Here is a 57,671-nt window from a genome sequence, read left to right on the forward strand (position 1 = left end):
AAACATCGTTCAGGCGAACCTTCTGGCTGCAGATTGTGAGCCGATCGGCGAAGGCTATCTGCGAGACTTCAGGATACGGCTGACCGTGACGCCAACCGCTATGCGCTTCCGGTGGCGGCGCAGCAGCACTTTCTTGAGAAACGGGCCGGAGCGTCATGAATGGCTCTCGGCGCAGGACTAAGATGAGCTGACCGACGATCATGAAGTTCTATCGCAGGACGCCATATGGTCCGTCGACCTGCATCGACGATTGTCGATCCCCAGTGTCAGGCGACTTGGCAGATACATCCACGCAGCAGTCCGACTGCGACTGCAAGTGCCATCGTGGTGACTGGGACGAAGAGTCTCTTCGTGACGTGCTTCTTGTCACAAGCGACCGTGGACTCCCACCTGATGACTTGACCCACGTCGAAACCGTCACCTCGTTCTGCCGCGCATTCCATCGTGCTCGCCAACGCCGCCGTGCGGTTGGGCAAACTGATGATGGCTGAAACCTTTAAGACCTCGCTCACGCTGGTGTATGTGGTGAGACAATTGCCCCAACTGCGAATCCCAGAATCCACGATCTGCCTTCAGACGAGTGCATTTCGTGAAGCGAGTTCTGCAGTGTTGAAGATTACATACCTTGATGCTGGGATGCATTGATCGGCATGTGCGGAATTGTCGGCATATTAGGGCGTGGTCCGGTCGCCGAGCAGCTGGTCGATGCACTCAAACGATTGGAATATCGCGGCTACGACTCCGCAGGTGTCGCGACGCTTGAGGGCGATCGTCTTGTACGCCGCCGCGCCAAGGGCAAGCTGAAGAATCTCGAGGCGCGGCTGCGCGTCGATCCGCTGTCAGGTCATACCGGTATTGGTCATACGCGCTGGGCCACCCATGGCAAGCCGACCGAGGTTAACGCCCATCCGCATGCGACGGACAATGTCGCGGTCGTTCATAACGGGATCATCGAAAATTTCCGCGAGCTACGCGCCGAGCTGGAGCAGAAGGGCGCTAATTTCGTTTCCGATACCGATACCGAGGTGGTGGCGCATCTCGTCGAATCTTATTTGAAGATTGGCTACTCACCGCAGGACGCGGTGAAAGCGTCGCTTCCGCGCCTGCGCGGTGCCTTCGCGCTAGCACTCCTGTTCAAAAGCCACGACGATTTCTTGATCGGCGCCCGCCAGGGTTCGCCGCTTGCGATCGGGCATGGCGACGGCGAAATGTATTTTGGATCCGATGCTATCGCGCTCGCGCCCTTCACCGACACCATCACTTATCTTGAAGACGGCGACTGGGCCGTGCTTACCCGCTCGATGGGCGTCATCTATGATTCGGATGGTGCTATCGCCCACCGGCAAACGCTGAATTCCAGCGCGTCGTCGCACTTGGTTGACAAGGCGAATTATCGCCACTTCATGGCCAAGGAAATTCACGAACAGCCGCAAGCCGTCGGGCAGACGCTGGCGCATTATGTCGATATGGCCGGCGAGCGCATCGCGCTGCCGTTCAAACTGCCATTCGACTTTAATGCCATTCAGCGCATCTCGATCATAGCTTGCGGTACGGCAAGCTATGCCGGCCACGTCGCCAAGTACTGGTTCGAGCGGCTGGCGCGCGTGCCGGTCGAGTTCGATGTCGCTTCCGAATTCCGCTACCGCGAGGCGCCTTTGCGGAAAGGGAATCTTGCGATTTTCATCTCGCAGTCAGGTGAGACCGCCGACACGCTGGCCGCGTTGCGCTACGCCAAGGCGCAGGGTCTGCACACGGTCTCCGTGGTCAACGTGCCGACGTCGACGATTGCGCGCGAGAGCGAAACCGTGTTGCCGACGCTGGCGGGGCCGGAAATCGGCGTCGCCTCGACCAAAGCCTTCACCTGCCAACTGATGGTGATGGCCGCGCTTGCGGTCGCAGCAGGCAAAGGACGCGGAGAATTGTCCGGCGTCGATGAATTCAAGCTCGTGCGTGAGCTGATCGAAGTTCCTCGGCTGATTGCCGCGGCGTTGGCGATCGAGCCACAGATCGAGAAACTCGCGCGCGACATCGCCAAATCGCGGGCCGTGCTCTATCTCGGTCGTGGCACGTCGTTTCCCTTGGCGCTGGAGGGCGCGCTGAAGCTGAAGGAAATCTCTTATATCCACGCACAGGGGTATGCTGCCGGTGAGCTCAAGCACGGCCCAATTGCGCTGATCGACGACACCATGCCGGTGGTGGTGATCGCGCCTTACGACCGGCTTTTCGAAAAGATCGTCTCGAACATGCAGGAAGTCGCCGCTCGTGGTGGCAACATTATCCTGATGACCGACGCGACGGGCGCTCGGGAAGCGACGGTGGACACGCTCATGACCATTGTGCTGCCAGACATGACTGCAACCTTTACACCCATGATCTATGCCGTCCCGGTGCAGCTTTTGGCCTACCATACGTCCGTCGCAATGGGCACGGACGTCGATCAACCACGCAATCTCGCGAAATCGGTCACCGTTGAGTAGGCGGAACAGGACCAAAGTCGGGCGGCGTGGCGTTCCGGCCAGTAGGCCGTCGTGTTTAGTTATGTCCGTTCTGCGAAAGCCCAACCGAGCAGATCCTCAATCTCGCTCCTGTCAAGCTTGATCCCGATCGTCACGACGTAGTCGTCCCCTCATTCAGGCTCGGATCGCGTGAGGTTCGGCAGTTTGCCCGCAATGGGTATCTCTCGAAACCCCTGACAATCGTATTTGCGGCGGGCCGTGTACTGTTAGAACTCAACCACGGATGAGCAAAGTTCGTCCACCAACTTGAAGCCCTGGTTTTCTCGGTCAATGCTGGAGGAGCGAGACTTTGCGAACGCAAAGGGACCTAAGCGATTCCATCGCTACTGGAAATCGTGGCATCTGCGAAGCGCTTCCGTTCCTCGAGATACGTGCGTACGCACTCGAAATAACCTTCGGCGCGCGCAATTCGGCCTTTAGCCCCGCTGAGACTGCGCTCTGAACGGAATCTAGATAGAAAGTCTTGGCACGTGCCGCTCTCAGTCGTCGCCGAGCAGGGAATGCGAACGCGCCCCGATTTGTCCCGCCCGACGCACCTTGTGAGCGTTGTCCTCACGATAGAGTTGTCCGACCAGGCCGCGAACGGCGGTCATCATAGTGTTAACGACGCCTTCGTGAACCGACGAGATCTCGATCCCGAGAAAAAATAGCCGTTTATGGGTACCTGCGAGATCTTCCATGTCGCGAGAGAGGCGATCGAGCCCTTCGACGATTACTACGTCAAAGATCTCCCCCGCGCCTGGTCTAACATCCGCAGAAGGCCTTCGCGTCCCATGACGGAGCCGCCTGAACGCACCCGATCTTCGTAGGTGCTGACAACGGTTAAGCCTTCGCGCTCGCCATTGCTTTGACAAAGTGAAAGCTGATCTTCAATCGAACGCTCATTCTGAAGATCGGTTGAGAATCGAGCATACTCGTCGCTTTCCTTGTCTCTTCGATTGTCGAGCTCTCTTTCATAATCTTCCCTCGCGGCCAGACGAGCAAGTCCGCGCACACGTAAGGTCGCCTTGTCTGGATTCGTCTGCAAGGACAGTTCGCGATGCGCGTCCCGCACGATCGAACCTCTAGGTCATCGCGCAACTCAACGAGATGTACGCGCCTGCGCTGGCGCCATCCGATTGCGCGCTTCGGAATTGCGCGGCCTGCGTCGACTGAATGTCGATCTTACCAAACGCGAAATTCAGTCCGCGAGCGCGCCGACGAATCAATCAACTCGATCGGTGCGCGCAAGTGGCAGCGATGGCTATTCTAACGTCACAAACTTGTATGTAAGCTTTGCGAAGCGTGACACACCCTCTGCACTATTTGGTCCAGCGGTGCCAGCTCCATGGGGAAGAACGGCAATAGTGCACAAGTGCAAGGGAAACCAGAGATGGCAGGTCAGCACTCTCGCATCAGCGTAACCAGTAAATCTTCGATTCTCCAATCAAGACCAGACGACTCGTTCAAACCAAACTCGATCGTGCATGGTGCGGCCATACGTGCAAAGGCGCTATAGGCGCGTACTCATGAATTTCGGCCGTATCCGCTTTGCCTTTAAAGCGCGTTTGTCGGGATTGGCACCTTGGGAACAGCAATCATTGGGATCACATTTTTTTGGTGAGAGTGCGAATCTTGGTCGCCTGAGTGCCTTTTTGTTGGTCGTCATCGGCCTGATCGGCCTAATGCTCTTTTCCGAATATCATCACCGGCATGACTACGTCTGAAATCGAAGCCTTACTGAGACTTTGTCTTCAAAACGTGGTCTCTCCAGAAATCAAAACAGCGCGCGAGCGAGATAGCTTGTCTCTGGGCGCCGCTACGCCAGGGCTGCTTCACAGCTTGAGGCTGTAGTCTGCGAGCGCCTGGTGCAGGCGGCTGCGGCCCTTGCACGAGACTGTCGCACCTGGTCGGCTATAGATTTGAAGCCAGCCCTCATCAGACGTCAGCGCCGGAGCCAGGCGCTCAGGGTGCAGGTCCGGCTGGCCTCGGCTGCAATGTCGACGTCCCGCTATCTGGGAGCGCCCCTACCAGATTCAGGAGGCGATCAGCCTAACGCGTGGCGTTATGCTGGCGCCACTCGGATTTAGGCATCTGTCTCAGTCTTTGAGCAGTTCTATACGATCCGGTTTGCCGTGAACTATCCCATCAACTGACCCGCGCTCTTGAAGCTCTGATCGGTTGGCCGCCCGCCACAACAATGAGATCCCAGATATCCGCGGGGTATCAGGAGGAAAGAAGTATATGAGACTGTCGGCTGCCTATGTCGCCGTCATGGCAATCCACTTGGGTGCAACACCGTTTGCCGCGCCGACGCCCGTCGTGGCACAGGAAATTTCAGGGGACGTCATCAAGATTGGCGTCATGAACGACCAGACTGGCCCCTATTCTGACAATTGCGGGCCAGGTTCGGTTGTTGCCGCGCGATTAGCCATTAGCGACTTTAGTGGGGCTATCAACGGTAAGAAGATCGAGCTCATCGTGGCTGACGATCAGAACAAGTCAGACATCGGCGTCGCCATTGCGTTGCGCTGGCTGGACAACGAGGGGGTTGACGCGATCGTCGGCTGTTCTGCGTCGTCAATCGCCCTCGGTGTGCAAGACCTCATGAAGAACCGGAAGAAGCCATATCTTTTGGCTGGTACGGCGGCCTCGATACTCACCAATGAAAAATGCTCTCCAATGACAACGCAGTGGGCGATGGATACCTATGCGCTGGCCAAGGCGACGGTGAAATCGCTGATGGCTCGGAGACTGGATAGCTGGTTCTTTGTCACCGTCGACTACTCCTTCGGCAAAGTCTGGCAGGCCGATGCGACGAACTTTATCAAGTCCGATGGCGGCAAAGTCGTCGGATCCATCCTGCATCCACTCAATTCCTCCGATTTCTCGTCCGCTCTCCTGACAGCCCAATCGAGCGGTGCAAAGGTCATCGCATTAGCCAATTCGGGGGCGGACGTTGCCAACGCTCTGAAGCAGGCTCAGGAATTCGGGCTCGCGCAGAAGCAGCAGCTTGCCCCACTCGGGTTGATGATCAGTCAGACGCACGGCATCGGCCTGCAGGCGCTACAGAATGTGCATCTGACCATCTCGTTTTACTGGGATATGACGAACGAGACGCGGGCCTTCGCGAACCGTTACAAGGTGGCGTTCGATGGCCGGATGCCAAACGAGGCGCACGCGAGCACCTACAGTGCCGTCACGCACTATCTCAAGGCGATTGCCGCGACACAGACCGACGAAGGCGAGGCGGTGGTGCGACAGATGAAGAGCTCGCCCATCAACGATTTTGAGATGAAGAATGTTAGCATCCGCGCCGACGGTCAGGTCATGCGGCCACTCTACGCCGCGCGCATAAAGGCGCCGGCCGAGTCGAAATATCCTTATGACTACTACGAGATCATGGGGGCTATTCCGGCCAAGGATGCTTGGAGGCCAGCCGCGGAGAGCGCCTGCAATCTCCTGAAGACGCAGTAAGCGGACCGGCGGGCCGGCCCGACCTTCACTGTCTCGCGTGGCCTAGTCCTCGCGAGATGATGTGAAGTAAGCGTAACTGAAACCCCGCTGAGGCGGCTCCAAGCAAGCAGGATATCGACGACAGCCGCCCAGTTGGGTCGAAGGTCCGGTAAGTTAGGCACAGACAATCGTGGGACGATTCTAATGAGTGATCTTGTTGTGATCGCGTTTCCATCGGAAGCAAAAGCGGAAGACGTGCAACATTTGACCGATGTCGGTATTGACGACAGGTGGATGAAGGCGACCGCCGCGGCCATTGAATCTGGAAGGCAGCGCTCTTTGCGTTGGTGCGCAAGGTCACCGCTGATAAGTTGCTTGAGAGCCTTAAAGGTGAGGGGCGGGACGCCCCTAGAAACCCCTCTCGATCACACCAAGGAGGCCGGCACTGCAAGCGGCCCTGGCTGGCGTCCAAGCCGCCATTCCTTCGCCGCCGAATCCTTAGAACATATGACGAAAGGCTCGGCCAATCTTGGATGGGCAGCGCATGGTAACGTCTGACTGATCAGTCATATGAAGCAGATCACCGAGGTCACGTCGGAGACTGCTGCTTGCGCAGCAGCCGTTTACCTTGATCGTCGTCACCTTTATCGCCGACTTCCTCCTGAATCTCAGCCATTGCCCATTCGCTGATCGCACGCGCGATCAACCCAGCTCTTGAGTAAGCCCTATCTAACGTTAGCAGCGTGGCTCTGTAGCTCGCAGACCTGGCGTCATCCAGAAGTCGCTGCTTTCCGCAGGAAGCTGATTCAACGTCGTCGTGCCCACCATGGCCGGGGTCCCTACACGGCCGCGTGATTTCATGCAGGAACCCGGATGGCAAACACCCTGATGCAAGCGTAAAGCGGTCGGATGAGCTCGCCCGGTCTTTTCATACCCATTCTTTGCGGAACACTCGCGGCGGTCAGCTGGAGCATCGGCAACGTTCTGTCCAAGGCCGCGCTCTGCTGCATCGAACCGCTCTCGCTTCTGACAGGGCAGTTGGCTGTTAGTGCCGCGAGCCTGACCGCGCTATCCATCTGGTCAGGAGCGCCGCCTCGCTTGAGCGATTGGCGTGCCGGCCTTCCCGGCATTCTGCAGCCGGCACTTGCGTCTGGTTTGTCCATCTTCGGCCTGACGATGCTGCCGGCGTCAGTAGAAGCGATGCTGTTCGCCGTTGAAACGCCAATGATCATACTCCTTGCATGGTTGATACTTGGCGAGATCCCCAACCGTGTTATCGGCTTGCTCTGCTTGTTGGCCGTTTCCGGAGTCGGCCTTTTGAGCTGGACCTCTGAATCTGATCCTCACGCGACGCGGGGCCTGGGAGTCGCTCTCGTTCTCGCCGGTGTTCTATTCGCCTCGCTCTACAGCATCGCAGTCCGTTTGATGTCGCATAGCATCGATGCATTGCGCCTTACGACGGCAAGCCAGATTGTTGCGTTTGCAGTAGTCGTATTTGTGTGGATTGGCATTCGTCCAATGCCGACGCTCTCTCTGATCATCGCCGATATTGTTCCGGTGGTCGCATCCGGATTGCTGCTTCTTTCAATCCCATTTCTCCTCTACGGGGTTGCGCTGGAGCGAATGAGCGCGACCGCCGCCGCGCTGCTGCTGCCGCTAGTTCCCATGTTTACATCTATTTTCGCATCCCTTTTTCTTCAGGAAACCCTGACCGCAACACAGTGGCTCGGGGCCATCGCGGTACTTGTATCGGCGCTTGGAATGCCCTTGGCCTGGCGTTCCCAACCACACGCATGAATTGGATCAATCTGGCGCAGGCGACGTTGCCTAACCCAGGCCAGTTTCGCAATGAGTCGGTGTCCGCGCTCTTTCAGAGGGCTGCCGACGTGGCTGGCTTCCGCACGCGCAACAAGAAGAATCTTCAGTTGCAGACTTGCTATGTCAGTACAAGGAAATCGTTCGCTTTGCCTCCGGATACCGATCGTGGTCGATGAACTCTCCGATATCGAGTAGCTGCGGAGCCTGTTGTTGAACCGGTGCTCACCCGCTGACGGGGCGCAAGTTCAGGTGCCGCGACGCAAGCACTGTCGCGGTGGGTCCGCGGGAACCAGGTATGAAACATTTAGGGTCCGGCCGAACGTGAGAAACGTCTCCTCAGCCCTCACCGATGTCGGCCCGGCTGCTGCGAAGACTTCGGGCAAGGCGGGATACTCCGGCCACGAGCTGGGCTGCTCTGTCAGCCCCGATCGCGTCAAGAGACCAGAATGCTGGAGGCGCTGGCAAGCGTTGGGTGCTGGGCGGCAACGAGTTTTGAAGCTTCCCGAACAAGTCGCTTCAAGACACGTTCGCAGATCTTCTGTCGCCGGAAATACATTCGCGACTTCTCGCGTCGTGAGTGAGCGCCAAATGGCGCACCGTGACTGCCAGCAAATGAATCATAGCGCAGTATGAGTCGGCTGCATTCATTCTTCGAGCCATGAAGGGCAGTTATCACCGCGCTTTCCGGCGGCGGCTTAAGCGATCGCACATCATATCGGGAGCTGGTCCGATCGACACGCGCACTGTGCGAGATCGCACGACTTCTGTCTGCTTTGAGACAGCTGACGTTAGCTACCAATCGTTCTGGCGAAATAACGCCTTGAGGCGCGTTGGTCGCAGTCGGCATGGCGCTTGCTACTGAGATACGGCAAACACGGGCCACATCTCTGTGCTGTAGCTCAATATCATTGATGATACAAACGGGAGACTTCAGTGATTGCGCCGCTTCGACGAAAATGGAGTCCGGCAGACCTATTTAGCGATCTGACTCCGGTGATGTTCACCGCCGAAGCATCAGTTCTGCGCGCACGCCGGAACAAGTTGTGGCCGGAACTCTACACGGAATATGACGCGCGGCATCTGAAAAAGGAACTGTTGACCCGTAATCTGATCACGACCGAGGAAGCCGCGGCATTTTTTGATGCCTGGGCCGCGGACGAAGAGCGTCACACCGATGGTTTCATTCAAGTCATGAAACTCGTCGCGGACGAGTCCGAGAAGGATCTCTGGGAGAGATTGGAGGCTCGACCACATAATTTTAGTTCAATAGATGGGTATCTGAAAGACGAATTCTCGCTGATGGTTATGATCGCTTTTGATGAAATGTGCACCTGCCGCGCCTATGCCGCCGATAGAAGTTTTTATGCCGGACTGGGTAGCAATCAATTTCTTCGTTGGCTGAGGGAAGTAACTGTGGACGAGGCGGTTCACTCGATAAACGCGGTGAATGTTATTCGCGCCCGCTACCACGATCGCATCCACGACGTCGGTGTGATCCTCGAAAGTCTACCGAGCAGTGTCGCCGACGAGTCGTGCTACCGCGGCACCTTTGTTCTGGATTATTTCGGTGAGAAGTATACCAACGAGATGCTTGCCAATTGCCGTGCGGTGATCATGAAGAACGTCGCCGTACCGTGCGATACCCCAGGAAGGGAGTGACCCACAACCGACGGCGCTGCTGCTGCGGAATGCCGGCGTGGGGTTGCCAAGGCCGGTTGCCTGCTCCTACGTGCCAGCAGCGGCGCAGTCACCACCACCATCACGACCCTCATCGCAGCAGGTTCTGGCAGCATGGGAATGAAACCAAGGGAGCAGTCAGATTGAGCGCACGAGACAGAGGTCATCGCCGCGTCGAACTGAAGCTTGAAGGGACGAACCATTTGTGTTGCTGATGAAGGCCTCGTCGCATGTATGACGTAATTGGTATCGGAATTGGTCCGTTTAATCTCAGCCTTGCCGCTCTCATAAAACCGACCGGACTACGGTGTCTGTTCATTGACGATAAGCCGAGTTTTGCCTGGCACGCCGGAATGGCATTTTCGAGCGCTAGGTTACAAGTGTCACATCTCAAAGACTGTGTGTCGCTCGTAGACCCAACCAGTTCGTTTTCATTTCTCAACTTTTTGCTGCAAAATGGCCGGCTCCACGCATTCGTCAATCGACGGTCCGGCGGGGTCTCTCGCAAGGAGTTTGCTCAGTATTACGCCTGGGTGGCAGACCAGCTTCCGTATCTTAGATTTGGGCAAAAGGCACTGGATGTGCACCCCGAAATATCACATTTCCGTATCACCACCGGTGAGGCGGACTATCGGGCCCGACATGTCGTACTTGGGGTTGGAATCCGTCCCGACGTGCCCGATTGCGTGCGGCCCTTGTTGGGCGAACGCGTTTATCACGTAGCAGACTATCTGAATAGGGCGCCACCGGCCGCAGGAGAACGAATCTTGCTCGTCGGCGGAGGTCAAAGCGGCAGCGAGGTGATGGAACAGCTGCTCGCGGGCCCACCCCTGAATCAGATACTTTGGGTTACGCCGCAGGACAATCTTGAACCGATGGATGACTGCGCATTCACCAACGAGTATTACACGCCTGCCTATTTCCGCCACTTTCAAGCTCGGGCGCTCTCACGTCGGCGCGAATGGGTGGAGGATAACAGGCTGAGCAGCGACGGCGTGGCGCTGGATCTCGCAAATCAGCTGTTCTACCAAATCTATGAACGTCGCTTCGTCGAGAGTGAGAACAACGGCGTCCGGTTGATCGTCGGTGCTTGCCTCGAAGGCCTGCGGCAGAACGGAGCGGGGTTCGAAGCTACCCTCAAGTGTACCCAGACCGCTGCAACGCACAGGGCGCCGGTCGACTGTGTGATCTTGGCCACCGGTTTTGTTCCCAACACGCCGCCATTCCTCGACCGCATCATGCAGCTGGCCTGCATTGAGGATAGTTTGCCTAGGATCAGAGCGGACTGTTCGCTCGAAAGCCGGATAGCCCTGCCAGGCAAGATCTACTTGCAGAACAGAACACGCATTCAGCATGGTTTGCAGAACGCGAATCTGTCGCTCGTCGCCTATCGCAACGCAACGATCGTCAACAGCATCATGGGAAAGGAGTTCTATCCGGTGGACATGGATCTACCGATTTTGTCGCGCGTGGCTGAACTGGAGGAAGAGTGATGAGAAAGCTGCGCGATAACATCGTGGCACGCAATTTTAGGGCCTCTAAGTTCGCTCTCGAGAGTGGCGAGTCCACGCCTTTAGGCTGCCATGCCGACAATGAGATGTTGGTCGTGTTCTCCGGCACCGGCGAGCTCACCTATGGCGACGGGTCGCTCTCCACCACGCTGCTCAGCCCCGGAGACATGCTGCTGATGTCTCCCTTCACCGCCCATCGAATCAAGAACAATGGGGCTAAACCCCTGGTCATGGGAAATGTGTGGTGGGAAGACCAGCAGACCGTTGAGGAAAGCGTCAAAGCACCCGTCAGGACGCCACGTACGCGCCTCGTTGTGCCGAGCTTTACGACACCCAACGGGCGTATGCATCTTGGCCATCTGGCGGGGCCAGTCGTCGCCGCCGACGTATTTACGCGGGCCCAAAAGACGCTCAGGATCGACTGTTACCAGCTTTGTGGGACATTGGGTTTTCAGACGCATGTGGCGATCACCGCTGCGCGCGAAGGGCGGAGCTACCGCGAAACCTCGCGAGCCTACTCGGATGATTTCCTCGCTAATTACCGTCTGCTGGGGGTAGACTTCGATGTGTTCGCGACGCTCGACGAATTGCCCCGTTTCGAACGGGTCGCTCGCGAGTTCTTAACCGCGCTAGACGCCGGCGGCCATCTTATCGAGAAAACCGCCCTCGTTCCGTATTGTGAGCACGGGCACGGATACTTGTTCGAAGCCAATGTGCGCGGCTTCTGTCCGCACTGCGGCGAAGGGATCAGCTCGGAATGCGAGAACTGCGGGCTGTTCGTGCCGGATGAAGAGCTGGTGGATCCGGTCTGTAATCACTGCAACCGGCTGGCAGCGTGGCGGCCGCTGAAGCGCATGTTCGTGCCGTTGGAGCCGCATCGCGCCGTACTCGAGCGGTACCTAATGTCGGGGGCCTACGTCGGCAAAATGGCGGATTTCGTCGCCCGGGTGTTGCAGCATAAGCTGCCGAACGTTCCGCTCGGAATCTGTTCATCGGACGGACTTGCTCTCCCGTTGCGCGGGCAAGAGGACCAGAAGCTCTATTCGGCCGTCGAGCTCGTCCCCCGCCTCTTGACGGCACAGGATATTCTTGTCTCCCGTGCGGGGCTCGGCTCGGACGAGGTCGAGCTTGCGCTCTTCTTTGGCTCCGACAACGCGTATCTGCGCTGCGTCACCTTCCCAATCCTGCTCCACCTGCATGACGCCGGCAGGTTTCGCATCGTGGGATTTTTTGGCAACGAATTCTACCAGCTTGACGGCCGCAAGCTCTCCACCTCGCGGGGCCATGTCATCTACGCCGATGATCTCACCCGCCGGGGAATTTCCCCCGACTGGCTGCGCCTATATGTTTGCCATACGCGCCCAGCGGTTGCCCCAACGAGCTTTAGCTTTCCCGAAGCCTTCGATTGGGTCGAACGGCGCCGCAGCCGACTCGCATCCGTCATTCATCAAATCAGCCACGCGGTCGAAACGCGTCACCGCGGGACGGTGCCGGAAGCCGGCACTTGGGAACGCTCGCATCGCGCATTCTATCAGCAGCTTTGCGAGCGTCAGCAAGAGGGCTGGCGGCTATTCTTGGTCGAAGGATTCGACCCGCGGCAGATCGCGGAGCTAATCGACCGCTTGCTTCACGACCTTGATGGATTCGCGATAGAATCGCTGGACCCGCGCTATCACCCCAGCATCGAGCGCACCGCCTGCGCACTCAGCGTTGCCGGCTTGCGGCTGTGGGCGACGCTTGCCTGGCCGATGATGCCCGGGCTCTGCACCGCACTCCTGGCGCGCCTCGGCATCCGGCATGCGCCATCTCTGAGCCGCGTCTTGCAATGGGTTCCGGCCGGGCGTTCCTTCGACACCAGAGGCTGGGCCGCATGACCAAGTTTCTTCTCTATATCAATTATCGCCGGCTCATACGAGAAAGCATTCGTGCATTCGAAGCGGCGCATCGGCTCGGATACCGCGTCGCTGTGCTCGGTCAGCCGCTGCCGCCTGAGCTTGCCTGCTACGTCGACGAGTGGCGCCAATGCAATCCCGCGAGCCTTGGCTCGCTCGAGGGCGCCGTCGAGGAGCTCAGAAACTGCATCCAAATTGCCGGTGTAGTCTGCTTTACGGAAACTGCTGTCGAAGCCTGCGCCATCGTTGCCGCGAAATTGGGGCTGCCCGGGTTGCCGCACGCATCCGTATCGGCGGTGCGGGACAAATCGATACTGCGCGGGCGAACCCAGCCGGTTTCCGGCCTCACGTACCGCCTTTTGCAGAACGATAGCGATCTAAAAGACTTCATCCGCTTGGCGGGGCTCCCGGTCGTCGTGAAACCGGTGAATGCCTCGGGCAGCACCGGAATCTATCTCATTCGCGAGTCTGCCGACTTGGACGTCTTTCATTCCACCAGCAACAAGATCGGCAATCCGACGTACGACCCGACTTTGCGCCGGGAAACGCTCACGTTCCTGGCCGAACGTTACATCGGCGGGCAGGAGGTAAGTGTGGAAGGATACGTCTCCCACGGTGAAGTCACCATTGTCGGAATCACGCACAAGCTCACCTCGGATCCCTATTGCCTGGAGATACAGCATATTTTCCCTGCCGACCTCGACGGTGAGATGCGTAACATGATTGAAAAAACGGCCAAAGACTACGTGCTGGCGCTGCGCCTCGACAATGCATCCTTCCACCTCGAAGGCAAGTACGACGGCCCCCAGTTCACGCTCATTGAGGTCGCTGCCCGGCCGGGCGGGGATTACATCGCGTCGCATCTTGTCCCGCTTGCGTTGGGCTATGACTTCTACGAAAATCTTGCTCGCATCGCGGTGGGCAGGGCGCCTCTGCCCCCTCCCGCGCCGCAGCGGGTGGCGGGAATCCATTACGTCTTGGCCAAACACGAGGGGCGGCTGATCGGCTACCGCGGCCTCGAGGCGGTTCTTGATCACCCTTGGGTCGAGCAGGCGATCCTCGAAACGTCGGTCGGTACACACATTGTGCTCCCGCCGAACGATTTCCGGCTTCAACGTCTGATCGCGGTGATCAGCACCGCGCCGAGCCAAGCATTGCTCGCGAAACACCTCGATTGGGTATCTAAGACGATCACCCCGGTCTTTGCCCGCAGTTGAAACATGCAGGCGGACGTCATAGGCGCTGGTGCGATGGGTAGGGGAATGGCGGCGCTGCTGCGCGAAGCCTTCCCGCGGTGGACGGTCCGTCTCATCGATCGCGATATGAGGGCGCTCGCGGCTGCGCGCGAGACATGGAAATGTGAGATCTTGTGCACCGACCAGCCGCAGCAGGCAGAACTCGCCCCCATCGTGGTCTGTGCCGCCACTTGGCCGGTCGCACTGGGCGTGATCGAGAGCCTAGCGAGCCGCGCTGCACGTGGTTTGCTCGTGAGCATCAGCCGGCCTACTGCCGAGGACGTACAACGCGTACAGCAGGCGCTGATCCAAGCTCCACGTCTTGCGGCGGTTCTGCCCTGCGGGCTGGAACCGGGGCTGACGGAGATCCTGGCCGGCTACCTGCTGGAATCCGCTGAGGAGGTGCAGTCTCTTCGTATCTGCTGCGGAGGAATCGTCGTACCACGCCCGGCTAATCCTCTCGGCTACAAACGGCTCTTCGGCACTTCCCACCTCCCCCTCGCCAAGCGCGACGCCTATTGCATCCGCGATGGCGCCCTCTGCGTCGTTCCCCGGTTTTCCGATGTTCAACAGCTCGCTTGGCCGGGCATCGGGGTGCTCGAGCACTGGCATGACGGGATGCAGCCGCGGCTCTCGGAGCATCCGAAATTGTCGCGGCCAGGTGTCGATGTCGACCAACGCACATTGCGTTGGACCAGATATGTCGAACTGGTCGCATTGCTCCATCAACTCGGCGTCTTGGCCGAGGATGCCGTGGACGAAAATACGGGCCTCACTCCAAAGCAGCTTTTCGAGCGGGCCACCCAGCGCACTTTCGGTTTGGCGGAGAACGAACAGACAAAGACGCTTCTGGCAATCGATCTCGCCGGAAGCCGGCACGGGCGCCCCTCTGTGCAGAGTTTGCGGCTCACCTTCACCGACCGGCCCGATGTGCGCTCGATGGCCCTGGCCACCTGTTTGCCCGTCGTGTTCCTCGTCAACTGGCTGACGGGTAGCGGAAAAGCCGTTGGCGGACTCCACTATCCGGAGACCATTATCACCCCGCAGATGGCGCCAGTCATGCTCGACTGGCTCGGGCGTCGAGGTGTCGAGATAACAATGGACAGATGCGATGACGATGCGCCAGAACGAACTGCTGGTCTTGGGCGGAGTGAGCGAGATTCAGTCCCGCCACCTCTATGATCAGGCACGGGCGCAAGGGTTGCGGGTGGTGTTGACGGACACGCCCAAGCGTCTCGAACAGGCCAGTCAATTGCATGATCTCGCAGACGAGGTCCATCCCCTCGACTTCGAGGATGTGAGCGCCTGTCTCATGTGGGTTGGCAGATATTCCCGACGGGAGCTTCTTGCCGGAGTATTCAGCTTCAAAGAAAAAGCGCAGCCGGCGATCGCCGCGCTCGTTCGTCGCTTTGGATTCAAGGGCCCCAGCGAGCGTGCGCATGAGTGCACCACCAACAAGTTTGTCTGCCGCGAGACGTTACGGGCGGCCGGATTTGCCCAGCCGGAATCCAGGCTGTGCCGATCCGGCGAGGCGATCGATCAGGCGTTTGCCGAGCTCTCGCGCCGGCATCGCAAGCTCATTCTTAAGCCGATGATCGGGTACGGCAGCGAGAACGTCTTTCTGCTGGATAGCGCGGCGGCTCTTGCCACTGCGCTTGCGCAAGTCAGGCCGGCAAGCGAACGGCCCTTCCTGCTTGAATCGTTCGTCCAGGGCCGGGAGTTCAGCGCGGAGGGTTTGTGTGTCCGTGGCTTGCCGATGGTCTTGAGCTTGACGCAGAAATATTTGATCGGCGGTCGCAATTTCGTCGAGTGCGGCCATGTCGCGCCGGCTGATCTTGCGCCTGCTTTGCGTGAGCGCGCGATCACCTTCGTGCAGAGCGCCGTGCATGCCGTCGGTCTGACTTTCGGCATGTTTCATGCGGAGTTCTGGGCTTGCGATACCGGCGAGATCGTCATGGGGGAAATTCACTCCCGTCCCGGCGGCGATTACATTACGCACCTGACGCAGCACGTGACCGGGATCGCTTATTACGGCAGTGTGTTTGCCCAGATGCTGTGCGCTGACGCTGGCGTGGTGAGGCTTCCTGCGGCCAACTGCAGCGCCGCTGGCATCCGATACTTCGTGCCGCCCGCCGGCAGGGTGAAGGAAATCACCGGATATGATCGTCTGCCCGAAATGCCAGGCTATGCCGGTGCCGCACTGTCGATCAAGGTCGGTGACACCGTGATGCCCGTCCGCCACTCGTTCGACCGCGTTGGTCATGTCCTTGCCACCGGGGCGAGCGCCACCGAAGTCAAGCACCGGCTCGAGCGCATGATCATGGCGGTCGCCATCACCGTTCAGTGATGAAAAGCCTGCGCGCAACCATGCCCCGACTGAACCCCGCGCAGCGTATGTTCTGGAACGTGTTCGCTCAGAACTTTCTCAACAATTACGGCTACTTTGCGCCGCTCTCCGCACTCGGCCTCTATTTCCTCGACCGATCGCTCTCGGCGGCTCAGGTCGGTACTCTGTTGCTGCTCCTGTCCGTTTCGGGACGAGCCTCACGCGCCTTGTTCGCTCCACTGCTGGACCGCATTCCCACGCGCCATGCCTTGACGACAACCTATCTCATGATGGGGGCGGGCTATATCATCGTGGCGGAGAGCTCCGCGTTCGTCGGGGCCGCGCTAGGACTGTTTCTGGTCGGCACCGCTTACGGATCCTGCAGCTTGCTGCTGCGCGTGATTGCGGTCCGCCTGTGCCAGGGTCAATCTCTCCGTTTGATGCTGGTGAAGCTCGCCGTTGGGACGAATATCGCTGCCACGCTCGGACCGTTGCTCTCAAGCCTGCTGTACGTGCAAATGGCACCAAATGCCCCCTTCCTCGTCACCGGCTTGGTGATGGTCGCGGGTGGCTTGGTCTACCATGCCTTTTTGGGGAACGGGCTGCCGGCACTAGATCGCGGCGGCAACTGGTGGAAGTCGCTGGCGTACAGCGCAAAACGGTCCGACCTCCGCTTGGTATTCGTCGCGACTGCCTTCACGTGGTTCGCCCTGGCGCAGATTTTTTCATTTGCGCCGATCGTACTAGGCCGCTTGCTGGCCGGCCCGGAAATCGTTTGGACGATTGCCGCCCTCAATGCCGCCTTGGTGGTCGGGGCATCGATGCCGCTGATGAAGAGGCTCGAGCGCGCGCATGTCGGCGCTGTCGAGTCGCTGATCTTGTCGGCGGTCCTGGTCCTGGCGTGTTTCGCGCTGCTATCAGCGTTCGTGAACCTGTTCACGCTCTACCTCGCCGTCGCATTGTTGACGGTCGTGGAGATTATCGCCCTGCCATCGTTGTCGGTGTTGCTTGTCCAAAATACCCCGGGAAGGGATCACCTCGCCTTGCTAGGCATCAACGCCGTCGGTATGGGTCTGGGAGAAGCACTCGGCAACTTTGTTGGCGCTGTGCTCGGCGGCGCGGAGGTTCACAACACGTTCGTCTTCGTAGGAATTGCCGCCCTTTATGGCCTGGGCGCGATTTGGCTGCACCGTTTTCGAAGCAAGATGCTGGCATGGTAGCCGGAAGGCCACGTAGGATGGCCGCATCATCGATGAGATGACTGTCGTCCACAGAGGGAATACGACATCGAGCCACGGCGTAAGCGGGAGCATTGGGCGCACGATGCTCACGAACGACCGTCAAATCCATCATCTGGTCATCCGGCAATAACGCTTTGCAAAAAACTATAAAAAGCCCACAATTTCGAGGAGTCCTTCAGCTTCAGCCGGGAGACTTCTATGCCACTCGATACCGCACCGAGCGATCCTACCCCGATCCCTTATGACCGCGAGCATGCTGTCACCTAGATGCGTTTGCTGGGTGCAGACGCAGAAGGCGCAGATTGGCGAGAAGTCGCGGAAATCGTGCTGCACATCGATTCCAAACGCGAGCCGGAGCGCACCCGCCGCGCTTATGAGAGCCATCTGGTCGTGATGGAAGCGCTGGAACAGGTGCTGCATGATCAACGGCCGATCCATGGCGGTGGAATCGTACATCATAGCGAGCGTCGCCGCCAATACGGCTCAATCAAATACACCGCACTGTCGAAACCCTCCGTCCGCAGGTCGGATATTCCTGTCAAGATGCTCTCGCCGGAGATCATCGACGTTCTCAACGAAGCCGAGGCACTTCACCTGCGCGCGCGATGGCGGAACTTCGATGGCCACCTGCATTACCTCATCACTCAGATCCAGGAAGCCAACATACCGGTGAGTAGTTCCAGCGGTTACGGAGGCAGACATTAGCATCATCCGCAATATGACCGGATCCGCGAACGGCTGGGACAAAACGACAGTGGGAAGCTTCTTCTCTCCGGATTGCAATGCAAACGGTGTCGGCGGTTTGGGCGGCCGTTTTGCGGACCGGTTGTTTGAGTTTGGCGAAGACCTGCTGCCTTCGACCTCCGGCAATCGGCTGATGCCGTGGCGCTAAAGACAGCGATGCAGGGATGACCGCGTCAGATGCGGGATGGTCGGCTGCAGCGCATAGAGGCAATCGTCGAGCGGCAGCAGCGTATGCCGCCGGAAAGCGACGATGATCGCCTCCTCCTCGATGGAAAGTACGGTCGATTTGGCTTCCTTCGGGCCTGTCGGGAGATCGGCGACGGTCTCACGCTGCTTCCACTTCGCGACAGTCCTCTGGTTGATCCCGTAGCGCTTGGCGAACGCTCCCAGGCTCTCTTGACGATTTTGTACTGCTCGACGGACTGCCTCCGTCGTGCTGGCGCAGCCGTGTAAAACCTGTCCCATAGCGCATCCTTCGAATCATGCGATAAGAATGCACCATCAAAGCCTAGGACTTAACACCTTAGCTTCGCGCAGGATGTGGCGCTTCGCGATCAGCCGCTCGAGCCGGCGGGCAGGCGTGGCCGGGCTTATTTGTGAGACGGTATTATGAGACGATACGAGAAGATCACAAATGATAAATTGCTTATTTTTCAAAGTGTTGCTGGTTCCGCGCCCGTCGTGCGCCGATCGTGAAAAGTATGAGTTTGGGGGCCTCGACAGCGTGCGGCCCGCAGACTATACAAGAACATAGAGAGAACTGTTCCTCAAGGTTGCAGCCTGTCCACCCTACACCTCACACAACTGTAATCTCCGGCAGATCATGAGTTTAGAGACCGGCTTGATGCATCCTTCGGGATGAAGTCGGTCCAAGGAGCAGTATCCATTGTCCTTGTTCCGCCATTTGCATGACGACGCTTTTTTGGCCTTTTCACGCGATCACAAGCACCTCTACGCGGCGTGTCTCCTTGATCTGCATGAGCGCTTCTTTTCGGGCGCGCCGGCGTTTCCGACGCCGCAGCAGGTTGTCCACGCCATCTACGACGTCATGCGCGCGAACCCCGCGTTGTGGAACGAAGGCGATGATTTTGGCAGCCTGCCCGAAATAATCTCAGCCGGACGCCGCCGCATCCGCAAGGTGGATATCGCGCTCGCGTCAGAGAAGGGCGACAAAGCGCTCGCCCTGGCACGGCAGCTCTACGCGCGTCTGCTCGCCTGGGGATGGCTCGAAGAGGAGGAATACGGGCTGCGGGTCACCGTGGACATGGCAATGGGGCCTCTCTTGGTCATCCAGCGGCTGGCCAGCCTCAACAAGGATCTCTCGCAGCGGTTCGGCGGACTGATCGTCCAGATCCGCCTGAATCTTGAGGCCGTCGAAAAGCTGACGCCCGAGATCACCGACCGCAAGCAGCGCGAAGCCGCACTCGCAGTCCGCGAGGCGCGCAACCAGGCCGACCAGTTCACCAAAAGCCTGCGGGCCATCCTCGCCGACCTCAAGCGGATCCGACGGACGGTTATGGAGTCGAAGACCGTGGGCACTCGCCTAGAGGCCTTCTTCGAAGAGTTCGTCGACCAGCTCTTATTGAAGGATTTCGAGTCCATCCTGACCGTCAACCATCCGTACCGGTTCCGCGACGCCATCGTCGACCTCGCCCGGAGGATCTCCTACACCCCCGAAACCATGCAGGTACTCGCCGAGGAATACGCGGCAGCCAGCATGGCCTCCGATGTCGAAGACGGACGGATGGCGGCCGCGGACGACCTGTTGGCCATCGAAAGTATCTTCGAGCAGATCGGCGAGATGTTCGAGCGGATCGAGACCTTCCGTAGACAGCTCGAGGCGCGCGTCCGCAACACGATCAAATACGCCGAACGCGGAGCGCAGGGGCTCGTCGGTCGGGCCGGCGACCTGGTGCGGCGCCTCGACGCCCTGCTGCGCGACGGCAGGCACAACAAGGCGACCGTTGAATGGAGCATCGAGCCGCTGCGGTCACCCTGGTCGGAACATCACCAGGCGCCGGCCAGACAGCCACGCCGGCCCGTCGAGGCGAGGGAGCTCGCCGGGCCGCCGTCGGATCCGATCTACGAACTGCGGAAGACGCTCCGCCTCGAGTACATCGCGCGCATCGCGCCCCGGCCCGAGGACGTCAGACGTTTCCTCGAAGGGCAGGTGCCTCCCTTCGCGACCAAGGAAGCCCGCTTCATGGAGATCGGTACCGTGGACGACTTTCTCGCATTCGACTGCGCGCGCCGCTACGCCCTGACCGGCGAAGTGCCGATGCAGATCGCCGCGGGTTTCGATCTTCAGCCATGCCCCGACACGCCGCCGCACGACAGCGAATGGCTACGGTGCGCCAACTTCGTGGTCCGGCGTTCGGGCGCGCTCCGGAAAGGCAAGACGGCCCATGCTTAGTGAATTCGAGAACATCGAGAGCTCCGCGGGCGCGGAGAAGGCGGCTGATCTCCGGAAAGCGCTGCATTTCCTGCTGCGCCGGCAGTTCGTGTTCGCCGGCGATCCTCGCACGGGGACGGTCTACAACACGATCATGGACGGACGCTTCCGCGACGTGGTGGACGGGTTTTTCGACAGTTGCGGCTATCGGGTCCATCGCGATCCGGAGGCGCAGTGGGCGGGCATCGTCGCAATGGGCGAGGACGTACCGCTGCCCCGGATGAAGCTCGACGAAACCATCGTGATGCTGGTGCTGGCCGCATACTGGCAGCAAGAGGTCAACGTAGGTGCGGTCGAGGATCGGGCGGTCGTGGTGGCCACCTTGAACGATCTCTTCGACCGCTACCGCGAGATGGCGCAGCACAGCGGCGGAGGGGCGATCTCGGCAGCACGGTTCCGCGACATTCTGCGCGAGGCCGCTCAGCGCAGCTTGGTCGAGATCGGCGACTTCGACGACGAGCAGCAGGATTGCGAGGTCACAATCCGCCCGATGATCAAGCTGATCAGCGGCGGTGACGCCCTCCACCGCCTCGAGCGCTACGTCCGCAGCGAGGAGGCCCGCTTCCCGCAGAGCGCGGGAGGTGAGCCATGATGGAACTGCGCCACCTCACGATGGTGAACTGGCATCTGTTCGATGTCGCCGACATCGAAGTGACCGGTCACGTCGGCGTGCTCGGCGAAAACCGGTCCGGCAAATCGACGATCCTCGATATGGCGCAAGTCGTTCTCACGGGCGGCAGCCGGCGCTTCCTGCGCCTGAACGCGGTCGCTGGCGATAGCGGAAGATCGCGCAGCGCCTCGAAGCGCAGCGTCGTCGACTACTGTCTTGGAACTCTCGGCGAGGATCAGCGGCGGCGCGACGAGGCGCGCACCTACATCGCGGTCGGCTTTGAAGACACGAACGGAGAGCGGCCGCCGGTCACCATCGGCATGGCGCTGGAGGCCCGCAAGTCGGACACCAGGGAGACCGTGCTCGCGCTGTTCGTCGCGGTCGGCGCGGTACTGACTTCCAAGGACTTCATTGAGCAGCGCGGAAAGGCGCAGTTTCCTGCGCAATGGGAGGACGTGCGCGCCAGGATCATCGCCGCGGTCGGTGAGGCGAACTTCGTCAATCACCGCGATCGGGCGGGCGATTACGTCCGCGAGTACATGCGCCATCTCCTGCCGCACTCGCCCTACGGCGAGCAAAACGCGAGCGCGCTGCAGAAGTCGATCGTCAACGCCATGACGCTCGACCACAACCAGACGGCCACGCAGTTCGTGCGGAACTACCTCCTCGAGGACAGCCCGATCGGGATCAAGGAACTGCGCGAGTCGATCCAGACCTACCGCAACATCAGCGACACCATCCGGAAGATGCGCCTAAAGCTGGAGGCGCTGAAGCAACTGAGGGAAATCCTCGCCACCCTGGAGGCGACGTTCGAGACCATATTTCGCGAGCAGTGGATCGCTAAACGCGCGGAATGGCTCGCTGCCCGAGCCGCCAACCGGGACTTCAGGAACAAGCTGCGACTAGCGACTGCCCAGCGCGACGCCGCGGCCGGCGAACTCAAGTTCCTGGACGAGGATATCAAGGCGACCGACAACGAGATCGAGCGACTTACGGAGGCTATCGCGGAGCACGACGCCAAGACCGGAAGAAAGTCTCTGCAGCAGACCGCCTCGGTAGCCGAGCAATCCGCGCAGCGCGCGGCATCCGATTTCAAGGCGCGCCTTGAGACCATCCGACGGCTGCAGCCGCTGTGTACAATGGCGGGGCACGGATTTGATGAGCTCATTCCCGCCGTGGAGAGGCTGCTTGCCGCCGCCGGTACGGGCTCCGTCACCTCCGTTTCCGACGAGCTCTCCGCGGCGGAAGCTGCCGCGACGGGCTTGGGAGCGCAGCGGCTCGCGAAAGTCGACGAAGGGCGTCAGACGATCATTGCAGAGGTTTCGAAGCTGCGCAGCCATCGGAACGAGCTGCTCGAGCGGATCCGGCAGCACGCCTCTGGAGGGCCGGGCGCGCATCTGGAGGACGATACGAAACTGCTGTGCCAAAGGCTTCGGCAGAAGGGAATGGCGCCGCGCGTTCTTTGCGAGCTGATCGAAGTCGCCGAACCGGAATGGGCGGGAGCCGCCGAAGCGCTTCTCGGGCGCGACCGGGATGCGGTGTTCGTCGACAGGCCCCAGATCGGGACGGCGACGGCGATCTTCAAGGAAGGACGGCGCGAATTCCGGCGCACGTCCCTTGTGAGTCTCAACAAGCTGGAACAGTTCAGGGCCAAGCCGGAGCGGGGAACGTTTCCTTCGATCTTTCGCTCGCACGATCCGGACGCGCTGTCGTTCATCATGCGCCGGTACGGATCGGTGCGGCTTGCGGACACGCTCGACCAATTCAATAAGCCGGGCCGCGCCATCATGAAGGACGGCCTGTACGACGACGGTCTCGTTCGCACCCATCGGTCGATCGACCCTTCGCAGCACAAGATCGGCAAGGCGGCCCAGGCGAGTGCGCTGCGCGCCCTGCAGGAGCGAGTTGACGATCTGAAGGACTCGCTGGCACAGGCCGCGAAGGAAGCTCAAATCGCCGATGGCGCCTTCATGGCGCTAAAGACCCTCTGCGACGCCCCTGCCGGCGACCTGAAAGCCTGCGCCTCGGCGTTTGCCGCAGCGCAGGCCGAAGCAGCCGATGCGCAAGCGAGGCTCGTGGCGCTCGACAGCGCCGGCGACGGCGGCCTCCGCGACAAGAAGCAGGCCCAGCAGCAACTCAAGCAGAGAAGGTTCGCGGAGCGCAATGCCCAGCAGGACGCCTTCAACAAGCACGACGGCGAGATGAGAACGGCGCAAAGCAGATTGAGCGATGGCGAAAATGTACCCGGCTCCCAGCTCAACCTGAAGATCGCCTGGTCGCTCTTCGCCAAGAACCTGTCGCTCTACGCCGCGGCGAAAGGTCGCCCCGTGCACCGGGCACGCCTCGACGCGCGGCCGCACAAGAACGAGGCCGACCGCCATCGCAGCATCGCCGAGAAGTCCGTCAAGGTTGCCGAGGCCGCGAACGAAAAGCGCAGAGAAATCGAACGGGAAGTGCGCAAATTCCTGGAGGGATATTTCGGGCAGTTCGGCGTCAGCTCCCAGGTCGGCATCGAGAGCGAACCCCTTCAGGAGGTGAAGCCCTGGATGATGCAGTTAATCGAGGACATCGAGTCCAACGAGCTGCGCCAGTACGAACGGCAGGCACGCGAAGCGGCGGAGAAGGCCTCCACGCTGCTGCGCGGCGAGTTCATCAATGCGCTCACGGCCCGGATCGGCAAGATGGAGCGGGAGCTCCAGGCGTTGAACCGCAGCCTCTACGCGCACCCCTTCCACAACGAGCGATATTCTTTCCACCGCACCCAGGTGGTGGAATTCCAGCCGATCCTGAAAATCATCGAGATCGGCAAGACTTCTCCGGAAGCGCTCGACCTGCTGTTCCGCGGCGACGTGCCCGACGATTTCCCGCACAAGGACACGATCCTGGCGCTGGAGGCGCTGCTGGAGGATCCGGACAAGGACTTTACCCAATTCGAGGACTACCGAAATTTCTATACGTTCGAGATTCATATGGAGGACGTCGCGACCGGCCGGTCGACCCGCTGGGAGCAACGGCGCGGCACAGGATCCGGCGCCGAACAGCAGGTGCCGATCTACGTTGCCATCGGCGCCTCGCTCGCGGCTGCCTATGCCAGCGCAGAGCGGCGCGCGGGAAAGCCTGCGGGCTTCGCGCTCGCCATGTTCGACGAGGCTTTCTCCAAGATGGACGGCAAGAACCAGCGGCAGATGATGAGCTTCTACAAGAATCTCGGCTTGCAGTTCGTGATCGCGGCGCCATTCGAGAAGCGGGTCGCAGTGCTGGAGCACATGGATACGATCGTGGAAGTGGATCGCATCGGCGAACAGTCGAGGGCAAGTGTGGTCGCGCTGAAGGAGAAGACCAAGCGCGAACTGATGGCAATCGACCCGGACCTGATGTCCGAAGATGAGCTCGCGGCCTGTCTGGCCGCCGAGTAGCCATGGCGCGGCGCTTCACGGACGCGAACGAACTGCTGAACGACCTTTTGGACCGCTACGAAGGCGGGGCCGTGAGCCCCATCGCCCATCCGGAATACGACGGGTTTCCTTCCGTAGTGGCCGCGGACGCCTTCCTGAAGCAAATCGCGCGCGCCGCGGAGGTCGGCGCCGTCAGTCTCGGAATGGGGCGGGGAGATAGGCGAGATCAGATTGCGCACGTCAGGCTCCGGGCGGCCGACGCGCTCTATCGTCATCTCGGTCGCGTTCCGGCCGTTCGGATCGCGCAAGATGCCGGTACACGCCTCGTCGCCGGCCTTGCTTTGGACAGGCGCCTGGCGGAAGCGGTTCCTTCGATTACGGACGCTTGGGGCAGAGGGAAGAGCTGGCACGGATTCGTCTCGTCCGACGTCGACAAGTTGCGCGACGGGTTCGCTCTCGCCCAGGCGATCTTGGACAAGAAGCATCTCGACGTCGACTACAAGACGTTCTCGCGAAGGACCGTGGGCGACAGCAAGACGCTCGAACGCATTGAAGGCGTCGTCATCCGGCTCCTGAGCGGCATCCTGGAATTTCCTCCCGGCGCCCGGCCTCGCGAGGCACTGCAGACGATCGGACTTGAACGCTTCGCGCCGCCACTCCTGATCGCGGGGCGGATCGATCTCGACGGGGCCGATCTGTCAGGGATTTCTCCGCATTATGTTGGAATCACGCCCAAGGAGGCAGATCGCATCCGCTTTCGGGAGCCACCGGCCTACGTTCTGACGATCGAAAACTTCGCGAGCTTCAACAGGCACATCGCCGAGGCGGACCCGGGTCGGCTTGGAACGACGATGTACGTGGGTGGCTATCCTTCGCTCGCCACCCAGCAGGCGTTAAGGGTGATCGCGACAATGGTGTCCGAACGCACGCCGATCCTCCATTGGTCGGACATCGATCCGGACGGCACCTGGATCTTCAATACCATCGAGCGTGCCGTCGGACGTCCGATCCGCCCACACCTCATGAGCGTCGAAATCGCCGAGCGATCGGGGCAAGTGCCGCAGAAAAAGGCCGCACCGGCGCGATGCCTGCCGGACTCCGGCATCGCAGCAATGGCAGCGTACCTGGCCGAGGAGGGCGCCAAGACGCTTGAGCAGGAGGAGCTCGATCCGATGCTGCCCTTAGATGCCATTACTGCCTGCCGGTAAAGGCGAGCTCAGCAGTCAATTTCGATCGGGAGCGCAGCGATAGCCGACGCCATGCTGCTTTCAACGACTTAGGCGACTCGCATCAAAAGTGTTGGCATCGCGGTCAAGAAGGTCGGCAAACGCGCGAAAGCGCGTCGCGAAGCGCCTCGGCCGTTAAAAGCGTTTCACACATAGCTTGCGTTTGCGAAGTGGTTTGCGCATTCGTGGGTCTGGTTTGGACGAGGTGACCGATCTGACAGCAGAGGTCGGCGATGGAACGCTTCTGGGCAGCGTGGATCCATTGCTTGATCTTGGCGAAGGTCTGCTCGATCAGATTGAGATCGGGGGAGTACGGCGGCAGATACCATAGCCTTGCTCGCCGGCCGCTCTGAGGTATCCGGAATTGATCCATCACCGGCCCGGCTCTTGGGGCGTCCCGAGCATCGGCAAGGCCGGCCTCGACGGTCAATCCACTTGGGACAAGACCGAGCAGGCGGTCTTCAGTTCATTTTTCATCGGAGCGTCAACGGCGGTCGCCGCGGTCGCCGCAATTCGGGCGATCAAGAAATGACCGACGACACCCGCGACCGGGTCATCCGGCTGGAAGCGAATTTGGAACACGCCACCGCAAAAATTGACGACATGCAGGCGAAGGTCAACGCGATGCATGACCTTCTGATGCAGGCGAAGGGAATGCGTTGGCTGATTGTCGGCATGGCTGCGGTCGCGGGCTTCATCGCTTCCTTCGCGTCGAAATACCTGCACCTGCCGCTCTCGAAGTGAGCCGGTACCACTACGTACGGCTTTGCGTACCTGTGGGAGAAAGCCGGTTAAGGCCATTTCCGGGCTTACGGGGAGAGCTTACATTCATCCGCTGCTCATGTTGAGCGCAGAAAAACCTGATCCTCATGGCCTGGCGGCCCTAATGTGGCCGTGTAGTTCACGCCCTTGAGAGGAAAATTTGTCTCCGGCTGAGACGCGCTCGGCAGCAGGTTGTGCAAGCGCATTCCTTCCATGACGTCTTCCGACGCCCATTGGGGGCCGTGCTGGAAGTCCAGGGGGAGGTACATTGATAGATTCGGCAGCGGACCCGGCTCGTAAGCCGACTGATCTGCCGGGGCTGAGCTAGATGACACTCCCAACGGCGCGGGTTCATCATCCAGTAGTCGCTGAAGCTCGCCTGGAGAGAACTGCTTCGGATTGAAAGTAAACTCTTCTGGATCGACGAAGAACGACTGGGCAGGGTGACTGTCCCGTCGTCCCTGAAGCTCCTCGCGGAACCCCTGTTCCAGTCGCTGAAGTTCCAGTGGATCGGTCGGCGGCTCCTCGGCCTCATCATCGAACAGGTGCCAGACCTCCTCGGGAACCCCGTCTAACCTGGGCGACGGGACACCATGGCCCCCGGCTTCCCGAGGGCCGCCCGCACCTGAAACGTGTTCCGCGTTGAGCTCACGAAGCATCCTCAACGCGGTGGGGAGAGCTGGGTCCTTCGGAAACAACTTGCATGCGAACTCGAGTCGCGAACCGTGATCCAGCCCAGATATCGTCCGGCCCTCGCCCTTAAGCGTCTCAGAAAATTTGCAAAGACGACGCTGATAAATAGCAAAGGAACCCGGGGTGAGTCCGCTGGGCTTAGTCAGCCGCTCTATTAGACGGGCGTCTTCCGCTGAGGGGACCGCGCGTTGCCTGCCACCAGCTACATAACCCGGCTCATGATACGCACGAAGGAGTTGCAACGCGGCCTTCATGTTTTGGTCTTCCGGAAAGCAAGCCTTGGCGTGATTGAGTAGGGATTGGTGATCCCTTAGATCAGGCGATTGGCCACGACCGCGGAGATCATTCACCAATCGGCGAAGCGCTGCAGCATAATTAGAGACCGTGCTCGCATTTCGCGAACCCGCATGTTGAGCAATCGCCTTATCGATAAGGTCCCGATCTTCTCTAGAGAGATGGGGATAGTAGCTGCCCATAGGCCCGCCACTGGCGACAGGAGCCGGATCGGGTCGGCGCGCCTCGGCCAAGTGCTGCTCAAAGCCCTCTTGCCCAGCATGGCCCGCCTGCTGCTCTTCCGAGACGGCGTGCTGCACCTGCGGCCAAGATGTTACATTGAATCGATCAAAATCGTGCGGGTCCACGCTAGCCTCATGTCCACAGCTCAACTGAGCTACCTTACTCGGGCAGGCTTACGAGAAGCTGACGAGGCCGTGGCTCGTGAAGCAATGCATCGCCACATCCGCAAAAACGAGACTGCCCCGCGGCTCTCAATGGTCGCGGGGCCTTTTTGGGTTTCAGGACCCGCCTTCGTCGCGGCTAATGAAGCCTTTTGGCAGCTCGGGGGGCGACGACTCGTCATCGCTCTTGTTGCAAAACGGGCACGGCATACCGGCGCCGCCGCAGGTGCACGCATGGGCGCCAAGCCAATGCCGGTCCCGGCCGTCGACACCCAATAGAACCGCCTCGTCATCGATCACAAACGACGTTTTACGGTTCGTAATGCGGCGGCGATGGTCAGCGGGCAGCGGTGCGTCCAGTCGTGACGTTTCGTGTGAGGAGGCGCACGATCTTGCCTTCGCGCCGAACGATCAGGCGATATCCATCGTGCTTGATCTCGTGGAGCCATTCCGGCCGGGCAGGGACTTTGGTTCCGCGCGTAGGGATGCAGGGAAGGTACTTCGGTTTGAGCTCCCAGGTCTGCTGTGATCAGCGGGTGCGTGCGTAGCGGATCGGCATCCAATATTGGCGCATTGCCTCGACGGCTGCAGGGATATCGAGGTGGGCGTTACGCAGGAAGGCGTCGGTCTCGCGGCCTCGTCGGGGCGGTCCGAGGATCGGCCGGCGCTGATCGTCGCAGCAGTGCAGCAGGATAGGCAGAAGGAGGCCATGATTGACGTTGCTGGGATCCAGCAACGGCGCCCATGTCGACAACCTGAGCCGCATCGCGGCATAGAAGCCCTGGCACCAGGGACGCGGATCGATATCGCCATTGACGTCGCGCCGGTGCATCGGCGCAAACTGGCGAGGCGTGGTCGAAAGGGTCTGGCTGATCTCGTTATGACGCAGCGCGATGGCGGAGATCGCCGCGAACTCCGGGGTGCCGCCGTGGTTGAAAGCATCGGCACCGATGGCGAGCAGCGGGCAGATCCAGTCGGGCGGACTCATCGGCACCGGTCCGGCCACGATCGCGGTGGTATAGCCGTCGAGCATGGGGAGACTGGTGGCGGCAGGATGCCGATCGACGCGAGCCTGGAGCCAACGCTCAAGCTCCGCAAGGGGCATCGCGGCTGACGCCATCGACGGCGCTGCTTTATGACGACGCTCCCTCATGCCGCGGCCTGTGCGGTGCGTTGGCGGGCCACCTTCCAGTTCCAGGCGAGCAGCTCGTGCAGCTGGTGGCTCTTGGTTCGCCCGGACACGATGCGCTCCAGCACGTCGGCCAGGTAGGCCTGCGGATCGAGTTCATGAAGTTTTGCCGTTAATGCCGACCGCCGAACTATGCCGAATGGTTTTGAGAGGAGCCGGTCGTTCGCGCGGACTTGCCGCTGGTCGAGCGATCGTCGTCCTGCTTCCATTCGGCATAGTCTGGCATCTTACAGCGCCTCAAGGAAGGCGAGCAGGCGGTCGCTTGCCTGGAAGCGGGTTCGCTTGCGGTGCTCGTACGGCTTGAGCTTAGCGAGGGCCGCTTCCTTGAGTGCGAGATGGGCATGCAGGTAGGTCTGCGTTGTTTCGATCGATTCATGACCGAGCCACAGCGCAATTACGGAGCAATCGACGCCGGCTTCCAGCAGCTCCATCGCAGCGCTGTGCCTGAGCACGTGCGGCGATACCCGCTTGGACGCCAGTGACGGACAGCTCTCGCTGGCGATACGCACATACTTGGCCAGAAGGTATAATCGCGACGTCCGAGCCAAGTCGTGCGATCAGGAGCGGCAAGAATCGCCTCGATCTCGGACCGTGCCAGGAAATGCACCTGGCGTCTGTCGTGACGCTTGCTTGGTATCGCCAAGACGCGCTGGATCAGGGCGCTGTGAGCCGGCTCCTCGAAAGACACGAACCGGAAGAAGGAGCGAATCGCTGTCAGGCGCAAGTTGCGCGTCCTGACGCTGGCGCCCCGCTTCGTCTCGAGATCAGCGAGAAACGCGCTGATGAAGGGCACGTCCAGGTCGTCGAGAGCCAAGGTCGACGGCGAGCTGTTGACCTCAATGAGAGTCTGACGAAGCGTGACTGCAACGGGTACCGCGTAGCGCGGATGGGGTGACCCACACGCCGTCGACCCAGGTCAAAATGCTCGACATGCTTGGGAAGCGCATCGGAAATGATAAGCGCGACGTCTGCGCCGCACCGGCGTTGATCGTCGCGCAGTTTAACCAGCCAATTATCGCTCCAAGCCTTTGTGCACTTGGATTCCCAAAGGATGATTCCAGCGACCGTCCAGTCGAGCCGTTGACCTGCTGGACGACGTCGGCGCCGAGCTCACCCTTTCCCACAGGTTCGATCAGATCCGCGGGAAACCGCCCGCGAAGAAGCTCTTCGAGCTCCAATTCGAGCACCTCGCCTTGGGATTGCTGCGTCGTCTCCGGCCTCATAGTGCAAGTCGCTGCAACACTGTCCCTAGGATCGCAGCCGCCGCCAGCCTATAACGATGCCGCTGGTCGATACGATCATTCCAATGAGCGACAGGAGCAACACCACAAGGTCCCATGCCGGGCGATGGCGCAGCAGCGGCGGAAAATCGAGACTGTGCGGGGCATTGAACAGCCAGCGATATGCCCGGCGGCTATTGTCGATGCGGCCGAGAATGTCGCCATTGCGCGGATCAATGTAGAACCAGCTCTGAGCCGCGTCGTCGAAGCCCACGCGCAAGGTCGGCAGGAGCCGCTCATTGTGATGCGGATACCAATAATCATCGAACTGCTGGAGGCGCAGGCGCGCGGTCATCGTGGCGTTCGGCAGCAAGCTGCTCGCAGCCGAGAAAATCTCGCCGTCGGAAAGCATCTTCGTGGTGCCATTAGCCGGATCTGCCGCGGTCTGACGGCCGTCGCGGTCGGTGAGCAGCATCAACGGACGACCACCGAGCCAGACAAAGCGAGCTTCGACCGCCCCGCGCGGAGGCGTCGATTGCATGACCGCGACGATCTGTGGCGCGTCGTGCCCGGCATAGCGGACGGCCATGTCCCGGGTCGCGCCTCGCCCTGCAAAATATTCACCCGGATTAAGCGACAGCCAACCGCTGAATATCCACGTCAGGACGAAGATGCCGCCGATCAGCCCCGCAATATGATGCCAGGCCATCCACCCCCGATAAGGCGTGACCGTGCCCCGGGCATAACGCTGGCGCAATCGGACCCGTAGAATGCCGATCCAGAAACCGGTAACCGCCACCACGAGGCAGATTCCTGATATCCAGAGCACCACTTGCCGCCAAGTTGCGCCATCCTGGCGGAGGACCGTGGGATAGATCCAGTGCGGAATCGCGCCTAGCCAATTCCAGATCCGCTCACGTCGCGTGGTGTCGAGCGCCAGTTCGCCGGTCTTTGCCGAGACATAGAGCTCGGTTCCGCGTTCATCTCCGAGCGACACCAGGAGGAGCGGTCGCAAGGCATCATAGCGCGCCGTGACACTCCATTGGTCGCGTTCGATTGTACCGATCAGTTTTGGATGCACGGCGTTCGGATGATGACGGGTGATCGCCAGTGCGTGTTCGGGCGTAATGCTCTCGATCGGATGACCGTCCGTTGCCGATATGGTTTTGTGCGCGCCATTCCAGTCGAGCAATCGATAGACGGGGATGTCGTTCAGCATGACGAGGCGAAGATCGCGCGGGTAGTTCGCAACCCCGGCGATGGCCATGGCGCGATCTGGCGCCACGAGCACGCGGTCCCAGGCGATTGGCGGCAGCGCCGCCCAGCGCTCGCGATTGGTCAACTGCGGGAACGCTACGTACATCATGACGATGCCCGAGACGAACCACATCGCAAACAGCAGGCAGGTCGCGATGCCGATCCAGCGATGGGTGATGTAAAGCCACCGCCGTCCTCTCCGGAGCAAGGCGCGGCGCATCATCAAAACTTCACGTTGATGCACACTTCTGCCGTGCGCGGCATGCCGAGCAGCCACTGCCCGGCATAAGGCGACGACGTGGCGTAGACGGTGTCGAAGAGATTGTAGATGCGAAGCGCGACCGTGGTTTGCTCGTCAGGCTTCCAGCGTAGTCCGCCGTTGACCACGGTGTAGGCGGGGCGAAGCTGCGTATTGGCGTTATCGGAAAAGGTTTGTCCCACAATCTGCACACCACCATAGACGGACCAGTTCGCCGCGAAGTCCCAGGTCAACCAGACGTTCGATACTTGCTGCGGCGCGTTCAGCGGAACGTTGCCGGCGTGGCTGACGAGTTTGCCGCCTACCACCTGGCTGAAGTTGTCGTACCTGGCCCGCAGCACCGCGAGATTGGCATCGACGCGCCAGCCGCCATCCAGCGCCAGGCCGATCGATGCTTCGATCCCGCGCGAGGATTGCTGGCCGATTTGCAACGCCAGTCCGGCAGGATTGCTGGGATCCGGGACCAGCAGGTTGTTCTTGACGATCTGGTATCCTGCGAGCGTCCACTCGCCGCGACCGCCCCAGAACGACTGCTTGACTCCAACCTCTCTTTGCTTGCCGGTGGCAAGCTGGAAGGTTTTCTGCGTGGCCGACAGCGAGATAAGATTGGTGACCGGATCGACGGCTGTCGCATACTGTCCGTAAAATGCAAGGTTCGAGATCGGGGTGTAGACCACGCCGGTTCGCCAGCTCGTACCCGACAGCGAGATATCGAAACTGTTCGCTGGGGTCCTGTAATCGGTGCGGTCGACATCCGGCCGATCGAACCTGATACCGCTAACAACGGACAGCTGATCGGTCAGCGACAGCCGGTCCTCGGCAAACAACGCGTATTGATTGACGATTGCGTTGTAGCCGGGCGTGGTTCGCGTCGTGGTGGCCGCAAACAACCCCATGTTGACGGCATAGGGGCTGACCGAAGACGCGCCGCCATAGGGCGAATTGTTGGTGTGGGTAAAATCCACCCGGTTGATGTCGAAACCCGCAACGAACTCATTGCCGAAGCCCAGCAGATGGCCACGAAACGTCGCGTCCATCCGGTTGCCCACTTGAGCCTGGTCGTGGAAGATCTCGATGTAGCTGGTTCGGTTGATCAACAGTGTCGCAGGATTCCAGGCATAACTCTCGACATCACGCCAATGCCGACGGCTGGTCAGGTAGTAGAGTGTGTTCTGAACCTTGATGCCGTCCGTCACGTCCCACTCGGTCTTGAACTGGCTCCAGTTATCCTGATAGCGGATCGCACTGTCGAGCACGTTGTAGTTCTTGAACCGCAACGCGCCGTCGATCGCGCCGTTGATCAGCGGTGTGCCGAAATAGCGCGAGGGGCTTCGATTGCCGTAGTCGTTCGAGAGTGTGAAAGCGAGGTTTTCGGCGGCCTCGACCCGCACCGCGGCGGAGATCGCCAGATTCGATGTCTCGTCGCGATCGACCCAACCGTTCGACATGTTGCCGACGGCATTGACGCGATAGGATACGGTCGGATTGATCGGTCCGCCGCTATCCACCGCGATGCGTCGCGTCGTATTGGTGTCGAGCGACATCTCGGCATCGTTGTAGGGCGTCGTGACGGGTTTTTTGGGGATCACATTGATGATCCCGCCGATCGCGCCTTCTCCGTACAGAACGGAGGCTGGCCCGCGCATGACCTCGATGCGATCCGCCGACCACGTATCGAATGGAAAGGTCGCGGTTCCGGCACCAACATAGAGGCGAGTGCCGTCATAAAGCGTCATCACCGAATTGCTTCCAGTGAAGCCGCGTGTGCTGAACGAGAGGCCGCCATTGCCGGGGGCCGGGCTCGCGCTAAAACCCACGGCGTTCTGGGTGACCGCGTCCGTGACATTATGCTGGCCGCGTTCTGCGATGGTCTGCGACGTGATCGTTTCGACGCTGGCGGGCGTCTGCAGCGGAGTGAGGTTGAGGCGGCTGCCACTCGCGTTCTGCTTGTTCAGGTTCAGCGTTGGAAATGACGTATCGGATGTTGCGATCGAGGGCGTGGGGCTTCGCGTCGCTGCGGTTCGGCTCGACTGAGTCCGCGCTGTCGAAGTCGAACGCTCACGATCAAGGCGCTTGGGTTTGGTTGGAGGCGTTTGGGGCTGGGTAACGCTTACCGGAGGCAAGACATGGGGCGAATCAGACTGCTGGGCCTTTGCCGAACAAGACTCGAGCAGCAGAACCGGTAGGAAATATCTGAAAGCGAGTTGGGCAGCACGACGCTGCCTTGGGATAGTAACGATAGAGAGCACGAGCGGCCTCGGTATGACGTCAGTGGCACGTCACCGCAAATGAGGTCTCGCTCGAACGTGCCTGGCACGACGGACGAAAACAATGTCTATACTCCCCGACCGACATTTTCGCGTGTGACCACGGCTGACGGCAGGTCTCCTGGCTTGCGGGTCCCAACCCTTCGTCGCCTTCCCAGGACCGAGGCTCCCAGTGGCGCATGACGAAAGATTCGCCGCTCACAGTTGCGGGGGCAGCCGCGGCATAGGGGAGAAGTCCCGCACCGCGTTCCCTTTTGATCCCCGTCAAGGGGAACCGTCACACGTGTTCTAGGGGGTTGTCTAAGCCGAAGTCAATCCTATCGTTGCCGCCTTGAACGGAGCGGATAAGCCAATTGAAGGCAGAGGGGCTGCGTACTTCGACGACAGGCTCATTCGAAGGGACATCTCGAAGGATAGCGGCGGCCACCCGCGGCAGAAGATGCTCGACCGAATCCCATAATACACCCCGTGCACCCTACCGCAAGTTACTGCAACGGCGGATATGTCGCGATCTTACGCTCGCCCTGCCAAAGTTCGGCTGTGCAATCATGCGCGAGTTGCTGAGCCCGCTCCTTGGCCGTGTCCTCGTCCGCACAAACAAGATCAATCCGGCTAACAATGTAACCGTCAGGCCCCATCAGATAAGCCCTGTACTCTTCCATCGAAGTCGCCCCGTGTCGCTCGGCTGACGGCCAGCATGTCATCCGTAGAACGGCTCCAAATTGTTTGTCATCGGAGCGTGAGGCTATATCGTTCTCTTTTTTGTTCTTCCTTAACCCTTGCGGCGATAGCAATGCGGCGCTCGTAGTCCTGGGCCAAATCCAAAAGACGCCGCTTGATGAAGGGATCGGCCTTCTGACGACCTAGCTGTCGGCAGAATTCGCCGGAGGAAAGTTCGGCGCGTGTCTTTTTTCCGTGTTCGAGATAGGCATCGCCTATGACGATTGTTCGAATGGGAATGTCTTCGACCTTGGGGGTGGCCTTTGCTACCGTCATACTATCCATATCGAGCGCGACATCGCTGATTGATGGATTGTGCTCTTTCAGCGCAACTAATCCGGATGAGCGGCAAGCTTCCAGCTCCGGTTGAGCCAAGGCAGCGCCAAACCAAAGTTGCAGGAACAAGGCTGCGACGAAAGACAAGCGAAACGACATGATTCATCCACTGCAGCTTACGGGGATAGTTCCCTAGCCACCACCTGAGGCCAACGGAACCTTCCCAACATGCAAGAGGCGGCCGCCCTAGAAAGGCTATCGGCGCCTTTCGATCAAGACGCCTAACAAACGGCGATCGCCAAAGCTTGCTCGCTCAAGGCCCTCCCTAACTTGATTTCGACGGCGCTCGCGCCAGAGATCAAACCAACAGCCCGCGCGCATCCAGCCAAAAGCGTCTTCGGGTGCTCCTCCAAGGTTGGTGTGGATGCAGGCAACCAAGGATCGGTGGAGATGTTCCTCGATGATAATGCCTGGCTACCGAACCATATGTTAAAAAGTCTACCTTGGGATGCTCCGAAGATTGGATTTCCATCTCACCGGTCTGCCCAAGCACAAAAAAGAGACGGCAGCCGACGGAACGACGAGGCACAGTGGGTTCGGATAGCGGAGACGGAATCTCGAGAGCGGGACACGCCGGTCGGTGGCCGCACAATGTAACGCCCGTGCCGCCCCTGTCCAATTTGGTGCCATGACGCCTAAGGCTGCCGTTCGCAGCCATTCGCTCGCGAGGTCTGAGCTTGGCTGTCGCGCCATAATTGCGCGTGTCGCCCCCCGGTCGCTGTCGTCCTCTCAGTCTGGCATTGGAGTTGCAACTCCAGTTCTATGCTGCTCTTTCATTTCAAACTCGTGGACGGCTACATTGTGAGCCACCACGGCGTGCACGATCTGCCAGACGAGACATCTGCGCAGATCGAGGCGATCAAACTGGCGCGCTCCCTATGGGAAACGCGGCCGGTATGAACTGCCTCGGCACATGGGTTGTGCTTAACAAATAGCCGATCGCGCCACACGGGTAGGGTGGAACGACCCGGTAGGGACCGGATCCACCGGGTCGTTTGTGCTCAAGGTTGTCGTGCCGCCGCGACCAGGTCCGGTGCGAGGCCGCGGCTTAGGCGCGTTGTACCGAGCCGCCACTCTGCAACGCATCAGGAGCTTGATTCGCCGGATATCAGTCGGTCGTTGTCGTCTCGGGCACAGTCACCGGTGCGATGATCTCGGCAGACCGCACACCCAGAGCTTCTGGAAGGCGATTAGCCCTTTGCAGGCTTACTTCCTTGGTGATGGCGGAGATCGAGTTACCGATGCGGCCGACTATCTGGCTCAGCTCCGACTCCGACAAGCGAAGTCTCTTCTTCAGCAGGCGAACCTGGACGCGATCAGACAAATCGAGTTTGTTGCGGATAGGTGACGGCTTTTCACGGCGGTGCATGAGCGGCTCCTCCTTTTCCCGTAACCAGTGGGCGTTGTCTGAAGTTCCTCGCGACGCTACCAATCCTGTCGAAATGCTCCAGATGGGATTGCCATTGTCATGGGGCTGCCAATCGTCGGGATGTGGACGGCCCGAGTCGCCCTGTCCCAGCATCTCTCTTGGAACGAATGACCACACCTCCGGTTGGCCGAATGTGAGCCGTAGGAGGACAGCCATGGATTGGAATCGTGTTGAGGGCAACTGGAAGGAAATGAAAGGCAAGGTCAAGGAGCAGTGGGGCAAGCTGACAGACGATGATCTCGACGTCATCGCCGGCAAGCAGGACCAACTCGAAGGCCGTTTGCAGCAGCGCTATGGCTACGCGAAGGACCAGGCAAGAAAAGAGATCAATGATTGGTACGGCCGTCAGACGTGGTGACGTGCGGAGAAAAGCCCCGCTATGGCGGGGCTTTTTTCTGAGACTATTCGAGCGTTAAATGGGCAGATTGTCAGTCATGCCGGGCGGCAGCTCGCCCTGATTTTCTCGTTCGGCGAGGAGTTCTTTTTCGGCCTGGTACCAAAAACGATGCGTTTGGCCTGCGGGTTCGCCGGCTGCCCGCCAAAGCCGATAAGCGCGATTGCGGATTTCCTGCTCCGGGAGGTCATTCATGGGTTTCCGCCAGTCGTTAGAGGGCAGTTTTAGCCGACAGGTTCTCATGCGCAGGCGACCAAGCGGACCATCAGGTTAAGTTGCTCGGACCGGTCAGGCCGCCGGTTCTAGCGGCTGCCCGGGGGGCTTCGACGATCTCTTCAGTCACAACATGAAACCTTACCAGTTGGGTAGGACCGAAGGAGGTTGAAATCGCGACGTCGGCGGCATCCCGCCCGCGGCCGGTGGCGATCCGTCCAACGCGCGGGTGATTGCGCCGCGCATCAAAGTGGACCGCCCCCGTTGGGAAACCGAGGAGCTGGCCGCCGAGGTACGCGGCATTTTGGACTCGATCGTTGCGCCCCCCGGCCAACGACCCGGTGAGTTCGAGTTGCAAAAGACACTATATCGCTGCCGCATGTTCGGCGAGGACGGTCGCGCCAAGATCGTCTTGGCGTGCCGATGTATCCTGGAGTCGCAGGGCAACGAGGATCCATTCTCGCAACTGTTCGTTTCCGCCGTTTTGTCCTCGGCATGCAGCAGCCGAGTTCGCGGATCGTGGTCTGGAGTTAATCGAAGCCTTTGATGATCAAATTCGGCTCGTCCAAATATTAGAGACGATGCGGTCACTGGAGTTCTTCCGGCTATCGGAAGTCTCAAGCGTTCTTCCAAATTGTTCGCAACAAACTACGTCGCATTCTTTTCCCGCCGCAGCTTGAGCCGCTGAGCAAGAAAGAGCGCCGCGATGCCCCTCCGGCAGGCGAAGGAGGAAGACCGGCAGGCCCTGAAAGCGGCAAACGGGCGGATCGCTGCTCAAAGAATCGAGCTCGGCCGCAAGCTGGCGGCACTACGCGATGCCACGCCAAACAACAAACGCTTCGGCCGCCTCGTTCGTGAACGCTTCGATCTCAACGATCCCCAAGATGCGGGTGAGATGAGGCGAGTGGCAAGCTTGTATGGCGACCGGCCGGAGATATTCCGCAACGTGAGCTGGCACATCCTGGCGCAGCCGGCGTCCTCGGCAACGTCAGAGGCGCGCTGCCGCAAGTTCGGAGCCAAGATCGTGGCCGGCGAGCGCGTCAACGGGGCCGAGATAATCCACGCTCGCCAGCAAAATCCGGTTTAATTGTCTACAGGTAGCGCTTGGCGACCAGAAGGAAGCAGAGCACGCCACTGGTTACGGCCAATATAGAGGCGCCGTTCAAGAAGCTATGACTGGCGGCCGTCCAGAATGGAAGGCGGCCTCTATTCGATTTTGGAGGTATCTTGGCTTTCATCGGTGTCCCCAACTATCCATTTGCAACACGGTGCTCACGACGTAGCCTTGCTTGATGAACAATTGGTAATTAGATCGCATAGCCTGGGACCGCCCATACACGCCTTGAAGGCCTCAGAATTCAAGTTAACTTTAGCGCGGGGGTATCCTGAAAGGGAGCCCATTCAATGACGCCACGTTTTGTTTTCTTCGCCTTTTCAATAGCATTCATTTTGACAGCGACTTTTGCAGTGATTACGACGGCCAAGCAGATCCATAGCTATCAGGCCACCATAGCGGGACAGGCAATCTGAGCCCGCATGGCGGGGGACTCGACTGATACTGACTAGGCATTCGGTCGCGTGGAGCGCCACTTGCCATCGTGGCCCGGTCGAGCTGCACCGCGCCCTGACGGAGTTGCCGCAGAAGCGTCCCCGGGAGCCTTCGGATGTCCGCAGTCACAGGTAGACCGGAAGTCGCTCAGCGCGGCCTTCAACGCCGGCTCTTGACCCGGTGCAGAAGTGGTCGGCTTCAAGGACGAGCGCCATAAACCTTCGTATCGTTCCGGCACCCCTTTAGATGCCTGCCGATTACCTACGTTCAATTGAACTGCTAGTCGTGATCGTCTTAGGCTGAATGCGTTGGAAAAGCGTACAGGCTCATCAAGTGCGACAGTGAAAAGGGATGATCGACGAACAGCTGCAATAAAGCCAAGAGGAGACTTTAATGCCAAGCTGCTCCGAAATTCTTAGATCTGGCAGCGCCGCTCGATGCGCAGTTTGTGATGGCAAGTTTGGTCTTGTCCGGCACTACTCGTGGCGAAACCCGCTTTGTTCCAAGAAGTGCGTCGATCGTTTCAGATCTCGCAGGGAAAGTGACCTCAATTGGGTGGGCTGGCTCCACATTGCCTTCAACCAGCTGCCGGAGAACCGCGCGAGGACCTTATGACGGTCCCGATCTCACAACGAGGCAAAGCATATTTGGAAACAGCGCGGACTTTGCTCCGCGTTGCCCAGACCATGACTGACGAAGCGATTGCGGGTCAGCTTAAGTCCCTCGCCGACGATTACCAGCGGCGAGCTAAGAAAGCTTCGCATGTTGATGCGGCCAGATGAATTTCCCGACTACACAGAGATTCCCGGATTGCGTGTGAGATGAACGATCACTGTTGGCATGCAGCGCTTGTTGCATTCACTGTCATCTTGCCGATTTCTACAATTGATCACGCACGCGCCCACGATCTTCAGCACCCTGAGTTGAACGGTTGGTATGAAAGCTTGCATAGTGGCAAAGGGCCCTGCTGCGACGGCAGTGACGCGATGCGCGTTGATGACGCCGATTGGGAAACTAAGGATGGTCACTATCGCGTACGCATTGATGGTGAGTGGGTTGATGTTCCGAACGACGCTGTCGTGGACGGACCGAACCGTGCTGGCCGTACGATGGTCTGGCCTGACTACCTAAATGGTCATCCGACGGTGCGCTGCTTCATGCCGGGGAGCATGAGCTGATTGCGAGCGCACCGCGATCGAAGCGGCAGATCTTTCTCGTCCTGGCGAGGCGACCGACGCTGTCGAGCGGGTCATACGCAGAAAGGCGCCCCTTGGCAAAGCAGCAGAAAACTTGTGCTGAACTTGAGGACATGGTCCATCAGAAGCTGTTGATTGGCGGCGTGTATGTGTCGGTTCGCCAAGACCCGCTCCTCGGTTGGCACGCTACGGTGATTACCGCGCCCAAGCATGCAAAAGCCATTCAGGCACGCGCTGCGACTGTCGCGGCCGAACTTCGCAAAAAGTTCACACTGAAAACTTGACGGACATGCGAGGGCTGCGCGGACTTATTGGGCACGCAGCCGTCCCTTGATCGACGCAAGCTGGAGAAAGCGAGACATACATTCTTGCGGGGGGAAGCGCGATGACAGCTAAAGGCGGGGCATGAGTGATTGGACGCTTACGCTTTGCGTGAACGCGCTGCTTTGGGGCGCGATTATCTTTCTTGCGATGGTGCTGGTGTCATGACAGGCGACATTATCGCATGCAAATTTAATATCTTAAATCCGGGTTCGGTTCGCGCCAGTAGCGGCCGCTGCAAGCATGTCGCCTTTTGGCCGATTGTGTTGAAAAAGTCGAAAATGCTGCCAAGGCAAAATTCTCGCAAAAGCTTGCCGGCGGCTGATTTCCTCTGAGGATGCGTTCGTCATGCAAAGTAGAAAGTCGCTGATAGATTTTGTTCGAGTTGGCGTGGTCCACTGTGTCTGACTGCGGTAAACCCCGACGGCGGTGAGGATTTTTTCAACACAATCGGCCCAACCGAGACATCGCAGCCAGCTCGGCAGTGGTCCGATTATCAGGGTAGACCGGAAGTCGCGGGCGGCAGGTCAGAGTGGCGCAGGGCTGCTGAGGGTCAGAGCAGACATCACCGTTCCGTAACACTTGATTTGCGTGCAGCCGCGGTCGGACCATCGCTTCCCCCCAACTTACGAGGCCATTGATCTCACGCGGACGTACGAGCCCGGCGCGTTTTCGATAACCGGTAACTTGCCGCCGCCCGGTTCGCGGGCAGGAACCCGGCCTGCATCAAATTGCGTGACCCATTCGTCCCACAGCGGCCACCACGACCCTTGATGAGGCGTCGCGCCGGCGAGCCACTCGTCCGGACTGGGCGGCAAATTGTCGTTCGCCCAGTGGCCATATTTGCTGCCTGGCGCGCTGATCACGCCAGCCATATGGCCCGCAGCGGATAGAACGAATTTGACCGGTCCGGAATACAAGCGGGTCGCGGTATAGGTCGACTTCCACGGCGCAATGTGGTCTTCGCGCGTGGCCAAAATGAAGGCCGGGGTTCTGACTTTCGACAGATCGATCGGCGTATCCGCCAACGTGATGCCGCCGGGTTTTGCCAGCAGATTTCGCTGATACATCTTGCGCAAATAGAACGAATGCATCGCCGCTGGCATGCGCGTCGAATCGGAATTCCAAAACAAAAGATCAAAGGGCATTTGCTCTTTGCCGAGCAGGTAATTATTGACAACGAAAGACCAGATCAGGTCATTCGCGCGCAACATATTGAACGCCGTCGCCATATCTTGCGCTTCCAGATAGCCGCGCTTGCGCATCCGTCTTTCAAGAGACGCCAGTTGTTCCTCGTCGATGAAGACGGCCATGTCTCCGACTTCGGTGAAATCGACGAGCGTCACGAAATAGGTGGCGCTTGCAATCCGGTCGTCGCCCTTCGCGGCCAGAAAAGCCGCCGTCGAGGCAAGCAGGGTTCCGCCGAGGCAATAGCCAATCGTGTTGACGCTGCGCTCTCCGGTCGCGGACTCGATCGCGTCGAGTGCTGCCAACGGTCCCTCGAGCATGTAATGTTCAAAGCTCATTTCAGCGAGCCTCTCATCGGGATTCACCCAGGAGATGACGAACACCGTGTGTCCCTGATCGACAGCCCATTTGATGAAAGAGTTCTTCGGCTGAAGATCGAGAACATAGAACTTATTGATCCACGGCGGCACGATGAGCAGTGGCCGCCTCCGAGATTCTCTTGTCGACGGAGCATATTGGATCAATTGCATCAGCTCGTTCTGGTAGATGATTTTTCCTGGCGCCGTTGCGATGTTTTCGCCGAGGCGGAAAGCCTTCATGTCGGTCATTGTAATCGCAAGCCGACCATCGCCGCGCTCCAGATCGACGAGAAGGTTCTCCAAACCACGTAGCAGGTTTTGTCCGCCAGACTCCAGGGTCGCGGTGAGGACCTCCGGATTGGTCGCGACGAAATTGGAAGGCGACACAGCATCAACGAATTGGCGCGTGTAGAAATCGACCTTACGAGCGCTGGCCTCGTCCATGCCTTTAGTTTCGCGGATTGCAGAAAGCAGCGACTTCGCCGCAACGAGATAGCTGTCCTTCACAAAGTCGAAGATAGCGTTCTCGCTCCAGTCCGGATGCTTGAAGCGCTTGTCTTTCGGCGCACCGGCCTCGCGTGCACGCAGCATGAGCATGCGTTCCGCAGTTTTCTGCCAGATACCCAGCGTGTCGTAGAACAGGTCGATCTGGGCGCGGGCGACTACCACCGGGTCGGTCATCATCTTTGTCATGAGCTCGAAAAAGTCGAACCCGAGTGTCGACGTGTCGCCCATGCCGAACTTGACCGCGTCCGGCTGTTGCGACACAAAGCGCTGCATCAGTAGCTGGCTTTGTTTCGCGATGTTCTGCAGTTGCGCCGCAAGGGCAATCGGATCCCAGGTGAGCTGCACCTGTTTCTCGGCCATAGCTCTCTCCTGCTGTTGTCAGGCTTTACCAGAGCCGTTTGGATAGGTTCCAAAAGATTAGCACCTCACCGGATGCGGTTGGAGAACGATGAATCCCGGAGTCGCCGTCAGGCCGACCTTGGGTGATTGACCAGCGCAAACACCACCGTTGTCGGGAGACGACCGGGTAGGAGCCGCGGAGCCGTTGTTGCAGTGCAGCTAAACGTTGTGCGTTGCGAGACTTCTTCCTCTTATCGCTATTTTGCCCAATGAAGAGGGCCAGCAGAGCTTCTGTCTCCGCAATGCTCCAAGGAGGAGCCCGCACGCAATTTGTCGCAAGTCGAGCTTCTTCTTCGCCCCTGCAATTTTCCAAACATCAGAAGCACGCATTGAGCCGCTTGTGAGACTATGACGACCGGGTTTTGCCGCGCGGACACAGTGATGGATAAGGGGGTGGCTCTGCCTCCAGTCGCTTTCGAGGCAAGCCCACTCCAAAAAGACGCAAAAGCTTTCTCACAGCATCCCACAACGCATGATTGTGAACGATCGTGGCTGGTCCGCAGCTGTCAACTGACGAAGCCTGAGCCTACGTCGGTCTCTGGCCCTTCGCGACATATTGCACCGCCGCGTGATCTCGGTCGCTAACAAAGCATAGCGGAAGTTGACGGGCAGCCGTCTATTGCAAAGGACGACGCTCTTGACCCCTAGGCGACTTCGGATTCCCGACGGATTTCCGCTTTATCGCCGATGGTGTTCTCGTCATCAGCTGCTTGTATGAAGGCACGTATCCTGACGGTCCGACAGTTCAATCGGGAAGTCCTGCTTTGCCAAGGCCGTCGGCGAGCTTCGCGAGATCCTCAGGTCGGCGAAACGGAGTTAGATTTCTGAGGTTCGAGAGCCGCAAATCAGGATCACGTTCGAGGACCCTGGCGACCGTTCTCTTTGCTTGTTCAACCCGACCAGCAAGCGCACTGCTGGCTGCGAAGTTGCACATTGACAGCAGAAAATCCGGGTTTTCGCGCATTGATTTGTCTGCCCACAACAAAGCGATATCATGGTCGCCAGCAAGAAAATGAGCATAAGCGATTGCGCCTTGCATACCGAACATGGCGGGATCGATCGGGCTCAGGCGCATCGCATAAGCGCCATGCTTCAACGCAACATCCGGCTCGCCTCTCCAGATTCTTAGCCAAGCACTGAGACTCCATGCTTGTCCCTGATTAGGATTAACTGCGAGCGCCCGGTCCATTACATCGACGGCATCGTCGAATTGGGGATGTCCCGATCGCTGTTGAACTACGTCGGGCCGACGTTGCCGGAATCAATGTTACGCGGCCTTCGTGACGTGGGCAACGGGCTCGATCGTCACGCGATCGTAGTGAGCTTGAAGGGCCGCACGCAGAACCGGCAATTGCTTATGCGCCTTCAATCGTCGGAAGCCCTTGTTGGCCTCGATCATGCCGGCCGCGACCCAGCGCAAGGCCATGCCGGCATCCCGCCAGCGTTTGACGTTGCGCGTGACGCGGCGAATGGTGCCCATCATGTTCTCGGCGATGTTGGTACAGGCGAGCGATCGACGAAGCTCCTTCGGCAGCTTCAACCGGACGACAGTCAGGATTTCGTCGAGGCCTTCGAGCATGCTCGCCGCTACGCCGGGCCATTGCTGGTCGAGCCGACGCGCGCGGTTGCGGATCAATTTTTCAGCCTTGTCGGCGTCATCGAGCTCCCAGGCCTGGCGCAGCACCCGACGGGCGGCCGCATGATGCTCTTTCGGCAGGCGTTCTACGATGTTGCGCGCCTTGTGGATCTGGCAGCGCTGGATCGCAGCGGCCGAACCGAAGGTGCGGCGGATCGCCTTCGACAACGCCTTCGCACCGTCGACGATGAACAGTCTTGGCGTCGTCGGGGCGAGCCCGCGCGAGACCAGGTTGTCCAGCAGGGCCTGAACCGTTGCGGCGTTCTCGGTCGCCCCTTCCACCAGCGCCAACGGATGCTTGTTGCCTTCGCCGTCAACCCCAATCGCGGCGACCAGCACCAGATCGTCGCCGAGATGCAGCCCGTCGATTTGGACCACCAGAAGATCGAGCGCGGACAGATCGGCAGCCATGAAGTCGGCCAGCCGCGCCGCCGACAGCGCTACGAACCTCCGCGAGGCCGCCGACTTCGAAACCCCCGATCCGGGCGGTGCCGGCACGTCACCCTCGGGCAACCGGACAGCGCGGCCGAACCGGCGCGTCGACACATTGATCAGCATCAGGTTCATCGCCCAGCGACCGAGCCAGTCCTCCTGCGCCGCCGTTTCCCAGCTCGGGATCGTGACCTCGCGGCCGTCCACGCCCCGGACCCGCGGGCGCTCGACCTCGATCTTGCCACCGTGGAAGCCGATCCGTCCCCCGCGTTCGGCCCCAACGGTGCGCCCGCCGCGCCGCATCGCGACCGTGGCGCGGACCGCAGGCCGCCGTGACATCCGCCTCCATCATCGTGCCGAGCGCCTCGATCCCTGCCGCAAGGCAGAACCGATCGAAGCTTGCCCGCACGTCTGCAAACGCTTCGTCCACAGCCCAGGTCGCCGGCGAACCAGCCGGTGTGATATCTCTCGTCATGGCGTTGCTCTCCTTTTGTGGAATCAGCACCCCGAGCCTACCGGCTCAAGGTGGGCAACGCCGACCTCTTCAGAAATTCAACAGAACCCGGGAGTACGTCATGAAAGCTGATGCGCGCCTATGAGTGAGAGTCTCATCTGATCAAAGCCGTAGCAGGCAGATCAGGACCGAGTCTTGCGGGCGTCGCGGTAACGCGGCGTCTGAAGTGTAGACAGGGGCCATGTGGGGTGCGGGATTGAGCCACGAAATGCTGAATGTCACGGAGGCCGAGTGTGTTCCCGACCACGAAGGCAGAATGTGCGCCGTCGCTAAGCGAGACGGTGATGCTCCGTCGGGGTCGAAGGCCGGATCACGCATGGAAAGCACGCATCGGAACATGAGAGGCCCGACTGGGTCCACCGGAATGATCCCCGGTGGGGGATGGCGACAAGGCAACGCCGGAGCCGCCATCCGAGCTGAGGTCGGGAGTCGGACTGGTTTATATTACCGATGAAGCCATCGAAGGAAACGAGATGGGCTGAGGGAAGGAACCAGCTCGAGAGGAGCCCCAACGAGAGGGACAAGGACCGGACGCAGAGCCGGGGTGTCTTGCCGCCCAATCTCGCGAGGGTGAACGCGGCGGCCCGCAAGGCCGCCCATACCCAATTTACGGCCTTGCTGCATCATGTGAATGTCGAAGCGCTCGAACGAGCGTTCCGGCGGCAGAAGCGGCGGGCGAGCGCGGGGGTCGATGGGATCACGGTGACGGATTACGAACAGAACCTGGGGAGCAATCTCGAGGAGCTCTGTCAACGAATCCACACCAACCGATACCGGCCGCAGCCGGTCAGGCGTGTACATATCCCGAAGGCAGATGGTGGACGGCGTCCACTCGGCGTGCCGACGCTGGAAGACAAAATCGTTCAAGGCGCGGTTGCCGAGGTGCTGAGCAGCATCTACGAAGTCGACTTCATGGGGTTCTCTTACGGCTTTCGGCCGGGGCGCAACCCACATCAGGCTCTCTCAGCATTGCATACAGCGATCATGAGCCAGCACGTGAACTGGGTGCTCGATGCCGACATTCGCAGCTTCTACGACTCGATTGATCACGAGTGGCTGATGCGGATGGTGGCGCACAGGATTGCCGACCCTCGGATCCTCCGGCTCATTCGGATGTGGCTTGAGGCCGGTGTCCTTGAGAGCGGAGAATGGTACGAAACGGACAAGGGGACACCGCAAGGGGCAGGCATCAGCCCGTGCCTCGCCAACATCGTCTTGCATTACGCCCTCGATCTCTGGGTGCATCAATGGCGCCGTCGGCACGCGCGCGGTCGGGTATCGATCGTGAGGTATGCCGATGACTTCGTGATGGGCTTCGAACGGCTGGCAGATGCCCGACGGATGATGGCTGACCTCAAGGAGCGACTGGCGCGCTTTGGCTTGGCACTCCACGAGGACAAGACGCGTCTCATTGAGTTCGGCCGCTTACCGGCCATGGCTCGACGGCAACGCGGCGCGCGGCGACCAGATACATTCGCCTTCCTCGGCCTCACCCACTACTGTGGATGGACCAGGGACGGCAGATTTATCGTAAAACGCAAAACGCAGAGCAAGCGCATGACGCGAAAGTTGAAGGCGTTGCGGCAGGAAGCGTGGCAGATCATGCATGCCCCGATGGCGACACAGCACCGCTGGTACTCCAGCGTGCTGCGTGGCCACTACGGCTACTATGGTGTCCCACACAACTGGCGCTCTCTCAACGGATTCCTGCAGGAGGTCCGGCGCATCTGGCTCACTTGCCTCAGACGGCGCAGCCAGAAGAACCGGAACAAGGGCCGGGATTGGTTTGAGACTGTGGAAGCGCGTTTTCCCTTGCCCCGGCCACGTATCATTCACTCATGGGCGTAGGAGCAAACCGATGCTGGTGACTCTCGAGAAGAGCCGGGTGCGGGAAATCTGCATGCCCGGATCTGTGAGGGCGAAGCCGAATGGCTTAGCTACTCGACCATCCCCGTCGAATTCATGGCCATATAGGCGAGAGCATATCCACTCATGCATAGCGCTGACGCGTCACTTCTATCCAAACGGGCCGCTTTCCTTGCCAGCCGCGTAGCTTCTATAGGCTCACGTTCGGAGTTGAGCATCCAGCCGTTTGCTTTGCGCCGGACGTAGCACCACGCGGCCATGCCGTAGGCGGAAGCCAAACCAGGATCAAGCTCTATCGCTTTGTAAAACAGTCGAAGCGCTTCGCTATCGGCCTCCCTGGTCCACCGATGGACTCTCGCCAGACCACGCATGTAATAATCGTATGCGTTCAAATTTTCGGGCGGCTTCCGCTTGACCCTCTCGATCTCCGCGCGTTGAAGGTTCGGCGCTACTGCATAAACGACGCTGGCAGTCATCTGGTCCTGTAAACCAAACATATCTTCCAGCGCGCCATCGCAACGGTCCGCCCATAGATGCACTCCGGATTCCGCATCGATCAATTGACCGGCGATTCGAATGCGGTTGCCGGCCTTCCGGACACTACCTTCTAGTACATACTGGACGCCTAGCTCGCGGCCGACCTGCTTCACGTCAACGAGGCGGCCCTTGTAGGTAAAGCTTGAATTACGTGAGATCACAAACAGCCAGCGAAAACGCGACAGCGCCATCGTGATGTCCTCCACGATCCCGTCAGCGAAGTACTCCTGTTCGGGATCTGTGCTGAGGTTCTGGAAAGGCAGCACGGCAATTGACGGTTTATCGGGGAGGGTTAACGTAGGTCTTTGTCTTGCTGCCGCAATACGATCCATAACTTTAAACACACGGACTGGCCGTGCAATGTTCTTAAGGCGCTGCTCGCCCAGGTCGACGAACTCGACGGTGATCTTTCCCAGAACCTGATCGTAGGCTGACGACGAAATGAAGATAGCGCCTGGTTCTGCGATGCTCTCAAGCCGTGCCGCAATATTCACGCCGTCGCCAAAAATGTCATGCGGCTCGACAATCACGTCGCCGATATTGATGCCGACCCGGAGAAGAAGGCGCGTGTCTTCAGCGTCTCCGATTGCAAGTTCATGAATACGAGTCTGAAATAGTATCGCAGCCCGAACCGCCTCAACCGCACTCGAAAATTCCGCCAAGAACCCGTCCCCGGTATTCTTCACGATGCGGCCGCCGTGTTCGGCAATTGCGGGCGTGACAGTGTCCGCTAGGAGCGCTGTCAGCTTCGCATGCGTAGCCTCTTCCTCATAGTGCATGAGCCGTGAATAACCAGCCACGTCGGCGGCCATTATCGCCGCCAACTTACGCTCAACCCGGACTGGCCGCTCTCGCACCATGGCATGCAATCCAACCCAGAATTACTGTACGATGGATAACACGGCAGTGCCAAAGGCAATCTAACGGGAGCCCACCCCGGACTAACTTCCGATTCTGGCTCTGCTCAGAACAGCGTCGAGACTGTCAGGGACGTCGGCTCCCGAGAGTAAACCGGACCAGGATTGAGCCAAGCGGGGACAGCCGCTCATGACCCCGCAGCAGACACGGCGGGGTCGGCAGACAGGGTTCGAAGCCGCTCGGACGCATCATCCTGGTGTCCGATGCGCAATAGATCAGGGCCTGATCTGGCCGATGTTCAAGGCCGCTCGCCCTTTGCTTGCTCCGGCCGCTCGATCAGCGTGACGGGCGATTGCGAACGGTCGACGAGCAACGCACTCGAGAAGACGAACAACAACAGAGCGGAGACGATGACGGCAAGGAACAGACGATCCATCGGCACAAATAACAGATCGATGGCCGTCTGCATTAGCGAGCGCTTCGCGCTGATAGATCCCAAATGGGGACGGCTCCGGCGCTGGAGCTTAGGGGGGCTTTTGGCGCCGGAGCCGCCTACTTGCTGCCGAGGACACTCGCGGGCCCTGTGGGGAGGAGCCGCTCGCGGCAGACGCACTTCGACTGAAGCCGCAACCGTCAGCCGCGGCAAATGAAAGTTTCATGACAGGGTGGCGAGCGCTTGGCGCCGCCCGGTAGATCCCTGCTTAGTAGCAAATCCTGACGTTGCGAACCCGCCAGCCAGAGCCGTCCCAGTCGCGCGGGACCGGGGGACAGCAAACAGCCTGGTTCACGCGCGTCTTGCCAAAGAACGATTGGCCGGCAAACACGTCAGTAGGGCGGCGCCCGTCAGCACCGGACGCCATAGTAGCGGCCCCGGTCGAGCCAGCGCCCCACAATCCCCCGGCCGGGGTCGCGCTCCTCGCTACTGGGTAAAACCCCGGTTCTTACCGGGTCCGCGAATACTTGACGGCTAGGCGAAGGCCGGTCACGACACGTTACCTTTTTGCATCTCAGCGATTCTTTTCGGGCCGTCGAATAAAGCGTGGCCGGTAACCCGGATTGATCAGGCGAACAGGTCAGTCCGGCCTGCGTGAACCCGCCGACCGTCCCGCGCTCGTGCATCCATCAGGTTTTGAGCTTCCGCGCTGCTTCGGCCTCTCGAGCCAATCGCTCCGCCTTTAGGCGCTCACGGTTTGCATGGAATGCCTGTTGAGCCCGTTCATACTCGGAAATCGCTACTTTGGCGTCCGCTTCCTTGAAGGCCTGTCGAGCCTCACGCTGGGCCGCGGTGGGCACCTTCCGTTCGTGGATGTAGGTCACGTCCTCCTCCTTTCGCGCAAGCGGCCCGAGGTTGCCGGAGGGGGCGCCAGGCTCGGGCTTTTAATGCTGGAGGCGGGGATTCGACTCCTGGCCGACCCCATAGTTCCTTCTGCTCAGAACATGCGGAGCTTTCTCCGAGGCTGTGTACACTTCTAGACAGAAGCCAGCACTGATTGGGCGTAGGCCAGCTTCATCACCGTCCCATCCCAAGGCATTTGACGGCGACTGAGAGTGTTGTGCTCCCGCCTGTACCCAGGATGGAGCGCGCCCATGCAGCGACGCCGTTTCAAACAAGTTGTGTCCCTGCGTGATCGCTTGGTCGAGCACGCCAAGCTGGCCCGCCAGCAAGCCAAAAAACTGCCCGCCCGGCAAAGGGCGCGAAAACCTGCTGCCTGCTGCGAAGGGCGCGGCAAAGCGAAACAGCCTCCCGCATCGCTGAATGGCTTAGTTCCGGCCTGCGGGCGCCGCGGTAGCCATGCCGGAGTACCGGGCCTACACCGTCGGGCTGGACGGCCATATCATCGGCTTTGAACCGATGGTTTGCGCTAATGACGAAGAAGCGATCGAAAGGGCTCGGCGGCTGGTCGAGGGCCACGGCGTCGAGCTTTGGAGCGGGGCGCGCCTCGTGGCCCGACTTCCCGGACGAACAAGCCGAAGATGAACAATTTTGCCTCCGCCGATTTGTTTCTGGCGGAGGTGACCATGAGCCAGAGCACCGATCGCCAAGAGTTAGAGCGCCAGCTCGAACAGGCGAAGCGGCTGGCTTCCGAGATAACCGACCAAACGACCTATCAGCGGCTCAAGGCGTTCGCCGAGGATCTGGGGGCGAGCCTGCAACGGCGCTTAGCTGCGCGGCGGTCCAAGCAAGCAATCAGGGCTCGTGCCCACGAACTCTGGGAACAGCACAGGCGGCCTACGGGCCGGGATCTCGAGTTCTGGTTACAGGCAGAGCGGGAACTTAGCGAGGATGAAAACGAGTGAGCACGTGTCCCGAAGGGGACGCACCTAGCTAAGCGACAGTTCTGGGCCCCCGTTTCTTAGAGCGCGTGCTATTGTGTCGGCACACAGGAGGGAGACGCGATGTCGACTTCAAAGAAGCCGCTAAAGCCCGATGATTTTCCAGTGCATGCCGAAGGCAAGAAAATCAAAAAGCAGGCCGGCGCGCCAATCGCAAACACTGAGGATCCAGCTGTCGCTACTGACGTGGCCGAGCGCCTCAATGAGGACGAAGCCCGCCGCGAAGAAGATAAGTGGGCCTGATCGTCCCGTCGTCGATGGACGACGGGCGGCCGCGTGCGATCAGTCATCGATCGGCGTGCCGATCAAGTCGAGGGGCGCTCGGTGTTCTGGCCCGTTAGCGCCATCTCGAAGAAGACTCCAGTCCTGGGCGGTGGCCGCATGCCCCAACGCATCAACACCATCTTGCGCTAGCTGCCTCCATTGCGCACCACGGGGGCCGGGTAGTCTGGGAAGACACCCGGCATCGGTTGCAGGTTGCCCACAAAGCGATTGACGACGCGAAACAGCACGCGGATCGCTTCCTGGTAGGTGGCGATTGAATAGAGGTTGCACATCAGGCTGAGGCTGAATTTCGCTCGGTTCTTCGTCGAGCTATTTCAGGACTCCGTCGCACCTGCTTTACCCCCAAGCCAAATCCCATCGCCGATAGCACGCTCACGATCGTGGTCAGTGTTGCAACTTCGCTACCCCCGAAGGCGCGATAGACGCTTTCCCGCCGGACGCCCGATATTCTCGCTATCTCTGGGATATCGAAGAGCTTGGTGACATCGCCAATGGCCCGGCAAATTCCCTTCAAGTCGTCATGTTCGAAGGAGTAGTCGAGGTAAGCCAGAATCTCCTCCTGAGATGACTCAGAATCTGGACGCGTGGGCCGCTTCTTGCCTGCCATTACGTGCTCCAAAACAAAGGGCCGGCTGAAAGCCGGCCCAATCCTAGCAGAGCACTGGAGTTGCGTAACTTAGTATCTCGCGATGAGCGGGCCACCCCACTTGTAGTTCACGCGGACGGTGACCATGTCGACGTCCTGGCTGACATTCTCGGTGGTGAAGAGCGTGCCGGCCGGAGCGAAATTGCCGTTGTTGATGAAGTCGTAGGAGCGATCGCCCAGGAAGATATGGTCGTACTCGACGCCGACCGACCAGTTCGGTGCGAAGCCGAATTCGACGCCGGCGCCAACCACGGCACCCCAGCGGGTGTCATCGATGCTGTCGGTGATCGGAATACCAGTGGCGGTGTCAAGCACGCGGTAGCGATTTGAGGTCACAGCCGCACCGCCCTTGACGTAGAACAGCACGTTGTTGGCGGCATAGCCGATCTGGCCGGTCAAAAGGCCGAATGCGTCGATTTTCGACTCGTTGGTGTCGATGCCCGTCAGCAGGCTGATGTTGCTGCCCTTGAAGTCAGCCCAGTTGCCCTGACCTTCGACACCGAACACCCAGGTCCCGGTCTGCCAGCGGTAGCCGATCTGACCACCAGCGGTGCCGCCATCTGCGTCGTGGCACCCGTCACCGAAGCCGAGGACGTCCCAGCAAGTGCGGCTCGTTCCCCAGCCGCCGTTGCCGCCGATATAGAACCCGCTCCAGTCATAGACGACGGCGACGGGCGCCGGCGGGGCCTTGACATAAGGACGCGCGGCAAGATCGGCAGCCGACGCCGGCGCAGCCAGCGCAACCAAGGCAACCGTACCAAGCAAAAGCTTTTTCATCTTTACTTCTCTCCGAGTCAGTATCGAACTCGGATAATACCCTTTTTCGTGCTGAAAGGCTGTCACCCGAGCGCAACAACGACGATAATCACAACACACGGTTGCTCGGCTTTGCCTCACGGTTAGCGATTAGTTGCGTCACCATCAGGCTTCAGGACGGCGTCGAAGAGGCCGGAGCTTGGTTACGGTGGGCCATTTCAGCTGAAGTTATAGCTGGCCTGAAAGAAGGTACCCCAGCGCTCCATGCTGTACTTCGCAAGGCCAGTCCCAGTAGTGCCCGGGCCATCACAGCCTGTGCATGTCAAATCGCTGTCCTTTTTGGTCCACATTGCCCAATAGCGGACGCCGACGCCGACGCTGAAATTATTGGTGATGAAGTAGGACAACACGCCTTCAACCTGGACGCCCCCGCCACCATTGCCGCGTTGTTCATTAAAGGTGGTCAACGGGCGCAACAGATGATAGTCACGGCCTTTGAAGTCGGTCCAAGGCAGGTAAGCGACGTCGGTGCTCAGGCGCCAGCGGTCGGTGAGCATGGTGTCGGCGCTCAGGCCGACACGAGGTGCATTCCACTGAGTATCCTCGCTTCCAATGACCGTGTTGTCACCCGGCGGCAGGCATGTAAACATGGGGTTGGCAATCTGCTCGCATCCGATCGAGTCGGAACTCTGGCCGTAATAGGTCCAACCGATAAACCCGCCGACCTTGTAGTTGGCGCCGCGCAGAAAATCGTATCCGGCGTCGGCCGTGTAGTACATGAACCTTCCGTTGGCCTGGCCTGATTCATTGTTGATGTAGGAAAGCGTGGGCTGGATGCCCCAGTCTTCGTTGTTTATGTTTCCTTTGTTGAAGCGCCCGACACCAATATTGCCCTTCAGGAATGCTCCCCACGGGCTGTCAACACGGCCAAATAACTCTCCGGAAAGTCCGTCCAGTCCGTGATAAGTGAGCCTCGATATAAGAATGCTGGGGTCTTCAAGGCCCCCATAGGGCACTGCGCTGTGGTCCCATTGAAATCGTCCCCGGCTGAGCCAGAGCCGCGATCCGCCCTCGAACGTCCAACCGGGCGTGTAAGCAATCGGCGGCACGCTGTCCGTTGCTTTCGCGTAGAGCGGCGCATCGGACCATTGCGCCGCCCAAGGGTCGGCGCCAAAATGGTAGTTCAGACCGATCTTTCCGATGTGATAGTTGCTGGATAGGCTGGTTGTGTTCTCCGGAAGAAGTGCAAGCGCCGGACCCTGCACGGTCGGAGGGGTCGCGACGCTCGGCCCGCCGAAATGCAAATAGTCATACTCGACTTTGACGGACCATGCAGGCGAAAGCGCTTGCTCGACGCCTAGGCCGATGATGCCGCCGGCGCGACCATAGTCGAAATGGGTTGTCTCCTGTGGCCAGCCGCCTTCGTTGTTGTTGACGACGTTGCCCCGATTGTTTTGCCAAGCCACGCCTCCCTTGAGATAGGCCAGCGTGTGGCCGAGCGGGCCAAACGCGTAACCGACGCGGCCGGTCCCGGTGGCAAAGACGTTTGAACCTGCCTTGCAGTTGGCGCTCACAACAAAGCCGGAGGCGGCGAGGCAGGTATTTGTGCCGTCGGAGACCGCACCGCTGGCATCCAGTTCGACGCCAAACACCCAGCCGTTCGTCTGCCAGTTGTAGCCGATCTGGCCACCTGCGAGGAACACTGGGGTATCGACGCCGCCGCCATAGATTGAGGGACCGTAGGGATTGCTGAAGGAGGTTCGGCCGTACCCACCGCCGACGTGCCCGCCAATATAGCCTCCAGACCAGCTCCACTCCGTCGCGGGCAGTTTCACTTCTGGCTCAAGGTCCGCCGCATTGGCTGCACCGCTTGCAACGAGCGCAATTGTCGTGGCTCCCGAAAGAAGAACTCCAGATCGCATCCAATACTTTCCTGCATTTTCTCGGTCCACAACCGAGCGCCCTTAAGTTATCGCCGCAGCAAACCGTCGGGGCGGACCAGACGCTAACAGCGACGCGCGCCGAGTCCGTCCCGAAGACCATCGCACTGCGATTGGTGATGATGCCGTGAACAAAGCAAACCGGGTGCCGAAGTGAGTTCGCAGGCTCTGCGGGCACGTCGTAAGGTGGGTAGCGTCATGTTGCTGACATTTGTCTCAAGACTGCCAAGCTGCGCTGCTATTGTCCGACATGACCTTGCGCTTCGAACCGTTGCTCCATCGCGCACTCAATGCGCGGGACGCGCCTTGATGTACGGCGGCGTGGTCCGCGCCATGACCCGTGCAGGTTCAGCGTGATTTCAACATCAGCCGTCTGCGCGCGTCCTCAACGATCCGCGCTGTGTCGACGTTGGTCTGAGCTTTCACCGGGGCCTATCGATCCGGATCTTTCTCAAAGCGGTCGCCGATCTTCGCAAAGCCGACCGGCGCTGCGACGACGAGTTCGCCGCGGCGAGCCTTCTCATGGCGGGCGGACAGCGAGCGCTGGCGCAGAAGGTCGAGCTCGTAACTCGTTGAGGCTCCCCTTGAGGCCGAGCAGCAACCGGTCATCGCCGTGTCTGGGTGCGTAGATTGTCTCCTGATCGACGAGGACTCGGTCGACGACGCGGCATATCTCGATCAGTTGCTGCCAATCCCGACTGTTGCGGGCGAAGCGCGAGACTTCTCGAGCACAGACGGCGCCGACCATGCCGAGGCAAACCTCGGCCAGCATCCGTTCGAAGCCGGCACGCTGCACGCCGCCAGCGGCCGAACGGCCGAGATCGTCGTCGATCACCTCGATCTCGGTAAAAACCCAGCGCCGTCAGCCTATCCCGCATGGCGTATTGCGACGCCCCGCTCTCACGGTTGTGCAGCACCTGGCGCGCCGAAGACTGGCGCACGTAGAGGATCGCCTTGCGCTCCAGATGAGAGCCGATCTTCTCAACGATCATGGCCGGCCTTCGTCGTCGCCCGCGCATGATCGAGGATCAGCCGCGTCATCAGGCCGACCAGCGCCTCCCGCGTGTCCCTCGGCAGGTCGGGCCAAGCGGGCGCGCCGGCCGCGCGCCCGCTTGCGAACAAATCCATCTGCCTGGACTTGGGGGCGCCGTTTGCGCCGAACCCAGATCGCTGACGCCGTCTTCCGTGCCATGGTCCTCTCCCGTGGTCGCGAGAGCCCCATATGCGTCTGTAAGCTGGGTGGTCGATGGTGACGCGTCAGTCTTCAAGACCTGGTCGAGCAACGCGGACAATGCGCCCAGCGCTTCCAAATTGACGAACGGGGCGATCGCAAAGAGCACGCCGCTTGCGCATGCCGTGCTGTCGAACATCCAGACCGAAATCTCCAGCGACCGCCATCCGAGCTGTCCAACATGCATCGGAAAACGCCGCCGGCTCTGTTGTCGATCGCGCCGTGAATGAAAACTTCGCGCCCGAACCAGGGATGAGGCCGATACAGAAGCTCCCTGCGTACCGTCCTATGGGCGTTCTCAAGCCTTGTTGTACAACAAAGCTCGGCTGCATAGCGCTCTGGGCAACCTCACACCGATCGACTACGCCAATCGCAGCGATCCTGGGCCGCAACGGGGCGGGACGCTGCGCTATGCCGAGGGCTCCGCGCCTCGCCCCGTTGCTCCACCGAGCCCTATGGGCTCAAATGTCACCGGGACTCTCCCCATTGCTGGATGAAGGGAGGGCTCAGACCATGCTCAGACTATGCCGCTTTCCCGATTCCCGCTGTCACCAAATTTCAGCGATAGCTCGCGGTCGGAAACATGACCGGCTAGTCCAAGGAGATCGACCATCTGCTTCAACGCGTTGGCTTGATTGACACAGCTCTCCGGAAGCGGCGAACGTCAGACTGTTCGGGCTGAAAGGCCTCAACTAGAACTAGCACGGCGCCCGCAGGATCGCTGTCGCCACATACGAAAACATCAGCGGCCGCGTAGGACCTCTCAGGCCAAGTATGTAAGGTAATGTGCGATTCAGCCAACAAGGCTATTGCGGAGACGCCGTGACCCGGAGAAAACTCATGAACATGAAGGTGGAGTAATGTCGCACTCGCCGCACGGATGGCTTTTCGGATTGCGTCTTCCGCAATGGCCGAATCGTCGAGGTTCTTCGCTCCCCATAGGTCGATGAGCATATGCGTCCCACCGGTGGACAGAGCCGGTGGGGCTTCCTTTTCGTTATCAATAATCATTAAGAAATCTCCATTGAATTGTCGGCCCAATAAGCTGAGCTATTGGGGATTTAGGTGACGAGATGATCAGGCGCTTGGTTTGCCGGCATTTGGATGACCTCAATGCCGTCGTTGAATCTGACAACTGCGACCTTCGGCAACTGATTTGTGCCTTTGAGCCGCCGCCAGGTCCTTGATGCGGCGATCACCAGCTTGAACACCATCGGCCTGGCGGCGGTTGGCGACGAAGAACTCTTCGTCCGCACGGTCCTGTATCGCCACGTGGCGAATACGCTCTCGATGGGATTGGCGGTGCGCAAGTGATCCCAATGTTCGGCAAGAAAATCGTAGAAAGGCCAGCAGTGCGTCGCGATCCTTGACCAAGCATTCGACCGCCCAGCCATACCTGGCGCAATGCTTTTCGGCGAGGACGTCGATCGCCGCTTCGGCGGACGCTCGGTCCGCCCAATAGACCTCGCGCAAATCCTTCTTTATGGTGGCCTGCACCGAGAGTGGGACCTTGTCCAGGACGTTCACGGTCTTGTGCACCCAGCATCGCTGGTGGCGTGTGCCGGGAAAGACCTCGTCGAGCGCCTTGTAGAAGTCGAGCGCGCCGTCGCCGATATTGGCCAA

The 57,671-nt window shown here is 59.8% G+C and carries 46 protein-coding genes, 11 pseudogenes and 1 riboswitch (3 of these 58 only partly in view); of the genes and pseudogenes, 29 read left to right on the top strand and 28 right to left on the bottom strand.

The window, feature by feature from the left end; all coding sequences use genetic code 11:
* Together ACVJGD_RS41715 and glmS are read left to right on the top strand one after the other, a co-directional pair.
* Positions 1-181, top strand: the 3' portion of a protein-coding gene (locus ACVJGD_RS41715; RefSeq protein WP_456639530.1) for a hypothetical protein. It extends 26 nt beyond the left edge of the window; the window shows 181 of its 207 coding nt (coding positions 27-207); its start codon lies beyond the left edge, outside the window; it ends in the stop codon at positions 179-181.
* Positions 182-650: 469 nt separating this feature from the next.
* Positions 651-2,477, top strand: coding sequence for a glutamine--fructose-6-phosphate transaminase (isomerizing) (gene glmS, locus ACVJGD_RS41720; protein ID WP_456639531.1), 1,827 nt, complete (start codon positions 651-653; stop codon positions 2,475-2,477).
* Between the two features lie 518 nt (positions 2,478-2,995).
* Here glmS and ACVJGD_RS41725 read toward each other — a convergent pair.
* A pseudogene (locus ACVJGD_RS41725) lies at positions 2,996-3,570 on the bottom strand (recombinase family protein).
* A gap of 454 nt (positions 3,571-4,024) precedes the next feature.
* On the opposite strand from ACVJGD_RS41725, the gene ACVJGD_RS41730 reads away from it, so the two are divergent.
* From ACVJGD_RS41730 to ACVJGD_RS41785, 12 genes and pseudogenes are all read left to right on the top strand, one after another.
* Positions 4,025-4,222, top strand: coding sequence for a hypothetical protein (locus ACVJGD_RS41730; protein WP_456639532.1), 198 nt, complete (start codon positions 4,025-4,027; stop codon positions 4,220-4,222).
* A 517-nt stretch (positions 4,223-4,739) separates the two neighbouring features.
* Positions 4,740-5,972 carry an ABC transporter substrate-binding protein gene (locus tag ACVJGD_RS41735; RefSeq protein ID WP_456639533.1) on the top strand — a complete coding sequence of 411 codons (1,233 nt, stop codon included), beginning with the start codon at positions 4,740-4,742 and terminating at the stop codon, positions 5,970-5,972.
* A gap of 183 nt (positions 5,973-6,155) precedes the next feature.
* Entirely contained in the window at positions 6,156-6,509 is a 354-nt protein-coding gene (locus ACVJGD_RS41740) for a hypothetical protein (RefSeq protein WP_456639534.1), read from the top strand.
* A gap of 351 nt (positions 6,510-6,860) precedes the next feature.
* Entirely contained in the window at positions 6,861-7,748 is an 888-nt protein-coding gene (locus tag ACVJGD_RS41745; protein WP_456639535.1) for a DMT family transporter, read from the top strand.
* Positions 7,749-8,702: 954 nt separating this feature from the next.
* Positions 8,703-9,428 carry a hypothetical protein gene (locus tag ACVJGD_RS41750; protein WP_456639536.1) on the top strand — a complete coding sequence of 242 codons (726 nt, stop codon included), beginning with the start codon at positions 8,703-8,705 and terminating at the stop codon, positions 9,426-9,428.
* Positions 9,429-9,676: 248 nt separating this feature from the next.
* The gene (locus tag ACVJGD_RS41755) at positions 9,677-10,939 is read left to right on the top strand and encodes a lysine N(6)-hydroxylase/L-ornithine N(5)-oxygenase family protein (protein WP_456639537.1); all 1,263 of its coding nucleotides are present in this window, start codon (positions 9,677-9,679) and stop codon (positions 10,937-10,939) included.
* Entirely contained in the window at positions 10,939-12,831 is a 1,893-nt protein-coding gene (locus ACVJGD_RS41760) for a class I tRNA ligase family protein (RefSeq protein ID WP_456639538.1), read from the top strand. The genes ACVJGD_RS41755 and ACVJGD_RS41760 overlap by 1 nt, the downstream gene beginning before the upstream one ends.
* A complete protein-coding gene (locus ACVJGD_RS41765) occupies positions 12,828-14,066 on the top strand; it encodes an ATP-grasp domain-containing protein (protein WP_456639539.1) in 1,239 nt (412 codons plus the stop codon). The genes ACVJGD_RS41760 and ACVJGD_RS41765 overlap by 4 nt, the downstream gene beginning before the upstream one ends.
* 3 nt (positions 14,067-14,069) lie before the next feature.
* Positions 14,070-15,266, top strand: a complete 1,197-nt coding sequence (locus ACVJGD_RS41770; protein ID WP_456639540.1) for a saccharopine dehydrogenase C-terminal domain-containing protein — start codon at positions 14,070-14,072, stop codon at positions 15,264-15,266.
* Positions 15,196-16,431: an ATP-grasp domain-containing protein gene (locus ACVJGD_RS41775; RefSeq protein ID WP_456639541.1), complete on the top strand. Its 1,236-nt coding sequence runs from the start codon at positions 15,196-15,198 to the stop codon at positions 16,429-16,431. Before ACVJGD_RS41770 ends, ACVJGD_RS41775 begins: the two co-directional genes overlap by 71 nt.
* A complete protein-coding gene (locus tag ACVJGD_RS41780) occupies positions 16,431-17,630 on the top strand; it encodes an MFS transporter (RefSeq protein WP_456639542.1) in 1,200 nt (399 codons plus the stop codon). Before ACVJGD_RS41775 ends, ACVJGD_RS41780 begins: the two co-directional genes overlap by 1 nt.
* A 288-nt stretch (positions 17,631-17,918) precedes the next feature.
* A pseudogene (locus ACVJGD_RS41785) lies at positions 17,919-18,038 on the top strand (DUF2285 domain-containing protein); the annotation flags it as partial.
* A gap of 504 nt (positions 18,039-18,542) precedes the next feature.
* Here ACVJGD_RS41785 and ACVJGD_RS41790 read toward each other — a convergent pair.
* Positions 18,543-18,860: pseudogene (locus ACVJGD_RS41790) on the bottom strand (IS481 family transposase); the annotation flags it as partial.
* A 421-nt stretch (positions 18,861-19,281) separates the two neighbouring features.
* Between ACVJGD_RS41790 and ACVJGD_RS41795 the strand changes: the two are divergent.
* Genes ACVJGD_RS41795 through ACVJGD_RS41810 form a run of 4 tightly spaced genes read left to right on the top strand, consistent with a single transcriptional unit; the run spans position 19,282 to position 26,060 of the window.
* The gene (locus tag ACVJGD_RS41795) at positions 19,282-20,808 is read left to right on the top strand and encodes a Wadjet anti-phage system protein JetA family protein (protein WP_456639543.1); all 1,527 of its coding nucleotides are present in this window, start codon (positions 19,282-19,284) and stop codon (positions 20,806-20,808) included.
* A complete protein-coding gene (locus ACVJGD_RS41800; RefSeq protein WP_456639544.1) occupies positions 20,801-21,439 on the top strand; it encodes a DUF4194 domain-containing protein in 639 nt (212 codons plus the stop codon). The genes ACVJGD_RS41795 and ACVJGD_RS41800 overlap by 8 nt, the downstream gene beginning before the upstream one ends.
* Positions 21,436-24,873: an SbcC/MukB-like Walker B domain-containing protein gene (locus ACVJGD_RS41805; RefSeq protein WP_456639545.1), complete on the top strand. Its 3,438-nt coding sequence runs from the start codon at positions 21,436-21,438 to the stop codon at positions 24,871-24,873. The genes ACVJGD_RS41800 and ACVJGD_RS41805 overlap by 4 nt, the downstream gene beginning before the upstream one ends.
* 2 nt (positions 24,874-24,875) lie before the next feature.
* Entirely contained in the window at positions 24,876-26,060 is a 1,185-nt protein-coding gene (locus tag ACVJGD_RS41810) for a Wadjet anti-phage system protein JetD domain-containing protein (protein WP_456639546.1), read from the top strand.
* A gap of 164 nt (positions 26,061-26,224) precedes the next feature.
* Here ACVJGD_RS41810 and ACVJGD_RS41815 read toward each other — a convergent pair.
* Positions 26,225-26,415 (bottom strand): annotated as a pseudogene (locus tag ACVJGD_RS41815) (transposase); the annotation flags it as partial.
* 191 nt (positions 26,416-26,606) lie between these two features.
* On the opposite strand from ACVJGD_RS41815, the gene ACVJGD_RS41820 reads away from it, so the two are divergent.
* Positions 26,607-26,822, top strand: a complete 216-nt coding sequence (locus tag ACVJGD_RS41820; protein WP_456639547.1) for a hypothetical protein — start codon at positions 26,607-26,609, stop codon at positions 26,820-26,822.
* Positions 26,823-26,917: 95 nt separating this feature from the next.
* Here ACVJGD_RS41820 and ACVJGD_RS41825 read toward each other — a convergent pair whose 3' ends face one another.
* The 8 genes and pseudogenes from ACVJGD_RS41825 to ACVJGD_RS41860 all read right to left on the bottom strand — a co-directional run bounded on the left by ACVJGD_RS41825 (position 26,918) and on the right by ACVJGD_RS41860 (position 35,557).
* Positions 26,918-28,174, bottom strand: coding sequence for a hypothetical protein (locus tag ACVJGD_RS41825; RefSeq protein ID WP_456639548.1), 1,257 nt, complete (start codon positions 28,172-28,174; stop codon positions 26,918-26,920).
* A gap of 565 nt (positions 28,175-28,739) precedes the next feature.
* Positions 28,740-29,363 (bottom strand): UPF0149 family protein, encoded by a 624-nt coding sequence (locus tag ACVJGD_RS41830; protein WP_456639549.1) that lies wholly within the window; start codon positions 29,361-29,363, stop codon positions 28,740-28,742.
* Positions 29,360-29,512, bottom strand: a pseudogene (locus tag ACVJGD_RS41835) (transposase domain-containing protein); the annotation flags it as partial. The gene ACVJGD_RS41830 and the pseudogene ACVJGD_RS41835, both read right to left, overlap by 4 nt.
* Positions 29,513-29,626: 114 nt before the next feature.
* Positions 29,627-30,225 (bottom strand): annotated as a pseudogene (locus ACVJGD_RS41840) (tyrosine-type recombinase/integrase); the annotation flags it as partial.
* A pseudogene (locus ACVJGD_RS41845) lies at positions 30,223-30,607 on the bottom strand (DUF2130 domain-containing protein); the annotation flags it as partial. The pseudogenes ACVJGD_RS41845 and ACVJGD_RS41840, both read right to left, overlap by 3 nt.
* A gap of 40 nt (positions 30,608-30,647) precedes the next feature.
* Positions 30,648-32,096, bottom strand: a complete 1,449-nt coding sequence (locus ACVJGD_RS41850; RefSeq protein ID WP_456640559.1) for a PepSY domain-containing protein — start codon at positions 32,094-32,096, stop codon at positions 30,648-30,650.
* A gap of 2 nt (positions 32,097-32,098) precedes the next feature.
* Positions 32,099-34,258, bottom strand: a complete 2,160-nt coding sequence (locus tag ACVJGD_RS41855) for a TonB-dependent receptor (protein WP_456639550.1) — start codon at positions 34,256-34,258, stop codon at positions 32,099-32,101.
* Between the two features lie 238 nt (positions 34,259-34,496).
* A riboswitch (cobalamin riboswitch) is annotated at positions 34,497-34,696 on the bottom strand.
* A gap of 435 nt (positions 34,697-35,131) precedes the next feature.
* Complete coding sequence (locus tag ACVJGD_RS41860) at positions 35,132-35,557, bottom strand: hypothetical protein (protein ID WP_456639551.1); 426 nt, start codon at positions 35,555-35,557, stop codon at positions 35,132-35,134.
* 663 nt (positions 35,558-36,220) lie between these two features.
* Here ACVJGD_RS41860 and ACVJGD_RS41865 point away from each other — a divergent pair.
* On the top strand, positions 36,221-36,358 hold the full coding sequence (locus ACVJGD_RS41865; protein ID WP_456639552.1) for a DUF6894 family protein: 138 nt from the start codon (positions 36,221-36,223) through the stop codon (positions 36,356-36,358).
* 208 nt (positions 36,359-36,566) lie between these two features.
* Here the strand turns inward: ACVJGD_RS41865 and ACVJGD_RS41870 are convergent, their stop codons facing one another.
* Complete coding sequence (locus tag ACVJGD_RS41870) at positions 36,567-36,827, bottom strand: DUF3606 domain-containing protein (protein WP_456639553.1); 261 nt, start codon at positions 36,825-36,827, stop codon at positions 36,567-36,569.
* 214 nt (positions 36,828-37,041) lie between these two features.
* Here ACVJGD_RS41870 and ACVJGD_RS41875 point away from each other — a divergent pair, with 214 nt between their 5' ends.
* Positions 37,042-37,245, top strand: coding sequence for a CsbD family protein (locus ACVJGD_RS41875; RefSeq protein ID WP_456639554.1), 204 nt, complete (start codon positions 37,042-37,044; stop codon positions 37,243-37,245).
* A 54-nt stretch (positions 37,246-37,299) separates the two neighbouring features.
* On the opposite strand, the gene ACVJGD_RS41880 is transcribed toward ACVJGD_RS41875, so the two are convergent.
* Both ACVJGD_RS41880 and ACVJGD_RS41885 read right to left on the bottom strand, forming a co-directional pair.
* Positions 37,300-37,476, bottom strand: coding sequence for a DUF2934 domain-containing protein (locus ACVJGD_RS41880; protein ID WP_456639555.1), 177 nt, complete (start codon positions 37,474-37,476; stop codon positions 37,300-37,302).
* 70 nt (positions 37,477-37,546) lie between these two features.
* Positions 37,547-37,744 (bottom strand): annotated as a pseudogene (locus tag ACVJGD_RS41885) (hypothetical protein); the annotation flags it as partial.
* A gap of 456 nt (positions 37,745-38,200) precedes the next feature.
* Here ACVJGD_RS41885 and ACVJGD_RS41890 point away from each other — a divergent pair.
* From ACVJGD_RS41890 to ACVJGD_RS41905, 4 genes are all read left to right on the top strand, one after another.
* Positions 38,201-38,581: a hypothetical protein gene (locus ACVJGD_RS41890; RefSeq protein WP_456639556.1), complete on the top strand. Its 381-nt coding sequence runs from the start codon at positions 38,201-38,203 to the stop codon at positions 38,579-38,581.
* Between the two features lie 1,283 nt (positions 38,582-39,864).
* Entirely contained in the window at positions 39,865-40,221 is a 357-nt protein-coding gene (locus ACVJGD_RS41895) for a hypothetical protein (RefSeq protein WP_456639557.1), read from the top strand.
* Positions 40,222-40,313: 92 nt separating this feature from the next.
* Entirely contained in the window at positions 40,314-40,523 is a 210-nt protein-coding gene (locus ACVJGD_RS41900) for a hypothetical protein (protein WP_456639558.1), read from the top strand.
* Between the two features lie 129 nt (positions 40,524-40,652).
* Complete coding sequence (locus tag ACVJGD_RS41905; RefSeq protein ID WP_456639559.1) at positions 40,653-40,895, top strand: hypothetical protein; 243 nt, start codon at positions 40,653-40,655, stop codon at positions 40,893-40,895.
* A gap of 291 nt (positions 40,896-41,186) precedes the next feature.
* Here ACVJGD_RS41905 and ACVJGD_RS41910 read toward each other — a convergent pair whose 3' ends face one another.
* The 3 genes and pseudogenes from ACVJGD_RS41910 to ACVJGD_RS41920 all read right to left on the bottom strand — a co-directional run bounded on the left by ACVJGD_RS41910 (position 41,187) and on the right by ACVJGD_RS41920 (position 45,556).
* Positions 41,187-42,974: a PHA/PHB synthase family protein gene (locus ACVJGD_RS41910; RefSeq protein WP_456639560.1), complete on the bottom strand. Its 1,788-nt coding sequence runs from the start codon at positions 42,972-42,974 to the stop codon at positions 41,187-41,189.
* A 784-nt stretch (positions 42,975-43,758) separates the two neighbouring features.
* Positions 43,759-44,202 (bottom strand): tetratricopeptide repeat protein, encoded by a 444-nt coding sequence (locus tag ACVJGD_RS41915; RefSeq protein ID WP_456639561.1) that lies wholly within the window; start codon positions 44,200-44,202, stop codon positions 43,759-43,761.
* A 78-nt stretch (positions 44,203-44,280) separates the two neighbouring features.
* Positions 44,281-45,556: pseudogene (locus ACVJGD_RS41920) on the bottom strand (IS256 family transposase).
* Positions 45,557-46,144: 588 nt separating this feature from the next.
* Here ACVJGD_RS41920 and ltrA point away from each other — a divergent pair.
* Positions 46,145-47,443, top strand: a complete 1,299-nt coding sequence (gene ltrA / locus ACVJGD_RS41925) for a group II intron reverse transcriptase/maturase (RefSeq protein ID WP_456639054.1) — start codon at positions 46,145-46,147, stop codon at positions 47,441-47,443.
* Between the two features lie 89 nt (positions 47,444-47,532).
* On the opposite strand, the gene ACVJGD_RS41930 is transcribed toward ltrA, so the two are convergent.
* From ACVJGD_RS41930 to ACVJGD_RS41940, 3 genes are all read right to left on the bottom strand, one after another.
* Complete coding sequence (locus ACVJGD_RS41930; protein ID WP_456639562.1) at positions 47,533-48,810, bottom strand: adenylate/guanylate cyclase domain-containing protein; 1,278 nt, start codon at positions 48,808-48,810, stop codon at positions 47,533-47,535.
* A gap of 344 nt (positions 48,811-49,154) precedes the next feature.
* Entirely contained in the window at positions 49,155-49,325 is a 171-nt protein-coding gene (locus tag ACVJGD_RS41935) for a hypothetical protein (RefSeq protein WP_456639563.1), read from the bottom strand.
* Between the two features lie 653 nt (positions 49,326-49,978).
* Complete coding sequence (locus ACVJGD_RS41940) at positions 49,979-50,173, bottom strand: hypothetical protein (protein WP_456639564.1); 195 nt, start codon at positions 50,171-50,173, stop codon at positions 49,979-49,981.
* A 657-nt stretch (positions 50,174-50,830) separates the two neighbouring features.
* On the opposite strand from ACVJGD_RS41940, the gene ACVJGD_RS41945 reads away from it, so the two are divergent.
* Positions 50,831-51,154 carry a DUF2934 domain-containing protein gene (locus ACVJGD_RS41945; RefSeq protein ID WP_456639565.1) on the top strand — a complete coding sequence of 108 codons (324 nt, stop codon included), beginning with the start codon at positions 50,831-50,833 and terminating at the stop codon, positions 51,152-51,154.
* Positions 51,155-51,253: 99 nt separating this feature from the next.
* Complete coding sequence (locus ACVJGD_RS41950; protein WP_456639566.1) at positions 51,254-51,433, top strand: hypothetical protein; 180 nt, start codon at positions 51,254-51,256, stop codon at positions 51,431-51,433.
* A gap of 170 nt (positions 51,434-51,603) precedes the next feature.
* Here ACVJGD_RS41950 and ACVJGD_RS41955 read toward each other — a convergent pair.
* The 8 genes and pseudogenes from ACVJGD_RS41955 to ACVJGD_RS41990 form a co-directional block, all read right to left on the bottom strand.
* Positions 51,604-51,747: pseudogene (locus ACVJGD_RS41955) on the bottom strand (SOS response-associated peptidase); the annotation flags it as partial.
* Positions 51,747-52,082, bottom strand: coding sequence for a helix-turn-helix domain-containing transcriptional regulator (locus tag ACVJGD_RS41960; protein WP_456639567.1), 336 nt, complete (start codon positions 52,080-52,082; stop codon positions 51,747-51,749). The pseudogene ACVJGD_RS41955 and the gene ACVJGD_RS41960, both read right to left, overlap by 1 nt.
* Positions 52,083-52,151: 69 nt before the next feature.
* Positions 52,152-52,898, bottom strand: coding sequence for an outer membrane protein (locus ACVJGD_RS41965; protein ID WP_456639568.1), 747 nt, complete (start codon positions 52,896-52,898; stop codon positions 52,152-52,154).
* 197 nt (positions 52,899-53,095) lie between these two features.
* Positions 53,096-54,799, bottom strand: a complete 1,704-nt coding sequence (locus tag ACVJGD_RS41970) for an outer membrane beta-barrel protein (protein WP_456639569.1) — start codon at positions 54,797-54,799, stop codon at positions 53,096-53,098.
* A gap of 538 nt (positions 54,800-55,337) precedes the next feature.
* A complete protein-coding gene (locus ACVJGD_RS41975; protein WP_456639570.1) occupies positions 55,338-55,652 on the bottom strand; it encodes a recombinase family protein in 315 nt (104 codons plus the stop codon).
* Between the two features lie 146 nt (positions 55,653-55,798).
* Complete coding sequence (locus tag ACVJGD_RS41980) at positions 55,799-55,945, bottom strand: hypothetical protein (RefSeq protein ID WP_456639571.1); 147 nt, start codon at positions 55,943-55,945, stop codon at positions 55,799-55,801.
* Positions 55,946-56,666: 721 nt separating this feature from the next.
* A complete protein-coding gene (gene speD / locus ACVJGD_RS41985; protein ID WP_456639572.1) occupies positions 56,667-57,059 on the bottom strand; it encodes an adenosylmethionine decarboxylase in 393 nt (130 codons plus the stop codon).
* A gap of 50 nt (positions 57,060-57,109) precedes the next feature.
* Positions 57,110-57,671, bottom strand: a pseudogene (locus tag ACVJGD_RS41990) (transposase) (its annotated part continues 15 nt past the right edge of the window); the annotation flags it as partial.
* Positions 57,664-57,671: the 5' end (the start) of a hypothetical protein gene (locus ACVJGD_RS41995; RefSeq protein WP_456640612.1), read on the top strand. Its footprint extends 313 nt past the window's final position; only the first 8 of its 321 coding nucleotides appear in the window; its start codon is at positions 57,664-57,666; its stop codon lies off the right edge, out of view. The pseudogene ACVJGD_RS41990 and the gene ACVJGD_RS41995 sit on opposite strands and share 23 nt — an antisense overlap.

The organism is Bradyrhizobium sp. USDA 10063, from assembly GCF_054063735.1.

Coding starts and splice junctions, on each gene's coding strand:
- glmS (WP_456639531.1), top strand. CDS start 651: ATGTGCGGAATTGTCGGCATATTAGGGCGTGGTCCGGTCGCCGAGCAG.
- ACVJGD_RS41730 (WP_456639532.1), top strand. CDS start 4,025: ATGAATTTCGGCCGTATCCGCTTTGCCTTTAAAGCGCGTTTGTCGGGA.
- ACVJGD_RS41735 (WP_456639533.1), top strand. CDS start 4,740: ATGAGACTGTCGGCTGCCTATGTCGCCGTCATGGCAATCCACTTGGGT.
- ACVJGD_RS41740 (WP_456639534.1), top strand. CDS start 6,156: ATGAGTGATCTTGTTGTGATCGCGTTTCCATCGGAAGCAAAAGCGGAA.
- ACVJGD_RS41745 (WP_456639535.1), top strand. CDS start 6,861: ATGAGCTCGCCCGGTCTTTTCATACCCATTCTTTGCGGAACACTCGCG.
- ACVJGD_RS41755 (WP_456639537.1), top strand. CDS start 9,677: ATGTATGACGTAATTGGTATCGGAATTGGTCCGTTTAATCTCAGCCTT.
- ACVJGD_RS41760 (WP_456639538.1), top strand. CDS start 10,939: ATGAGAAAGCTGCGCGATAACATCGTGGCACGCAATTTTAGGGCCTCT.
- ACVJGD_RS41765 (WP_456639539.1), top strand. CDS start 12,828: ATGACCAAGTTTCTTCTCTATATCAATTATCGCCGGCTCATACGAGAA.
- ACVJGD_RS41770 (WP_456639540.1), top strand. CDS start 14,070: ATGCAGGCGGACGTCATAGGCGCTGGTGCGATGGGTAGGGGAATGGCG.
- ACVJGD_RS41775 (WP_456639541.1), top strand. CDS start 15,196: ATGACGATGCGCCAGAACGAACTGCTGGTCTTGGGCGGAGTGAGCGAG.
- ACVJGD_RS41780 (WP_456639542.1), top strand. CDS start 16,431: ATGAAAAGCCTGCGCGCAACCATGCCCCGACTGAACCCCGCGCAGCGT.
- ACVJGD_RS41800 (WP_456639544.1), top strand. CDS start 20,801: ATGCTTAGTGAATTCGAGAACATCGAGAGCTCCGCGGGCGCGGAGAAG.
- ACVJGD_RS41805 (WP_456639545.1), top strand. CDS start 21,436: ATGATGGAACTGCGCCACCTCACGATGGTGAACTGGCATCTGTTCGAT.
- ACVJGD_RS41810 (WP_456639546.1), top strand. CDS start 24,876: ATGGCGCGGCGCTTCACGGACGCGAACGAACTGCTGAACGACCTTTTG.
- ACVJGD_RS41820 (WP_456639547.1), top strand. CDS start 26,607: ATGACCGACGACACCCGCGACCGGGTCATCCGGCTGGAAGCGAATTTG.
- ACVJGD_RS41830 (WP_456639549.1), bottom strand. CDS start 29,363: ATGAGGGAGCGTCGTCATAAAGCAGCGCCGTCGATGGCGTCAGCCGCG.
- ACVJGD_RS41850 (WP_456640559.1), bottom strand. CDS start 32,096: ATGCGCCGCGCCTTGCTCCGGAGAGGACGGCGGTGGCTTTACATCACC.
- ACVJGD_RS41860 (WP_456639551.1), bottom strand. CDS start 35,557: ATGTCGTTTCGCTTGTCTTTCGTCGCAGCCTTGTTCCTGCAACTTTGG.
- ACVJGD_RS41865 (WP_456639552.1), top strand. CDS start 36,221: ATGCTGCTCTTTCATTTCAAACTCGTGGACGGCTACATTGTGAGCCAC.
- ACVJGD_RS41870 (WP_456639553.1), bottom strand. CDS start 36,827: ATGCACCGCCGTGAAAAGCCGTCACCTATCCGCAACAAACTCGATTTG.
- ACVJGD_RS41875 (WP_456639554.1), top strand. CDS start 37,042: ATGGATTGGAATCGTGTTGAGGGCAACTGGAAGGAAATGAAAGGCAAG.
- ACVJGD_RS41880 (WP_456639555.1), bottom strand. CDS start 37,476: ATGAATGACCTCCCGGAGCAGGAAATCCGCAATCGCGCTTATCGGCTT.
- ACVJGD_RS41890 (WP_456639556.1), top strand. CDS start 38,201: ATGCCCCTCCGGCAGGCGAAGGAGGAAGACCGGCAGGCCCTGAAAGCG.
- ACVJGD_RS41895 (WP_456639557.1), top strand. CDS start 39,865: ATGAACGATCACTGTTGGCATGCAGCGCTTGTTGCATTCACTGTCATC.
- ACVJGD_RS41910 (WP_456639560.1), bottom strand. CDS start 42,974: ATGGCCGAGAAACAGGTGCAGCTCACCTGGGATCCGATTGCCCTTGCG.
- ACVJGD_RS41915 (WP_456639561.1), bottom strand. CDS start 44,202: ATGGACCGGGCGCTCGCAGTTAATCCTAATCAGGGACAAGCATGGAGT.
- ACVJGD_RS41930 (WP_456639562.1), bottom strand. CDS start 48,810: ATGGCCGCCGACGTGGCTGGTTATTCACGGCTCATGCACTATGAGGAA.
- ACVJGD_RS41935 (WP_456639563.1), bottom strand. CDS start 49,325: ATGCAGACGGCCATCGATCTGTTATTTGTGCCGATGGATCGTCTGTTC.
- ACVJGD_RS41945 (WP_456639565.1), top strand. CDS start 50,831: ATGAACAATTTTGCCTCCGCCGATTTGTTTCTGGCGGAGGTGACCATG.
- ACVJGD_RS41950 (WP_456639566.1), top strand. CDS start 51,254: ATGTCGACTTCAAAGAAGCCGCTAAAGCCCGATGATTTTCCAGTGCAT.
- ACVJGD_RS41960 (WP_456639567.1), bottom strand. CDS start 52,082: ATGGCAGGCAAGAAGCGGCCCACGCGTCCAGATTCTGAGTCATCTCAG.
- ACVJGD_RS41965 (WP_456639568.1), bottom strand. CDS start 52,898: ATGAAAAAGCTTTTGCTTGGTACGGTTGCCTTGGTTGCGCTGGCTGCG.
- ACVJGD_RS41970 (WP_456639569.1), bottom strand. CDS start 54,799: ATGCGATCTGGAGTTCTTCTTTCGGGAGCCACGACAATTGCGCTCGTT.
- ACVJGD_RS41980 (WP_456639571.1), bottom strand. CDS start 55,945: ATGGATTTGTTCGCAAGCGGGCGCGCGGCCGGCGCGCCCGCTTGGCCC.
- speD (WP_456639572.1), bottom strand. CDS start 57,059: ATGATTATTGATAACGAAAAGGAAGCCCCACCGGCTCTGTCCACCGGT.